Origin of the sequence: Paraburkholderia bryophila, assembly GCF_003269035.1 — a bacterium.
Classification (GTDB): Bacteria; Pseudomonadota; Gammaproteobacteria; order Burkholderiales; family Burkholderiaceae; genus Paraburkholderia; species Paraburkholderia bryophila.
The window spans coordinates 1-55,451 of the sequence record NZ_QLTK01000040.1 but is presented as its reverse complement, the minus strand read 5'-3'; the positions used below and the strand labels follow the sequence as shown (position 1 = coordinate 55,451).

Sequence of the window (55,451 nt, the reverse complement as noted above, 5' to 3'; positions counted from 1 at the left end):
TGCCTCCATAGCTGCTCCGGTTGCTTCCGGCTGGAGCATTTGCCGGGCGGGGCTTGCACCCGCTGGAAAGCGCCACCTTTTCACGGCGCACACCCTTCGCAGTCATTCGTCGTGATCGGCCAGGACTGAGTGCTGCTGAGAAACAACGGTCATCGATGTTTTCTGAGTTACCGGGGGCAACTACAATTATCGTCGCGCCTCATACGGGATTTCTTTTCAAAAATCTGTTCCACTTTTTTCTCAAACGTCCAATTAGCCAGCTCGTTTTGCTTTTCTTCGAATTCGGTTAGATGAATCCAATAATCTCTATGGTGAGCCTTATTCGGTGACTCAATAATGTCTTCGAGAATCGCCGCCAGCTTCTCGAGTGCGTGTTTTCGTCGGTAAAGTTCGACGACGGTGTGCGATTCGATTTCGTTAGTGATATCTTGGTTTATCGCGGTATTTTCTCGATTTAATGCCACGCACCACTGGCCATGCGCCAGCTTATTTCTCAAAATACTAGGATCAAAGATATATTGCTCGATCATCATGCGAAGTTTTTGAGCAACATTTGCACCGTGATTGCTTTTTGCGCCTTCAACGCGCTTGAGCGCAAGTTCAGCACACTTCACCCAACCCGACCTAACTCCATCAGCGTTGGAGGCACGTTTTACTTGCTCAACCTCATCGATCGATAGGCCATGCGGCGTATGTATAAGCTTTGAAAAAAGCGATTCAGCGAGCGCACAGTAAATTAGTGCAAGCGCCTTGGTCATCACCTCAACTGATTTATCATTTTTCTGGAGAATGAGCGAATTGATTTGGCGATTGATATGTTTCCAAGCCCGCTCAAGTTCTCGTACATTGGTCGTTTGGGCTTCGAACACGGAAACCCGTTGATGTTCATCCATTAGACGCTCTCAAGGTGGGCAAAGGACACTCAATAGAAGTGCCCTTTGCCCACCCGGAATCGAACCGGGATCTCCCTTGCGGGAAGTCTTGCCAAATTAGACTGACAGGCCCGCGTAAATTAGATCATATTTGGTCCGACATTGGAAGTATCTGACATGCAAACCGTATCGGCGTAGAGGCGATGGTGGTCTTGAGCCGGTATCGATCTCAAATTGCAGGAAGTCCAAAACGAGTGCGACAAAACTAGCGGGTTGCTCAAGCGCCGCAAGGTGTCCAGTCTCCATCTCAGCGTATCTGGCATCGGGAATGAGCGCCGAGAGTTGGCGGGCGTGCGCGACCGGCACCATGTGATCGTGTGTGCAGCCGATGACCAATACTGGCTTTGTGATCCTCCAAAATCTGGAGCTTAATTACTAAAGCTAATTGCGGGATGTTGTACTAGGCCGCTTCGTCGTTTGGATTGCCTGTCAGCAATTCAAAAACTCGATCAATAGCCGCTCTCATGTTGGGGCCGTGCTTTCCTGTGAACGCCTCATATTCATCGACGATGGCTCGCAGAACCGGCAACATCCCACTATCGCCTTCGGAAAAAATGAACGTTGAGGCTCTTGAAAAGAGCTCGTCCTCTTCCGGCCTTTTCAGGAAATCCACGTGGACGATTCTCTTGTCCACCCATCCTTTGATTATTGTCTTCAAGCTTACGTCAAGAATTTTTCTTTCAAAAACGTCATCAATTTTCTTGGCTTTTTCCTCCTCTCCGCGAGCTCTGTAGACATTCTGCAAGGTTGAATTTGTGTCTTCCGCTGGATCCTTCTTCTTGCGCTCCAAAAACAGAGCTCTGCAATCGACGAGAATCGACTCGACGAGCACGTTGCTTAGAAATGGATCGACGTTGCGCAGGCTCTCAAGTCGAACGATCTTTTCTTTCATGCAGCCCAGCCGTTCAGCGAACGAATCCTCGATGCGGCTCTCTACCCAAGCAACCCCTCCGTCCTCTATATGCTTCCGGGCCTCCTCCGCGGTTTCAAACTTTGGTAGATAAGGGCTTCGATTGCCGCCACCCAGATCATCCGTTGACATCCGACCCTCCTCTCTTCGTTTTTGAAAAGCCGTCAAGCATGGCGTGATGCGCTGGCGAATTTCGTGAACAAACACGCGCAGCGTGAACGCATTATCGCGCGTTCTTGCTCGCAGCCACGACGCGATCGCGACAGCGTTTTTCCGGCCGACGCACCCGATGGTTTTTCACCTGGCAAAGGTGCGTCAGGTGTATAACTCAACGACGACGCTGATAGTGCGAAAATATACGAAACGATCATCAGAACGTCGCCAATCAGATCCGGCGGGGGGCCGCGTCCCTCACGCATCGAGGGCGAACCGATTTTCGTCCGTGCCGCATCGGCCGCCTTGCTGATTTAAATGACTTCCCATCGCGCGTCGATCAGGTCATGGGGTGTGAATGGCCGTTCAGATACACCCGGCACGCCAAACCCAAAGCCCTGCTTCTGAACCTCTTCGGCCAATTCTCTCGCACTTTTCCCACCCGCCTTTCTCGCGTTGATCTCCTTTTCTGATGCGTCGCGAAGAAGCAGAGCCAAAGCCTCTTCGTTGCGGTTCTGGACGGCGTGCATCAACGTGTTGAAGCCGTCTCTGTCCCGCTGTTCGCGTTTTGCGTGCGGCAAAAGCGCCCGAAGTGCCTTGCTTCCATGGGCAGTCGGCGCCCTCAGCACAACGAGTCGCCGCCAGACCCAATAACCGCCGCTCAAAGCGCGTATTTGTCGCTGCGATTCTTAAACGCCGGCTTCGTCCCTTCGAGAATATGGATAACCTTTTCGAGCATCTTCGGGTTCTCAATGCCGCCGGCTTCGTAGGTGAAACTGTGCTCAGTCTTGTTGCACTCCGCGTAAATGATCTGCTCCGCGTCACACACGACAGCCAGATTGGGGTTGTGGGTGACGATGATGACCTGGCGGCGCTCCTTAGCGGCTTTGATACACTTAACCAAGATCTTGTAGATCGTCTGGTTGTCGAGATTCTCCTCGGGTTGGTCGATGACGATGGGGATGTCGTCCTTGTCCACGAGCAGGTAGAAGACGAGGAGTAAGAGACCACGCTCGCCCGGCGACAATTGGCCGATTTCCTGCTGCGCGTATGTCAGCGAATATCGCGGCGACAGATAACCGAGTCCGTAGACATAGTCGAGCACCTCTCTCGGCTCAACACTGCGCCGAACCTGGTCCGCCAATCGTGTCGACCGCCCCGCGTCGTCTCTGCGATCGTGACGTAGCAAATCGTCAACCTTTTCCGCAAAGGCGATCGTCTCGTCCGCCGTCGAGAAGCCCGCTTCGTTCAGAAGATCCCGCATTCGTTGTTCGCTGTCCTCGACCCCATAAAACGAGCCTCGCGCCTGACGATTGATGCGAGCGAAGAAGTGCTCCTGAAACCCCGATTCGTCGATCCGAACCTGGAAGTCGAGAGGGAGAGGCATGTCCATCTGCTGCGCGGATTGGACGAAGGACTGAACCGGCTCGTAGAGCCGACGGTATTCGTTGACGGCCTCCACGATCAGCGCATGAACCTGCCTGGTCCTCTCGACCCGGCCGGCGCGCAAATCTGCAAGCCGCCTCGGCAGCCCAGCGAGCCCCTCGATCTCCGCTTCCAGCCAGCCAATGCTGTTTGCTTTGTCCTTCCCGCCGATCAGTTCGTTCTTCGCCTTTTCCCACGCTGCGAGCGCTTCCTTGTATTGGATGAACAGGCGCTGCCTCTCGCCGAGTTTCGCCTTCGTCGCCTCGATGGACGCCAGGACGGTCTCTCGTCGCTTAACGAGGCCGTCCGGCTCTTCGCTCAGAAGCACACTGTCAACACTGATAATCTCATTGGCAGCAGCCGCGCCAACCTCATTGACCGGAGCCAGGTCGATTCGCAATGAGACAAGCTGATCGGGGCGGATTTCCGCGCCCAATTCGCCCAGCAAAGGCGCCAGCTCTTGCAGAAACTGGTCGTGGGCTTTCTTGTGGTTGTCAATCGCCTGCGAGATTCGCTTCGCCAACGCCTGCCGCTTGACAGCCGCCCCCTTGCGATCGCGAAGCACCGCCTCCTCCTTGTCGACGGCAGCCGCTTGCGCTTCGAGCTGCTGGATCAAATCCGCCGCTTGCTGCGATTCGCGCTGCGCTTCCGGGGAGGCGCCCGGGTCCGCTACCTCGACGGGTTTGCCGGCGTCAAGCGCCACCAGTTCGGAGCGCTTCGTCTCAAGTTGCTTTTCCAACCCCGTGCGGAACTCAGCCGACATCCGCTCCTCGGTGGCGAAAATGTCGGCGTTGATCCTCGAGATCTCTTTGATGATGGCTTGCCTCGCGGCATTGATTTCTGCGACTTTGAAATCAATCAAGGCGTCCATCGAGGGCTGGTCAAGTCGGTCCTCTTCGGGAACATGCGAGAAAATGATCTTCCGCAGCTCGCTGTCGAACGTAGAGGAGCCGCCCTCGCCGAGCTCATTGCACAGCGTTTCGAGATACAGCTGCGGCAGATACTTGATTCGCTCGACACTGGTTGGCGAAGGGTTCTCGTCAAGCTGTCTCGTCGACTCCGTGCCGTCTCGCCAGAAAATCGACGCCGTGAAATGTTGCGCCGGCTTGCCCTTCGGGTTTCGAAAGCGCTGGTCGTTCAAGAACGAAAAACCAGCCCTATTCTTCGTGTCGCCCGCCAACGCAATGATGTCGGACAATGCGCTTTTGCCGCTCCCCTTGTTGCCGATGATCGCCACCAGGTCGCTGTTGAGGGGCATGTCCACATCGAACCATGGATCTCGCAACGACGAGCCGGGCTTCTTTTTCACGCGAATGGACGAAACGTATTTCGTCCTATGGCGCTCGACCAATTGCCGCTTCGGCGGATTGTCGCCGATGTAGACGCGGTTCGAAAACTCCCGTATTGCCTGGACCAGGCCCGCGAACGTCGCGTCGGCTTTGATCCACGTGAAGCAGTTACCGATGCGGTCCTTGTCCTTCTCCCCGCTCAACCAATGAGCGTCCGAGCAGTCCAGAAGCAAGTCCGTCACGTTCGCGACAGTCAAGCTTTTGCGCGCCCTTTCATAGGCCGCCGGACTCTCCGCCGCGGTGAAGACGAGATTCGCCTCGTTGATGACGCTTCTCTTGTCGGCGATCGTGTGGTCGCTCCACCGCAAGCTGTCCCATTCGGTTTTTCCGATGGCGAGCAAATGGCGACGCTCGAAGAACGGCGTGTCGAGCGCCTCCTTGACGCTCTCCATGCTGACGTTCAACGAATTGAATCCCTCCGTCAGCGGGTCGCCATAGCTAGACTTCTGATCGTCGGGCGCCGCGGCAATGATGGCTTCGCCGAGCGCGCGGAGATTCTCGCGCGTGATCACACCGCCCCATCGTGCCTCATGGTCGCGCGCCTCCGGCATCAGCTTGTAGTGCCGCGTGATCGCGCTTAGGAACTGATCACGGATCAGAGCGGGCTCGACTTCGTCGAAAATGACGTGCAGGTTTATCCGGCTCCAATTTGATTCTGAAAATCCGTCTTTCGTCTTTTGAACAATGCCGCCGAATTTGTCGAGCCGCAGCTCCACAACGGGAAGAATCAAATCCAGATTCTGAAGCCGACCCTGCTCCCGCTTCGCCCGCAAGACGCGTTCGTAGCCGTCGACAAACACATAGTCGTTGATGCCGATCACCTTGAATTCGGGTGGCAAAGCCTCGAGGTCAGAGATGAACGCCTCCCACGCGGCGTCTTGGCCGCCTGGGTAGTGGTGAACGATGGATGCGGGCGTGTGGACGTGTAAATCCCACTTCCTCCACGTCGACCCGATTTTTTCATTTTGCATACGGCCTCCGCGCTATTGACTTGTTGTCGCGCTCTCTCATGACCGCGGCATGTGCGCCGCGACTCGGAACGCTGAAACTATATCTTCTGATTCGCGCGGACGGTAGGTCTGAACCGCGGGACTATGCGCAGTGGGAGAAGTCAGCCACTGAAAACGCAGCGTGGTGATATTTTTCGGGAAGCGCCATGGCTGCGTCCTCGACTCTAGGCGAGGATCGCCATCGCATCAAAGTTCGTTTGAGTTCAATACCGTATAGGTCTTGCCGGCGACCTCGAACTCGTCGAGGGCCCCATTGAGCCGCAGGTCTCGCGCATAGGCCTCCATGTCGATATAGATGCGGGCGACTTGGGGCAGCTCGGGGTAGAACTCGTCAAACAGCTCGGCCGCAGCGTCGATCATATCTCCCTCGCGAAGAACGACCTCTTCCAGGTTGCCAAGCAAGTCCTGAACCGTCTGGCCGCACTGAGACACGAGATAAAACGCCGCGGCCTTCGCTTCGGCGGAAAGAACCTCAACGCAATCGAACCACAGCGATAGGCTTGCCTGGCTTACGTCCAGTGCCCCAAAGAGCTCTGCGTCCACCGCGCCACCGTCAATGAATTGGATTTCGAATTCCTCGACGCGACCGCCGAGAGAATCCGTGCAGGCCTCAGTTCGTTGCGAATATTCTTCGAGTGAATGGAAATAGAAACCGACAGCGTCAAGGTTGCAGGGGCATGCAAAGTAGGCGTTCATGTTGGGTTCCTGGTTCGGTTTGGTGTTGAGAGCGATGCTCTCGGCCGGGAAACCTCTTCGCTCCTCCTCCCCGCGGGAGGAGGCGGGGGTGGTGGGCTGTCGCCGCGGGAAGAAACGCAAAAGCTGGCTCTTTGCCGGCTTTGTTCGTTGATGCCCACGTCAGGTCTCTTCGCAATCGCTGAGAGGCCTGACGTGGGCATGAAAAAAAGCCGCGCGTGGCGGCTTCTGAATGGGTTCGCGGCGGCTTGCGGCGACGGGCCTTAAGCGGCCGACGTGAACGGCCTCAGCGCAGCGCGGGGACGGGCGCGGCGGACGCCGCTCGTTGACGTCGGCGGGTCGTTAGCCCGACGCTGGGCGGCTGTGAATTTAGCCGTTGTGCGGCTCGATACGTGTCGCTATACTGGGCAAACCGGCGCCAGCCTGAGTTGTGAGCGGCTCAAAAACGGCAAGCTTATGTTGGTTGTTGACCATTTCACAAATCATTCGGCTATCCGACTGCGTGAATGCGGCCAATCGCTCATCGCCCCCACGCGGATATTGGAATAGCAAAATGTTTGATTTGTCGTCTATTGCGCACCAAGCGCAGTCTCAATTCGCCCCCGTCGTCCACGTCAAACGGACCCACGTCATGGAGATTCTTGCTGCCATGCTGGGATGCCACACCTACGCCGCCTTTCTCGCCGAGCAGAACGCATCTGACGCGGCGAGGCTGTTGGATGTCGAGCACGTGATTCTGCAACCAGAGCTCGCTCGCTCTCGTGCTACGGGCTTGGGGTTGTCTTCAACTCATGCCGAACTTCTCGTCGGGGGGCTTGGCGTCTTAATGACCAATGCAGGGCCAAAGCCCGGCCCAAGCGTCCACCAGTCTTTCGACAATTTCTGCGACGACTATCTTCGCCAGTTCATGGAACAGGCGGCGTTCGAGTCGAACGAGGTCGCATCGGAAGCCGCGAACACCAACGCTGATATGTCGGGGTCAACGATTGAGGATTTCACCTCTCGCCCCGACCTCCTCAAGGCCGAAGGCGGACGCTGGCAAGTCACCGGTGAAGGCGAAGTGGACATGGACCAAGACCCTGAGCGGCCTTTCAGCGGCGACCGCATCTACGTAACCGTGCGCGCATCGTTCGAGGTTTCCAGGCGCATCGGCGTGACTAAAAGGTTTCACGAGGTTGACGCCAGCCTTGACGAGAGTTGGTATGACGCTGACGACTATGACGACGACGGTGAGCTCGCGACGTAGGAGCGCCCCTGGCCCACGCGACAATTCCCGCCGGCTCCTCGCTGGCGGGTTGCGGACAGCCCTTGTCGAAAATGCATCACCTTCGCTGCACGCCATCGCGATCGCTTTCTCGACGCATCGCGCAGCACAACCACAAGCACCCGGGCGATATCGGGTTCACAACATGTCTTCGAACGGCACTAGTCCATGACGGAGTAGCCAATGACGAGTTCGACACCAGAAATTGACGTCGCGATACTTTTCTATGACGGAATGTGGAATTCCGAAAATCAAAAACGACTAAACGCGATTGGGAATGAGCTGAACAAGGTCCGACTCTACGCAAACGAAATGGTCGTTGATGATCTGCTTTCGCAAACGATCATTTACCTCACGGGCAGCGCTTACTTCGCCGGCCTCGTTCCGATTGTTCGAATAGAGAGCGCATTGTTTGTGGAAAAGGAATTTCGGAACGAGTATGCATATGCTCTTTCGGTTAGAGCCTACATTGAGGTCGCCGGCAGGCTTCACAAGGGCATGCGACTATGGCGTCAATACAAGTCGAAGGTGATGTCCCTCGAAGCGCTAAGGACGGGCGTCGAACGTTTGATGGCGAAATACCGACCGAGCAAGAATTCATCGGGCGGTATTTTCAAGGGGAATGGATTCAATGTCATGACTTTCGTTGAGTCGTTAGAAGAAAGAATCCCTGACGTCGCAGACACCTATGGAGATCTTTCTGGCTATGTTCATGGCGGGTTCGAAGAACAGATGCTTATACGAAGGGAATCATGGTTTTCGGATCTCAAGCAAGATCCAAATCCGATCATAGAGTCGTATGAAGCCTTCGTCCGAAAGCTTCGGGACGTCGCTTTTGACGACTTCGACGAGCTCCTGCAAATCACCAATTCGCTGCGAGAGCGCTACGACGAGAGGCACAAGCGCGAGGCATAACAGTCCACGGAAGACCGATCCTTATACAGCCGGCCCCGCAGGGGAACGCGATCCTTACAAGACCAGGATATGATGGAGAATCCCGAAGTGGAGAGACCGCCATGCCGAACCTGAAAGTCCAGCAGTTTTACGAGACCGAAGACGAGTTCCACGAAATGGGCGATAAACTCGAACTCGATCTCACCGACGAGGAGATCGCGCTGATCGAAGAAAACGGTGGCCAGCCGACCTGGCTCGACCGCCACGATGGTTTTTTCGCCATGCTCGACGATGAATAGGAGACAGCGGTTCCTTCGGCGCCAGGGGCGCTGACGCGCCCTTGGCGTCTCAGTTAATCGGGGCTGAAGAAATTTCGCGTGCACGTTCGTGTTCGTCTCGTGAGCGGCATCACGATATTTTTCGCGTATTCGAGACTTTCCGTCGCGTCGTCAGCCTATTTTGCGAACGCAATCAGCGCTTCATCCGACGGCGTGGGTTGCGTGTTCGGCACCGCATGTGCCGCATAGATCTGCGACAACGTGTGCTGGCGATACAGCTCCACACCCTTCTCGTCGCCGACACCTTCCGCGACATCGCCGCACCACCTAGGTGGCCAGAGCATCGCATGGCGACACGATGAAGCCTTTCGACTTGTCAGATCTGAATGACTTTGGCTCGCTTACCTGGATAGCGGGGTTTCGGAGGTTTGCGAGTCCGACGGCCCGAATCAACATCAGTTGGATCAGGTGGAATTTTCGATTCGACGGCCAGCACGATGCCCTTTTTCCCTTTCATCGCGTCTTTGATAAAGGGCACCAAGACTTTTGCTTGCAGCGCGGATGTCCCAATCCAGCCGCGGGCCACCAAGTCCGTGAAGGCGCTCGGTGTGATGTAGCGGCGACCCAAGGTCTCTGGATAAAGTATTTTTCCGTCCCGCTCCCCCTTAATCCGAGGGTCAAGGGCCAGCCGCTTCCAATAATCGAGTGTCACGTAAGCGCCAGGCACATGACCCGTCTTTTCGTGCGTCAGAAGTCGAGTGCAAAATTTGAAGAAAAACGGATCGGGACAAAACCGGTAACCGTCGCACGTCGTATCTTCGGCGACCTTCGCCAAAGCGGCAGCAGCAGCATCCATTCGCGCGATTTCTCTATCGAGTTGGGGGTCAGGGCGGTAGCCCTTTTCGCCATCGTCGCCTTCGAACATCTTGTATTGGACGAAAACCACTGCTCCGAGCGTTTCATTGACGTAGATAAGGTCGACCCCGAGCTGCCTTTCCAGGTCCAGCTTGTTCGCCAACACGATCGTCAGCTTGGTTGCGCCATTCTCAAATGTGCGGGCGGGGTATTGCTGAGATTTGACAAATTTCCAGTCCGGATCGCCCTCGTCGAGATCCCGCAAAATCAGGATGTCCTCGATCGCGCGCATATCGCCCTCGTCATCAAAGATCGACGTGGTGTCGGTCATCTCTGCCCCATTGAGTTGCGGCGCGGCCTTCAATCGCTCCTCGGATATCCCGGCTATCTTCAACGCTGTCACGGCGGCGTCGCGCTGGTATGCCCAGTTCATTCGCGCATTGGTACGGCCCAACTCTGGCGATGGGCGCTTGCGGCTTATGAGCCCGCTCGCGACTCTGTGCGCCGATGCGTCTATACGTTTCAAAGCATCCATCACCAGCTCGAACGCCTTCGGCGACAGAGTACCACCGGCATCAAGCGCCCTGCTGGCGCGCCATGCTTGCGCTCCTTCCAATCCCTTTTTAATTGAAGAAATACGAACGGCAGCCCGGAGCCGTTTAAGCTTCCAAATCTCCAATTTGTCACGCCCCGATTCCGCTGCGTAATAAATAACGCTTCTAGCTACGTGCGTCACCGAACGTCCATCGGTGCAGATAAAACAGAGCATCCATTTCCGGCGGAGTGCCACCGGGATTTGTTGCACGCCCTGGCTGCATATCTCATTAACGTGAATATCCGCTTCAAGCTCATCCAAACGATCCGCTTTGATTTGAAGAAGGAACCCTACCTCCGGTATCCAGAGTGCCCCCTCCCCGGGGTATCGCTCTTCGAATGTCGCCACAGGTTTTTTCTCCGATATTTAAGCCGAGTGATTCGATCGCGATGTCGTGGCGGCTTCCGGTGGCACCAGCCCGTGCGCCGGCCTCCACCATGAACCGTCAGGACCATCGCTGCTCGATGCCCATGGTGACGCGCGCGACCAGCCGATCAGATGCACTCTCTCAGCTCATCACCATCATCTCGCGGCGAAACTTGCCGCAATGCGGCCTTCACCAACGAAACAGCCAAGCAAACAATCTGTGCAGCAGTCCGCGTTGCGGCGGGCGCGGCGCGGAGCCAATGGATCTGCCGCCGGTCGAACTGATCATCTCCTTCGGTCGCGAGCTGGGTTGCGTGGGCTGCTGCGCCGGACGCGTCTGGGGACGGGGAACTGACGACGCGCGGATGGCGTTCAGCACGCTCTGATTGGGCGAAACGCGCGCCGGCGGTGGCGAAGCGGGCCGGGGCGGCGGTGTCGGTCGGGATGGTGGTGGCGGCGAAGGCCGCGCCGCCCGCATGGCGTCATTCGGGCGCGAGCTGTCTTGGACTTTGCCAAGGATCGCGCGATTGGCAGCGATGTCGCGCGAAGCCGGTGCATTGGCTGTCGGCCCAGCGAGGCGCCAACGAGCATCGGCTTCCGTAAGGAGCGTCATTTGACCAACCGCGGTGACGTTGATTGAGAGATGCGTGTAGCGGAGTCTTTTGTTCTCAAACGGCGGCTCCATCAAGCCGACGACGCTAACCCACTTTCCAACCCAAGAATCGTCCGGCTTTGTGCGCAAAGCGTCGAGGCCATCGCTCCATATTGCGATCTTGAAAATGCGCCCACGCCACGGTCCGAAATTCACGAAGATGTAGGGTTTGCGATTAATCGCCACATCGTTCTTCACTTCGACGATCTTCCCGATCACCTCGACCTTGTTGCCCACGCGGAGCAAGCAAGCCTCGTATTCGGTCGCGGAGAGAACTTCATACGCCCCGATGTATCCAGGCCTCGGCTTACCTTCGACGATCTTGCCCGTGAGCACAACGCTCGCCGGGGGCGACGGCATGTTTCTGCCCGCGATGAAGTCGGCCAACGTCGGGGCCTTCTGCATCGGCGAGGCGCAGATCGCAGCGAACGCCTTGGCCTTTTGCGCCAACTCCACCTTTGAGGCGATAAGCGCAAACCCCGGCGACGAACTGGGATCGATGAAATCGCTCGCACGAAATACGATTGCGTCGATTTCAGAGTTCGTCTTTCCCCAAATCGAGGGATCGGTTCGCAAGGCCTCGATCGATAGCCACAGTGAAATCAGCGAGAAGCGATCGAGCGTAGAGTCGAATGGGTTGGCGTCTTTGCGGCCGGGGTGTTGGAAATTGACGTGCCCGAGTTCCGCGCTGCCGAGATCTTTGATCTCGTCAATCCACATGCCGTCGTAGTCGATCAGCTGGACGCCCGCGCCACCGCTGGACACCATCAAGTTGCCCGTCTGGATGTCTCCGTGAGCGATGCGTTCCTTCTCGAGAAACACGGACAACGATTCGAGCGAAGACGCCAGTGCCCCGAGGGCTTGCGGGGAACCGTGATTGTCCTCGAGAAACTCGCCGAGCGTCGCGCCTTTCGCCCAGGCCATTTTGACGATCGGATACTCGCCGCCCTCAACGCGGATTCCCTTTTGCTGGAACTGAAAATCGAGAAAATACGGCGAGCGCAGAGTCGCCAGACGCTTGGAGATGGCCGTATATCGCCGTTCCAACGCCTTCGACTCTCGATGAAAACAGCGCACAGCGTATTTTTTGGTCCCCGCCGTGATGGTGTAGGTCAGCGCGAAACCGCCGCTGATGGCGAGGGGCAGCCCCATGCCGGTCGTCCCAACCCTTCCCGCTTTGAGCTCGGGGTCGGCCAGCCACAACGAGTGGTTGTTGAAGGCGTTGTTGTATTGCTCAAGAGATGGATAGGCCATCGCGCGCTTCACGTTCAAACGAGAGAACGAGCAGCGTCGAGTCGTCGACCCGCATGCGTTTTGCCGCGCGCTCTCTCAAAACCAATTCCGCCAATTGCTCCTCGCTTCGCAACGACGCCAGCTCGCGAAGCCCGTCGCCGTTGTCGCGCGCCGAGCGAAGCGCCCACTCGCCCAATGCGTCCGTCATGCACAAAAGCCGAGGAACGTTCAATTTGTTGAGGTGGAGCGTCGTGCCATGCCGGGTCCAGAAGTCGCCCGCGTCAAGAAAGCCGTTGTGGCGTCGGATGGTCGACAGCAACGACGGGCGCTCCTGGAATCGATCGGGATCGTCGAACGGCCAGGCGCTAACCAATTGCTCGTCGTCAATCAACAGAGCGACGCTGTCGCCGACGGCCAGCAGCTCCACGGCGTGATGGTCAGCAAGATACTCGCCACCCAGCAGCGTGGCGAAGCTGCCGCGCTCGAAGGCTGCCTGCTTCGACCAGCTCATCGACGAAATATCGTGCGCCGCCTCGTAGCCCGCGAGGGCGCAAGCGACCCACGCCGGACTCACGCCGGGGTCATCGACAAAGCGATTCGCCAACAGTTTGGCCCACAACTTCGAATCGAACGAGTCGCTCGCGCCGTCCGACAGCGCGAAGCGGTTCGAGCCATCCGGGATCGCGAGCGCGTCTTCGTTGGCTTCCGGGCTGCCGGGCTCCTTCGGGACGCTGCCGGCGAACTCCTGTCTCATTGTGGGATCAACGCAATTGCGCAGCGCGCGTTCCAATGTCGAAGAACTGGACGATCTCCGCCGCCTCGGCATTGAACGTGAATCCTCGCGCCTCCATGGCGACCGCGGCACCGTCGTTTTGCGCGAAACGAATCAGGTGGTCGGGCAGCGGGCTCGACATCCGAAACAGCAACTTCGCAAAGGTGTCCGGCAAGCCGGACTCGGCCGACGGAAAGCTGATCGGGTTGTGTCCCAGCGTGCTCGCGTGGAGATTGAACAGAAGCACTTCACCGTCGTTCGTGCGGATCTGCCGAACATGGCTGGCAAGCTCTTCGGGGTCGCCGTCCGTGGATTCGCCGTCGGTCACGTGAAGGATCGTCGGCGGGTAGCTGTCGGGATGAGCGTCGCACCACGCGATGAGTTCCTCGGCGGCTCGGGTCAGCGCCGCGCGCATCGGCGTCCCGCCCGTAGCGACCGGATCGAACCAAATGGGAAACTTGATCGTCGTTTCAGCGATGCCGCCCGCTCCGTCATCCTGCTTGCGCTTGCGATCTTCGATTCTCGACGGATTTTGCTCGAACGCCGAGATGGGATGCAGGATTTGCGATCCCAGCGCGCCGGACAATCCGTTTGACACGCCGTTGCCGTTGTATCCAATGACGCCGACGTCAAAGTAGTCTCGAACCCCTTCAGACTTGGTGCAGCGCGTCACCAAATTCATCAGCGTGCGATTGAGCGCGTCGGCTACAAACTCCGCCTTGCTCTTGCCGGATGACATTTTGTCCGACATTGAGCCAGATTGGTCAACAACAAACAAAAACGCGGTGGGGCCATTGCGACTGATTTGTGCTTCGTATGCCATCGTTGGTCTCCGAAATGGTCGCTGAATCATATCAGCGCGATGGGTCGAGCTCAAACCGCCGTTAGTTCAATTTGCGCTTCTCGATTTATGCAAATTGAATAGTCAATGCAGATCCCGCGCCTGCCTTCGGCTTCGATCCCTCGACTCTAGAGTTCAATCGGATCCTCAATGGTCTCGTGACTTCTTGGAAAAAAGACGTTAAGTACGTTTGCGCGAAACTCGTAAAGCGACTGCATTCTCAGCATAAGGGCGCGATTGTCGTTATTGACAACACGGACCAATACCGTAAGGATTTTCAAGAATATCGTCGAATCCGCGCTGCATTGAGCAGGCAGCAGGTCTTCATCTCGGAGAAGGTCGTGCGACGTTTGAGGTTCCCTCGGTTTTTCGCCTTCCAGAGGCCTCGGGTTACGCGGCCGCATCCTTGGTCTGCTGAGCTTTGATCCAGTCTTGCAGGAACTGAACCGGCGATAAAAAGCCGAGCGACGAATGACGACGACTGCGGTTATAAAACACTTCGATGTATTCGAACAGGTCCGTCTGCCAGCAGGTGAGAAGCCAGTGCGACGATACGCTCCGATTCGTCGGTCTTGACAGTCCCGGCCTCAGCGGTGATGCGAATGGTCTTGATGCCGTGGCGGGTCTGGAAGTCCTCCCGGCGTAGCTGTGCTATTTCGCCTATGCGGGCTCCGGTATGCAGAAGCAGCAACAGGGCCGCTCGGCCATCTTCGGGTGTTACGTTATCCCAATGGTGTACCTGCTCCATTTGGCCGGAGAACAGAAGAGCTCCGAACAATATCTCTAGTTCGTTATCGGTCCAGCCTTCTCGTTTCTTCGCGCCCTTGGTCTTGTCGAATGAAACCGTGAACTGGTTGCGATCGAGGATGCCATCCTTTACAGCCGTGTTCACTAAAGCATTTACGGACGCGTAGTGATTGTGAGCGGTCTTGGCCCCGAAGCCCCGCGCCTTGCTGTCCAACAGGAACTTGACGAAGGTCGCTCCGGTCGCTCGCGTCAGATCGCTCAAGGACACTGTGCCGCACGCTTCCTCGAATAACGCTAGTGCCTTCCCGGTGCGCTTTACGGGATTGTCTGTCTCGGCATACCCGTTCCACTGCTGCCAAGATGGCACCATGTCCCGAAGGGTCTTGAGTGCTTCCCGAGTCTTCTTTACAGGTTCGGCGTCCGGAGTGGCTCCCCTGGGGATGACAGGCTCAGGCGGCGTATCTACGGGTTCGCCTTGGCTTCTTTGCGCCACGGCTTCCGTGGCCCTAACCAGCGTTCGTGTGATGCGCTGAAGTGCCAAGCGTCCCTCGGTCGTGTCCCATGCCACACGAATAGACAGAGGGTCACAAACGAAGTCCACGTACTCACGGGTGGACGAAAAGTCGCCCCGCGCTAAAGCTGTTTTCCAAGCCTGTGCCTGTTCCTGGTCAAACCGTTGCACTGCTGCGGCCTGCTCTTGGGTCAGAAAATCTCCCGTTTGTTCCCATGCAGCCTGATCGGTATTGGGGAGGTGTCCCCTGTAGGCGCTAACCAGTCGAGGGGTGACGCGGGTTTGCTCATCCAGTGTCAAGACCAGGTTTTGTACCGCCTGGGCGATGTAAGCCTCTAGCTCTTCTGACAGCGGGACGAATGGTGCGGGGCGCGTACTGTCCTCCAGCGCCTGAAACCGGACTCGGTGTTCGGCTATCAGCCGGTGTGCGATGGTGATCGCTTCAGCGCGGTTGCGGGTCTTGAGGCTGGCTCTGTAAGCATCGGTCGCCAGCTTGCCGCCGCTCGTTCGAGGGAACAGGTGCTGAAGGTGTTTGGGGATGCCGATACGGAGTTGATAGATACCGCTTTGGGGATGCGGTTCCAGTCCGGGGGGCAGTGTCGTCATGTCATCCATCCACGTATTTTGACACGCGAATTGACAAGGTAGATTGACGATGCCGGAAAAGACAAAGCCCGGAAAGTCTTGCCAGTATTGGGATTCCCTTTACTGGCCTGGCTTTCCGGGCCTTAATCCTTGGTCGGGGCGAGAGGATTTGAACCTCCGACCACACGCCCCCCAGGCGTGTGCGCTACCAGGCTGCGCTACGCCCCGAACAGTGCAAAATTATAACAGACACTTCTTTCGATTAGAACCGCCCTGCACGAACAAAGTGAACTAGCGGCCCAGCAGATCGATGACGTGCAGCAACTCCCGGCGCAACTGCTCGACATCCACCGAAGCGGCGGGTGCCGCCGGCGCTTGCGCAGCCGCGACGCTTTCAGCTTCTTCAAGATCCTCGGCCGGCGCACCGTGCGCCCCACCGCCATGCGAATCGAGACGATTGCGCGCGCCGTTGATCGTGAAGCCCTGCTCATAGAGCAACTCACGAATCCGTCTGATCAACAGCACCTCGTGATGCTGATAGTACCGGCGGTTGCCGCGTCGCTTGACCGGCCGCAACTGCGTGAACTCCTGCTCCCAGTAACGCAACACATGCGGCTTCACACCGCATAGTTCGCTGACCTCACCAATCGTGAAGTAGCGCTTCGCCGGAATCGGAGGCAAGACGACTTTTTCGATCGTCGCTGTCATCGTCAGTTAGCCGTCGTAGTGGGTTGCGCAGGAACGCGCCAGTCGATCAGCGCGCGAAGCTCGCTTCAGCGCCGTTCTCAACCAGCGCTTTCAGCTTTTGACTTGCATGGAACGTCACAACCCGGCGCGCGGCGATCGGAATCGCCTCGCCGGTCTTCGGATTTCTGCCGGGACGCTGGGGCTTGTCGCGCAACTGGAAGTTGCCGAACCCCGACAGCTTCACGCTGTCGCCACTCTCCAGCGCATCGCGGATCACCTCGAAGAACGCTTCGACCATGTCTTTCGCTTCCCGCTTGTTGAGCCCGACATTGTCGAACAGCAACTCGGCAAGTTCAGCTTTGGTGAGCGTCGGCGTTTCAGCGGAAACGACGGCGGATGATGTCGGAATATCGCGAATCATGGCGCTGCGTTGCGCCGTAAGAAGGGCTTCGAAATCACTCGAGTTCATTTCATTCATATCTATCAAATGGCGCGCCAAGCAAAAAACAAAGGATGCGGAAACAGCCGTGCAATTGTTAAATGCGGGTTATCCGCGCAACCGTGCGCCATATACTCGAGCCAGACGTTCCACCAGAGTTTGAATGGCCAGATCGACCGTCTCATCCTGAAGGGTTCCGCCAGTATCTTGCAAGGTCACACGGAACGCAAGGCTTTTCTCATGAGCGGCCAGACCGCCGGAAGTGTTTGATTTTGGACGGAATTCGTCGAAAAGCGCAACCTTCTGAACGCTCTTGCAAGCCGGCTCCGATTGCGCCTTCTGCAACTCGTCCAACAGCGCCTGAACCTCGATTTTCTGATCGACGACCACCGCAATATCACGCCGCACCGGCGGGAATTTAGACACTTCCGCGGGAGTGGGCAATACGCGCTGCATTAATGCTTCCGATTCGATTTCAAACAGAATCGGCGCATGCGGCAAATCATATTTCTGCATCCAGCGCGGATGCAATTCGCCAATCCAGCCGACAGCGCGGCCATTCACTTCAATACGCGCGCTGCGTCCCGGATGCAGCGCCGGATGTTCCGCTTTCACGAAAATTGCCACCGCCGGCGCCAGCAATGCTTCGAGATCGCCCTTCACGTCGAAGTAGTCGACCGTGCGCGTGGCCGCGCCCCACTGCTCGTCGAGCGACGGGCCGTAGGCGAGCGCGCCGATCATCTTCGGCTGCGCGAAACCTTCCACCGTCAGTTCGCCGGCTTTGATCGACGGATCATGCAGAAACACGCGGCCCGCTTCGAACACGCGCACACGATCCGCGGCGCGGCGATTCAGATTCGTACGCAGCACGTGGATCAGGCTGCCGAACAGCGTGGTGCGCATCACCGACAACTGGCTCGCGATTGGATTGAGCAAGCGGACCGGTTTGTCGTTGCCCGCGAAATCCTGTTCCCATTCGGCGTCGACGAAACTGAAGTTCACCGTTTCCGCGTAATCGCGCGCGGCGAGGGCGTGGCGGATCACGTGGATCGAACGCTGGGTTTCATTGGTCGCGAGCATTTCGCTGGTCGCAACCGGCGGACGCGCCGGGATCTTCTCGAAGCCGTAGATACGTGCGACTTCTTCGATCAGGTCTTCTTCGATTTCAATGTCGAAGCGGTACGACGGCGGCATCACCGAGAACGTGTCATCGCTGCGCTCGAACGTGAGGCCGAGGCGCGTGAAGATTTGCGCGATTTCATCCGCGTCGATCCTGATACCGATGATGCGGTTCGCACGCGACACACGCATCTTCACCGGCTCGCGCTTCGGCACGTTGACGATCTGGTCGTCGACCGGGCCGGCCGCGCCACCGCAGATGTCGAGGATCAGTTGCGTGATGCGTTCGATATGCTCGACCGTGGTCGCGTAGTCGACACCGCGTTCGAAGCGATGGCCCGCATCGGTCGAAAAGTTGTACTTGCGCGAGCGGCCGCGAATGCTATCCGGCCACCAGAATGCGGCTTCGAGATAGATGTTCGTGGTGTCGAGCGTGACAGCGGTGCTGTCGCCGCCCATGATGCCCGCGAGACTTTCAATATGTTGCTCGTCCGCGATCACGCCGACGGTGTCGTCGAGCTCGACCGTGTTGCCGTTCAGCAACTTGAGCGTTTCGCCGGGGCGGCCCCAACGCACGTCCATGCCGCCGTGGATCTTGTCCAGATCGAACACGTGCGACGGACGGCCCAGTTCGAGCATCACGTAGTTCGAGATATCGACCAGCGCGGAGATGCTGCGCTGCCCCGAACGTTCGAGACGCTGCACCATCCACTGCGGCGACTTCGCGCGCGCATTGACGCCGCGAATCACACGACCCGAGAAGCGGCCGCACAGATCCGGCGCCGAAATCTTGACGGGCAGCGTTTCGTCGAGCGTGACTTGCGCGGGTTTGATCTCGAGCGGGCGCAACGATGCCCCGGTGATCGCCGACGTTTCGCGTGCCACGCCGAACACCGACAGGCAGTCCGCCTTGTTCGGCGTCAGCTTGATTTCAAAAATCGTGTCGTCGAGATTGAGCGTTTCGCGGATATCCTGGCCGATCGGCGTATCTTCCGGCAGGATCATCAGGCCGCTATGATCTTCCGACAGCTTCAGTTCGCGTGCCGAGCAGAGCATGCCCTGGCTTTCCACACCGCGCAGTTTCGAGAGCTTGATCGCGAATGGCGCGGCGCCCTCTTCGGCCGGCGGCAATTGCGCGCCCACCAGCGCGACCGGCACCTTGATGCCCGGCGCCACGTTCGGCGCGCCGCACACGATATTCAGCGTCGCGCCCGTGCCGGCGTCGACCTGACACACGTTGAGCTTGTCCGCGTCCGGATGCTTGACGACTTCCAGCACCTGACCGACAACGATCTTCGAGGTCGGCGGCGCGGCCGGCCGCAGGTCTTCAACTTCGAGACCGGCCATTGTCAACGCGTGCGACAGTTGGTCGGTCGTCAGTTGCGGATCGACAAAGGTTCTCAGCCAGGATTCCGGGAATTGCATGGTTCTGTGTACGTTCTGATCAGGTTAGGTCCACGTCCGGCGATACTGCCCTGGTGCTGCGCTGGACTCCGCCGGGGACGCTGCGAACGGCACGCCTTGCATGCCATCCGCGCTCTATGCTTGTCGCGTTCGACCGCGCGGTTCAGGCGAACTGACGCAGGAAACGCAGGTCGTTTTCGAAGAACAGACGCAGGTCTTGCACGCCGTAGCGCAGCATGGTGAGCCGTTCGAGGCCACTACCGAACGCAAAGCCGATGTAGCGCTCCGGGTCGAGACCCATGTTGCGAATCACCGTGGGATGCACCTGGCCGGAGCCCGAAATTTCGAGCCACTTGCCGGCGTTCTTGCCGGTTTCGAACAGCATGTCGATTTCAGCCGACGGTTCCGTGAACGGAAAATACGACGGACGGAAGCGCACGAGAATGTCGTCGCGCTCGAAGAATTTCTTCAGGAAGTCGGTATAGACGCCCTTCAGGTCGGCGAAGCTGATGTTCTCGTCGATCCACAGGCCTTCGACCTGGTTGAACATCGGCGAATGGGTCGCGTCGCTGTCCACGCGATACGTGCGGCCCGGCACGATCACCTTGATCGGCGGCGTGTTGGTGCGCGCGTAGCGCACCTGCATCGGGCTGGTATGAGTGCGCAGCAGCAGTTGACGGCCGTCGGCATCTTTGCCGTCGACGTAGAAAGTGTCCTGCATGGAACGCGCCGGATGGTTTTCCGGGCTGTTCAGCGAGGTGAAGTTGTACCAGTCGGTTTCGATTTCGGGGCCGTCGGCCACGTCGAATCCAATCGACCGGAATATCTGTTCGACGCGCTCCCACGTGCGCATCACCGGGTGCAGACTGCCTGCGCCAGTGCCACGGCCGGGCAACGTGACGTCGATGGCTTCAGCGGCCAGGCGCTGATTCAGCAACGCGTCGGCCAATGCCTGACGGCGGGCCGTCAACGCAGCTTCCACTTGTTGCTTGACGAGGTTGATCCGTGCGCCTTCGGTCTTGCGCGTTTCGGGATCGAGTTTGCCAAGGCCCTTCAATAGATCGGTCAACGCACCCGCTTTGCCAAGAAAGCGCGCTTTCTCGTTCTCGAGGGTGGTGACGTCGGAGGCTTCCGAGAAGGCTTTTTGCGCGTCGGCGACAATCTGGTCCAGATCCATTGATCCCATCATTTCAACGTCAGTGTTCTATCGAAGCAAACTGGTTCTACCAACAAAAACGGGGCTCGGTGAGGAGCCCCGTTTTTGCTGCAGCGTCACCGAGACTACCGGATGTTCGCTACAACGAACCACGCAGTGTTAATTGCCAGAAGCGCAATCAGGCTGCAACGGCGGCTTTCACCTGCTGAACGATCGCAGCAAAAGCAGCCTTGTCGAACACAGCCATGTCGGCCAGCACCTTGCGGTCGAGTTCGATCGAAGCCTTCTTCAGGCCGTTGATGAACACGCTGTACGTCATGTCGTGCTGACGCACCGCCGCGTTGATACGCGTGATCCACAATGCACGGAACACACGCTTCTTGTTGCGGCGATCGCGGTAGGCGTATTGGCCCGCGCGCATGACCGCCTGCTTGGCGATGCGATAGACGTTATTGCGACGGCCGCGGTAACCCTTGGCCAGCTTGATGATCTTCTTGTGACGGGCCCGTGCGGTAACCCCACGTTTTACTCGAGGCATATCTTGCTCCTATGAGTTTCGGTTAAGGGTTAAGCGAACGGCAGCATTGCGCGCACGGAGTTCATATCTGAATCATGAACTGCCGTCGAACCGCGCAAATGGCGTTTGTTCTTGGTGGTCTTCTTGGTAAGAATGTGGCGCTTGAAGGCCTGACCGCGCTTGACGGTACCGCCCGGACGCACCACGAAGCGCTTTGCAGCACTCTTCTTGGTCTTCATCTTCGGCATGACAACTCCATTATTAGATGGATATGGGTGTGCGGTCGGCCAGAGGCCATCACCCGCCCTTCGAAACCCATTCCACTTGGTATGCAGACCGCCAATACCACCGACGGCCGCTTTTCAGGAATCGGCGCGAGTAACGCTTACGCGACACGCGCGCCGTTCCGAAACCTTCTGATTGCGCACCGGACACCCGGCACAGCATCGGTTCAATCTTTCACGATCAGAGCGCGTGCCACATGGCACGCCGTTGCTCAAGTCGCTTACTTCTTTTTCTTCGGAGCGATCACCATGATCATCTGGCGACCTTCCATTTTAGGCATCTGCTCGACCTGACCAACTTCGTCGAGGTCCGTACGCAGGCGCTCAAGCACGCGCATACCAATTTCCTGGTGAGCCATTTCGCGGCCACGGAAACGCAACGTGATTTTCGTCTTGTCGCCGTCGTCGAGGAAGCGAATGAGGTTACGCAGCTTGACGTTGTAATCGCCGTCGTCAGTGCCGGGACGGAATTTGACTTCCTTGACCTGGACAATCTTCTGCTTGAGCTTGGCCTCGTGCTGCTTCTTCGCTTCCGAGTACTTGAACTTGCCGTAGTCCATCAAGCGGCAAACTGGCGGGACCGCTTGCGGGGCGATTTCAACCAGATCGACATCCTGCTGTTCCGACATGCGGAACGCATCAGCGAGCTTCACGATGCCGAGCGGTTCGTTCTCGACTCCGACCAGACGCACCTCGGGTGCCGTAATTTCACCGTTGATGCGGTGCGCAGACTTATCAGTAGCGATGTTACGTTTCCTCTAAAATTTAAAAAAACGAGCCGGGCTGCCAAGTGGATCAGTTGAACGACTGCACGTCATGGCGCAGACGCTCAATGAAGGTATCGAGAGGCATAACGCCCAGATCGACACCACCACGGGCACGCACGGCTACCGTTTGGGCTTCACGCTCTTTGTCGCCGACCACAAGCAGGTACGGCACCTTTTCCAACGTGTGCTCACGTATTTTATAGCTAATCTTCTCGTTGCGCAAATCGGCCTCTACTCTAACCCCTTGTTTTTGCAACGATTGGGCTAGCGACCCTGCATATTCGGCCTGATTTTCGGCGATATTCATCACCACAACCTGCATCGGCGCGAGCCAGGACGGCATGGCACCAGCGTGGTGCTCGATCAGAATGCCGAGGAAGCGCTCCATTGATCCGACGATTGCCCGGTGCAACATGATCGGCCGGCGGCGGCCATTGTCTTCCGCGACGTATTCGGCACCGAGGCGCTCCGGCAACACCATATCGAGTTGCAGCGTACCGCATTGCCACGAGCGGCCGAGCGCATCCTTGATGTGATACTCGACCTTTGGACCGTAGAACGCGCCCTCGCCGGGCAATTCCTCCCACGTGACGCCGCAGGCGGTCAGCGCTTCACGCAGACCCTGCTCCGCGCGATCCCACGTCTCGTCCGTACCGGCACGCGCGTCCGGGCGCAGCGACAACTTGATCTCGACCTTGTCGAAGCCGAAATCCTTGTACACACTCATCGCCAGCGTGTTGAACGCGATCGATTCGCTGATGAACTGGTCTTCGGTACAGAAAATATGCGCGTCGTCCTGCACGAAACCACGCACTCGCATCAGACCATGCAACGCACCCGACGATTCATTGCGGTGGCACGAACCAAATTCCGCGTAACGCAACGGCAGGTCGCGATACGAACGCAAGCCGTGGTTGAACACCTGCACGTGACCCGGGCAGTTCATCGGCTTGATCGCGTAATCGCGCTTTTCCGATTCCGTCGTGAACATGTTTTCACGATAGTTCTGCCAGTGGCCCGACGCTTCCCACAGCGAACGGTCCATGATCATCGGTGTTTTGATTTCGAGGTAGCCGGCGTCGTTCACGCGACGGCGCATGTACTGCTCGACCTGCTGCCACAGCGTCCAGCCGCGCGGATGCCAGAACACCATGCCCGGCGACTCGTCCTGCATATGAAACAGATCGAGTTGCTTGCCGAGCTTGCGGTGGTCGCGCTTCTCCGCCTCTTCGAGCATGTGCAGATACGCTTCCTGGTCTTCTTTCTTGGTCCAGGCCGTACCGTAGATGCGCTGCAATTGCTCGTTCTTCGAATCGCCACGCCAGTAGGCGCCAGCCACCTTCATCAGTTTGAAGACTTTGAGCTTGCCGGTGGACGGCACATGCGGGCCGCGGCACAGATCGGTGAAGCCGCCATGCGAATACAGCTTGATATCGTCGCTGGACGGAATCGATTCGATGATTTCGGCCTTGTATTTTTCGCCGATGCTCTTGAAGTACTCGACCGCTTCCTCGCGCGACACCACGCGGCGCGAAACTGGTTCGTCTTTCTTCGCGAGTTCCTGCATGCGCTTTTCGATCTTTTCCAGATCTTCCGGCGTGAAGGGACGGCTGTACGCGAAGTCATAGTAGAAGCCGTTGTCGATCACCGGGCCGATCGTGACCTGCGCTTGCGGGAACAGATCCTTCACCGCATACGCGAGCAAGTGCGCCGTGGAGTGACGAATGATGTCGAGACCGTCGGCGTCTTTTTCGGTGACGATGGCAAGCGCCACGTCGTGATCGATCAGCGTGGACGTATCGACCAACTCGCCGTCGATCTTGCCGCCGAGTGCGGCTTTTGCAAGGCCGGGGCCGATCGAGGCGGCCACTTCGGCGACGGTCACCGGATGCTCGTACTGTCGAACAGAACCGTCAGGCAGACGTATCGAAACCATTGCGTTCTCCGTGGTGCCGACCGACGGTGGCACATACAACCAGGTCTAAAAGCCAAAAAAAATGCGGCCCCGCTTTCGAGGGGCCGCATTCACATTTCCTGCAAACTACATTGGCGAAAGTGGTCCTCGACTAGCGTCGCTCCGAAGTAACTTCGGTCAACGTTCGCGGTGTCATAACCGTATTCGCCTTTTGCGCCAAAGGCGCTTACTGCAGTTTGCGAAACCCCGGCAAAACCGGAATTTCTCTTTCGTTGGTAGGCTCGATTGGACTCGAACCAACGACCCCCACCATGTCAAGGTGGTGCTCTAACCAGCTGAGCTACGAGCCTGAAGAAACGAGATTATATGGAGCGCCACACTGCTTGGCAAGTACTTTTATGCACCGACTTTAAATTTCTACCAACCCATCCTGGCGCGCGAAGCCGAGTTTGCAGCAGGAAACGCCACGCACACACAGACCACCGCTTACGCATCAACTCTTGCGCGATGCGCGCACCACACCCGTCACTTCGCCGAGCACCGTACACGCGCGCTGAATCTGCGCGGAGCTCGACACCTCGACGGTAAATTGCATGAACGCGGTATTGCGGCGCGATTGCGTCTTCACCCCGATCACGTTCATTTTCTCGCGCGCGAAAACTTCGGAGATGTCGCGCAGCAAACCCTGCCGGTCCGTTGCCTCGATACTGAGGTCGACCGGATAGACCGACTGACCGCGACCACTCATCACGTCCGCCGACCACGCGGTTTGCAGCACGCGCTCCGGCGCGCGCTCCGCCATACGCAGGAACGTCGGGCAATCGCTGCGGTGGATCGACATGCCTTTACCACGCGTGACGAAGCCGCTGATATCGTCCGGCGGTGCGGGCCGGCAGCAACGCGCGAGCTGCGTGAGCAACGCGTCGACGCCGACTACCAGCACACCGGTCGACGCACCGCGCGCGACGCTCGCGCCGCTGCTGCGCTTTTCGAATTGCTCCGGCGCCTCGACCGCGGGCTCGGGCGGCGGTGCGTCGTGCAACGCCTGCTCGACGAGCCGCAGACTGAATTCTTCCTTGCCCACGACCGAGAACAGATCGTCGGTCGTCTTGAAACCTAGTTTGGCGGCAAGCTGATCGAGGTTGACCGACGTCTTGCCTTCGCGCTGCAAGGTCTTTTCGACCATCGCACGTCCGCTGGCGATGTGCTCTTGCACTTCGACCGCGTTGAACCACGCGCGCACTTTTTGCCGCGCGCGCGGACTTTGCAGATAGCCGAGCTGCGGGTTGAGCCAGTCGCGCGACGGACCGCCCTCTTTCACCGCGACGATCTCGATCGTCTGGCCATTCTGCAGCGGCGTGTTGAGCGGCACCATCGCGCCGTCGACGCGCGCGCCACGGCACCGATGCCCCAGCTCGCTATGCAGGTGATATGCGAAGTCGACGGGCGTCGCACCGTGCGGCAGCGGAATCACGCGCGCCTGCGGCGTCAGCACGTAGATGTGGTCGTCGTCGAGTGTGGCCTGGCGCAGTTGATCCCACGGCTGCGCCGCGCGCTTTTCGCCGTGCTCGCCTTCCGAGACCTCGTCTTTCCACGCGAGCAATTGCCGCAGCCACGCGATCTTCTCGTCGTACTTCTCATTGGCGCTGAACTGGCCGCCGTAACCGCGCGTGCCCGCTTCCTTGTAGCGCCAGTGCGCCGCCACGCCGTATTCGGCGAACTGGTGCATTTCGTGTGTGCGAATCTGCACTTCGAACGCGCGGCCGTCGTCGCCGATCACGACCGTGTGCAGCGATTTATAGCCGTTCGGCTTGGGCCGCGAGATGTAGTCGTCGAACTCGCGCGGCACCGGCTGCCACAGGTTATGCACGATGCCGAGCACGGTGTAGCAATCTTTGATGTCCGGCACGATCACGCGAAACGCGCGCACGTCGTACAGCTCGGCAAAGTCCAACTCCTTGCCGCGCATCTTGCGCCAGATGCTGTAGATGTGTTTCGGCCGACCGCTGACTTCGGCGCGGATATCCGCCGCGGCCAGCTCCTGCTGCAGGCGCTCGATGGCCTGCGCGACATAGCCCTCGCGTTCGACGCGCTTCTCGTCGAGCAGCTTGGCAATGCGCTTGTACGTGACCGGCTCCTCGAAGCGGAACGCGAGATCCTCGAGCTCCCACTTCAGTTGCCAGATGCCCAGCCGGTTGGCGAGCGGCGCGTAAATGTCGAGCGTTTCGCGCGCCACGTCGGGCGACGGCGTGATCTTCGCCGCCGCGTAATAGCGCATGGATTGCAGCCGCGATGCGAGCCGGATCAACACCACGCGAATGTCTTGCGCGAACGCGAGCAGCATCTTGCGCAATGCCTCGACCTGCGTGCGGCGCGCGGCCTGCGCGTCGCGCCCGGCTTCGGGCATGGCGTTTTGCGCGGCACGCAGGCTGACCGTGCCGAGACGCAGCAGCTTGCGCACGTCGCCGACCAGTTGTGCGACTTCTTCGCCGAAGTTGTCGGCGATCACGCGCTCCGGATCCTGCAGATGCGGCGTCAACGCAAACAGCGCCGCCGCCAGCACCGCCGGCGGATCGACATTGAGCGTGCGCATGATCGACGCCGTGCCCGCCGCGTGATCCGCCAGCAACTCGCCCGACGACAGCCGCACCTCGCCCGCATGTTCGCGCACGAACGCCATCGCTTCGTCGAAGGACGGGAGGGGGTTCGGCGTGCTCGTAACGGTTTCGGTATTCATGGTGCGGCAGTGCGACGGCCCAACGGGCCAGACGAATCAACGGAAGGTGAACGGCAACAACGGCTACGCGCGGCTTAGCCGCGCTGTGCCGCGACCACGACGATCTCGACGAGGCACTTCGGATTCGCGAGCTTGGCTTCGACGGTAGCGCGCGGCGGCGTGTCGCCTTGTGCAACCCACTCGTCCCACACGGCGTTCATGCCGGCGAAGTGCACCATGTCCGAGATATAGATCTGCACCGAAAGCAACTGCGACTTGTCGCTGTTCACTTCAGCCAGCAGACGGTCGATGTGGCCGAGCACTTCGCGCGTCTGGCCCGTGATGTCCTGATCCGCGTCTTCGGCGATCTGGCCTGCGAGGTACACCGTGCCGTTATGCACGGCGATTTCGGAGAGGCGCTTGCCGACGTGATGACGAATGACTGCCATGAAGAATCCTGAGTTGGGTTAAAAATTGATCGGAGATGCTTTCCGCATGAGACCGCTGCGCGACGCCGTTGCATGACGCCCTTCAAGCAGACGCCGTGCGGAACTGCATATTATGACGCGTCGACCGCCGGCCCGATGAAGAACTGCCGCGCCACGTCGATCTGATCGGCCGACAGAAACGCCGGCGCATGTCCGACACCGGCGATTTCCATGCTCGACACGGCGATCCCAGTCTCGACCATCTGCGTGACGGTTTCGCGCGACAGCAAATCGGACTGCTCGCCGCGCACCACCAACACCGGCCCCTGAAAAGCCGCCAGCGAACGCCATAGCACGGTCTCGCCGAGCTTGGCCGCTTCTTCGGTGATCGCGGCAAACGGCTCGGCGACGCGCGGGTCGTAGCGCAGGAGCCATGCGCCGTCTTTTTCGTGCAGCAGCGGCGTGTTGATTTCGCGCCATTCGTCCGGCGTGAGCGGACCGAAGGTTTTCGCGAGCAAGGCCGCGTAGTCGACGCCTTGTTGCAGCGTGTCGAAACGCACGGGCTTGCCGAGGTAGTCGCCGATACGCTGCACGGCTGCCGGCTCGAGATGTGGACCGACGTCGTTCAGCAACAGCTTGCGGATCGGCGTATCGGGCAAACCAGCGAGCGCCATGCCAATCAGGCCGCCCATCGAGGTGCCGAACCAGTCGACCGTTTCGACGTTCAGGCGCGCGATCAGCGTGACCATGTCGGCCACGTACTGCGGCACGCTATAGAAGTTGGGGTTGGCAAGCCACGACGACAAGCCCCGCCCCGCCACGTCCGGACACACCACACGGTAGGTACCGGCGAATTGCGCCGCGAGACGATCGAAATCGCGCCCCGAGCGCGTCAAGCCATGCACGCACACCAGTACGCGCGGATTGGCCGGATCGCCCCATTCGGTGTACGCAACGCGGTGCAGCCCGGCGGGGCTGGCGCACTGCACATAACGTTGGCGCGGAACGGCTTGCCCGGCGCTGAAAGCGGACGTTGGTGCGGTCATCGAGGCTCCTTGCAAAAGCACGGCGGATTTGGCCCGGCAGAGCACGGGCCAATGTGGCGTCCAATCTTCAAAGGATTGTAAACCGCTTTGCCACGCGGCAAGGATCGGCCAAACGGCATAGGACAAACTCAGACCCGGACGCGTCGCGCACAAACAAAAGCGGGCGAGGCACACGCCTCGCCCGCTCTGCAATCACACCGGCCGGACGCCGCAGCGGCGCCGCACCGCGTGAGAGAAGACAACTTCAACTCACACGGCGCCGCACTGCACGGCGCCCTGCAGATCCCGCCACTCAACTCACCGCGCTCACATCCAGCGGTGCGCCGGTCTTCGCCTGAATTTCCTCGACGCTCACGCCCGGCGCCAGTTCGGTCAGCTTCAACCCGGCTTCCGTCACCTCGATCACGCCGAGGTCGGTGATGATCTGATCGACCACGCCCACACCGGTCAGCGGCAGTGTGCATTCGTCGAGAATCTTGTGCTGGTCGCCCTTCGCGACGTGCTCCATCAGCACGACCACGCGCTTGACGCCCGCCACCAGATCCATCGCGCCGCCCATGCCCTTGATCATCTTGCCCGGGATCATCCAGTTCGCCAGATCGCCCTTCCGGCTGATCTGCATCGCACCCAGAATCGCCAGGTTGATATGGCCGCCGCGAATCATCGCGAACGAATCCGCCGACGAGAAAATCGACGAACCCGGCAACGTGGTCACCGTCTGCTTGCCGGCATTGATCAGGTCGGCGTCCACTTCCTCTTCGGTCGGCGACGGGCCGATGCCGAGCAGGCCGTTTTCCGACTGCAGCCAGACTTCGACGCCCGCTGGCACGTGATTGGCCACCAGCGTCGGCAGGCCGATGCCGAGGTTCACGTAGAAGCCGTCCTGCAATTCCTTCGCCGCGCGTGCGGCCATTTCGTCACGAGTCCATGCCATGATCAGGCTCCTTTCGCGCGCACGACGCGTTGTTCGATGCGTTTTTCCGGCGTCGCATTGAGCACAATGCGCTGAACGAAGATGCCGGGCGTGTGGATCGCATCCGGGTCGAGTTCGCCGACCTCGACGATCTCCTCGACTTCCGCGACCGTGATCTTGCCCGCCATAGCGCACATCGGGTTGAAGTTGCGCGCGGTGCGGCGGTAGATCAGATTGCCGGACTTGTCGGCCTTCCATGCCTTGACCAGCGCGACATCCGCGGTCAGCGAGTGCTCGAGCACATAGTGGTTCTCGCCGAACTGGCGGGTTTCCTTGCCTTCGGCGATCAGCGTGCCGTAGCCCGTATTGGTGAAGAACGCCGGAATGCCCGAGCCGCCCGCGCGCAGCTTTTCAGCCAGCGTGCCCTGCGGCGTGAATTCGAGCTCGAGTTCGCCGGCCAGATACTGGCGTTCGAACTCCTTGTTCTCGCCCACGTACGACGAGATCATCTTCTTCACCTGGCGGGTTTCGAGCAGCAGACCGAGGCCGAAACCGTCGACGCCCGCGTTGTTGCTGATACAGGTGATGCCCTGCACCTTCGAATCGCGCAGCGCCGCGATCAGCGCCTCCGGAATGCCGCACAGCCCGAAGCCGCCGACGGCGAACGTCTGTCCGTCCTTGACGATGTCTTTCAGCGCCTCGGCGGCGCCTGGATAGACCTTGTTCATCAGTATGTCCCTTCCTTTATGGAAACCCGAATCAGGTTCGTTGCGGCTGGTATCACGTTCCGCGAGCTCGCGCCCGACACGTCATTCTAGTCATCCGTAGCAGGCCGTGCGCCCGGCTTGGCCGGCGTAGCGCGCAAAGACTCTTTCCAGACGCCTGCACCGCGTTGTCATGTGCCCGAAAGAGTACGCTGGGCGCGCCATGCGGCACAATACGCAAAAATACATAAGTACTTGCCGCCAACTCATGCCCGCACTGGATTATCAAACCGCTTTTCAACTCGCGCCGATCGGCCTCGTGCTGTCGCGCGAACGGGTGATCGAAGACTGTAATGACGAGCTGGCGTCGATTTTCGGCTGCCCGCGCGAGGCGCTGCTCGGCCAGTCGTTTCAGGTGCTTTATCCGTCGGCAGACGAATTCGAGCGAATCGGCGCGCGCATTCCGCCGATCATGACCGCGCAGGGCAGCTACGCGGACGACCGCATCATGAAGCGCGCCAACGGCGAACTGTTCTGGTGTCACGTGACGGGCCGCGCGCAGCAGCGCACCGACCCGCATGCTGCGGGCGTATGGACGTTCGAGGATTTGAGCGCGACGCGCCGCGTGGCGGTCGAATTGACGCCGCGCGAACGGGAGATCGCCGCGCAACTGGTAACCGGCAAAACCAGCAAGCAGATCGGGCGCGTGCTGGATATCAGCCCGCGCACGGTGGATGTCTACCGGGCGCGGCTGATGCGTAAATACGATACGGGGAACGCGACCGAGCTATTGCAGCGCTTGCTCGGGCATTGAAGTCTGGGCCGGCGTCCTGCTTAAGCGACCGTCGTATTGGACACGCTGATCAGGCCGCCTTGACCAGTGCGGCGCGCTCGATCGTCGCCCGCAGCAGATCGGGCACCGGCACCGACTTCGCCGCCGCGTAATCGATCCACACGCAGCGCGCGGCGCCGCGCGCATAGACGGTGTGCGGATCGTCGGCGCGCACCAGCTCGAAGCCGGTGTCGAAGCTGCTGCGGCCAGGCGTGGCCACCGTCATCCGGCCGATCACGTCGCCGGGATAATGCAGTTGCTTGAGAAACTCCATCGACGCGTTGACGATCACCGGGCCCTGGCCGTCGGCATTGCTGCCCGCCAGACCCATCTGTTCGAACCAGGAAATCCGCACCTGCTCCATGTAGCGGAAATAGACCGTGTTGTTGACATGGCCGAATGCGTCCATGTCGCCCCAACGGATCGGCATGGACATCTCAAAGACTGCGTGAAAATCGCTCATCGTACTTCCGTTGCGCTTGCTGCTTAAGGTGAATTGAAATCAGGCCAGGCCGAAGCCGTCGTCGGCGGCGATGACCGAGCCGTTGATGAACTGCGATTCGTCGGCCGCCAGCAACAGCAGGAGCCCGTCCAGATCGTCAGGCTTGCCGACGCGATGACGCGGCAGCATGGACACCAGCTTCTGCCCCTGCTCGGTCGACCAGTGATGGTGGTTGATCTCGGTGTCGATATACCCCGGACAGATCGCGTTCACGTTGATGCCGTGCTTGCCCCACTCCAGCGCCATGGCTTTCGTCATATGGACGACAGCGGCCTTGCTCATGGAGTACAGGCCAATCTGCGGCAGCACACGCAGGCCCGCCATCGACGCGATATTGATGATGCGGTACGACGGGTTCTGCGCGTTATTGCCACGCATGATCATGCGTTTGGCGACTTCCTGCGCGACGAAAAACGCGCCGCGCGTGTTGGTGTCGAACACGTATTCGAAGTCGGCCGGCGTGACTTCCGAGAGCTTCTGCGTAGTCGACACGCCCGAGTTGTTCACCAGAATGTCGATGGTGCCCGCCTCGGTTTCCGCATGCGCGACCGCCGACTTGATGCTCTGGTAATCGGTGACGTCGAGCGACACCACGTGCGCCGCGCCGCCGGACGCCTCGATCTCGGCGCGCAGCTCCTTCAACCGCTCGGTGCGCCGGCTCGCCAGCACGACCTTGGCGCCCGCCTGCGACAATACCTGAGCGAAACGCTTTCCCAACCCGCTCGAGGCGCCGGTGATCAGCGCGACCTTGCCTTCCAGATTGATCGAACGGCCCATTGTCGTTCCCTTGTTCGGTTGTAATTGCAACTACGGTTGACAGGTGCGGTAAGACCTTCGCTACGGGTCGGTACCGTATCACATAAATAGAACGATCGTGCTAATCTCTGCTCATCCGGTTGCAGTGCGGGGATGCATCGCCCACAATACGAACCCGAAAAAAGCATTCTAACGGTAAGAGGAGCATCAATGACCCCCGCAAGTCTCATTGAGCAATACGGTCCACGCGAGTCGATGGAATACGACGTCGTGATCGTCGGCGGCGGCCCGGCTGGCCTGTCCGCAGCGATCCGCCTGAAGCAGCTGGCGGCGGAAAAGAGCGTCGAGCTGGGCGTGTGCGTACTGGAAAAAGGCTCGGAGATCGGGGCGCATATCCTGTCGGGCGCGGTCATGGATCCGCGCGCGATCACCGAACTGATTCCGGACTGGAAAGAAAAAGGCGCGCCGCTCGACGTGGCGGTGAGCGAAGACAAATTCCTGTTCCTGAGCGAAACCGGCTCGAAGAGCGTGCCGGTCTGGGCGCTGCCGGACAACTTCAAGAACCACGGCAACTACGTCATCTCGCTGGCCAATGTGACGCGCTGGCTCGGTCAGCAGGCCGAGGCGCTGGGCGTCGAGATTTTCCCGGGCTTTCCGGCCGCTGAAATCCTTTACAACGACGACGGCTCGGTCAAGGGCGTGGCGACCGGCAATCTGGGCATCGGCAAGGACGGCGCACCGACCGAGAACTTCCAGCTCGGCATGGAATTGCATGCCAGATACACGCTGTTCTGCGAAGGCGCGCGCGGGCATCTGGGCCGTCAACTGAACGACCGGTACAAGCTGCGCGAAGGCGTCGATCCGCAGGTCTACGGTATCGGCATCAAGGAATTGTGGGAAATCGATCCGGCGAAGCACAAGCCGGGTCTGGTCATGCACACCGCCGGCTGGCCGCTGGAAAACGACACGTACGGCGGTTCGTTCCTCTATCACATGGACAACAACCAGGTGATGGTCGGCTTCGTGGTCGGCTTGGGCTACACGAATCCGTATCTGTCGCCGTTCGAGGAATTCCAGCGCTACAAGACGCATCCGGCGATCCGCGCAATCCTGGAAGGCGGCAAGCGCGTGTCGTACGGCGCACGGGCGATCACCGCAGGCGGCCTGATGTCGCTGCCGAAGCTGGTGTTCCCGGGCGGTGCGCTGGTGGGCGACGACGCAGGCTTCCTGAATGCATCGCGAATCAAGGGCTCGCATGCGGCGATCAAGACCGGCATGCTGGCCGCTGACGCGGCTTTTGAGGCGGTGCAGGCCGGACGTACCAGTGACGAGCTCACGGCGTATCCGGAAGCGTTCAAGACCTCGTGGCTGCACACCGAGCTGCATCGCGCCCGCAATTTCAAACAGTGGATGAGCAAGGGCCTATACCTCGGCACGCTGATGGTCGGTCTCGAACAGAAGGTGCTGGGCGGCAATGTGCCCTGGACGTTGCATCACCAGCACTCGGATCACGAGATGCTCAAACCGGCGTCGCAGTGCAAGCCGATCACGTATCCGAAACCAGACGGCAAGCTGACGTTCGACCGGCTTTCTTCCGTGTTCATTTCGAATACCAATCACGAGGAGAACCAGCCGGCTCACCTGACGCTGAAAGACCCGTCCGTGCCGGTGAACGTGAACTGGCAGACCTATGCCGGCCCTGAGTCGCGCTACTGCCCCGCTGCGGTGTACGAGTTCGTCAAGAACGACGACGGCGGCGAGCGCCTGGTGATCAACGCGCAGAACTGCGTGCATTGCAAGACGTGCGACATCAAGGACCCGACGCAGAATATCGTGTGGGTCACGCCTGAAGGTGGCGGCGGGCCGAACTACCCGAATATGTAATTGCCGTGCATTTGCTTTCGCAGCGCGTCGACTGCATGTCGCGCGTTGCGAAGGCAAATCTTAATTCCGCACCAGCGCCACGATCCGTTCGCGAACGTGCGCCACGACCGGCATCCAATCGCCAACCCTGGGCTGTCGAACCAGCTCGATCGAATCGTACCAGGGCGTTGCCGACGATTCATCGCCCCAAAACCACGCGGACACGTGATCGATCATCAGGCAGGTCGGCACGCCGAGTGCACCGGCCAGATGGGCAGGGCCGCTATCGATCGTCACCACCAGATCCAGATTGGCCAGCAACGCGGCCACGTCGTCGAATCCGGACTGAAAATGTCCCGTCATATCGACGACATCCAATCCCTGCTTCCGCCACTGCGCGACCGTCTCGCCGCGCCCCGGCGACAACGCGAAATAGCTCGCGCCCGGCACGTTCAGCAGCGCCTCGAGTTGCTCGACCGGCACCGAACGCCGCGCGTCGCGGATATGGTCGGGGTTGCCGTTCCACACCAGCCCCACTTTGCGACGACCGTACTTGCCCGCGACGTGCGCGACGTGCGCGTCGACGCGCTCGCGCCACGCCTGCACATGGGTTGGATCGGCGTTCAGATACGGCCGCCCCCAACCGGTTGCGTCGACCACGCCGAGCCGCAACGGCAAGCTCATCAACCCGCAGTGAAAATCGGGCCGTGTGTCCAGACTCGTTTCGAGCGGCAAATCGGCAGGCAGAATGCGCTCGAACAGATACCGCAGCGGTCCGTCGTGACCGAAGATCACCCGGCCTCCCTCGCGGCGCGCCCGCTCGGCGAGATGCGGCAGAAAACGCACCGCCCACAGGCAATCGCCGTTGCCTTGCTCGCCGTAGACCACCAGCGTCTTGCCCGCCAGCGACTCGCCCTGCCAATGCGCGCTGATTGACGCGAGCGCCTGTTGCGCATTATTCAGCTCGCCGCCGAACGCGACGCGCGATTCGTAATGCGCCCAGCCATCGGCGAAACGACCGGTACGGATTTCGAGTTCCGACAGATCGAACAACGCGTGCGCGTTATCCGGCGACAACACCAGCACCTGCCTGAGCAACGCCTCCGCTTCGACGAAACGCGCCTGTTCCTTGACGCACAACGCCAGCTTGTGAAGCACCACCGGGTTGCCCGGCACGGCGCGCATCGCCTCGCGCAACAAATGCTCCGCCAGGGCGAAATCGTCGCGCTGCTGGACCGCGGCGGCGCGCCAGATCAGCGCGTTGGCGTCGGCGGCGTGGTGGGACAGGAGCAGTTGCGCGGCGGCCTCGGTCAAAGACCAATCGCGCAGCACGAAAGCGGTCTGCGCAATCGTGTGAAGCAGCGTGGGCTCGCAGGCAGGATCGAGCTGATAGGCACGCACCAGCGCGGCGAGTGCCTCGCGTTGGCGGTCTTTGTCGCGCGCGGCGTGCTGTAGTAACAGTTGACCGAGCGCGAGGCAGTCGCCCGCGGTGGCATCCGGCGCGGCGGCGCGAGCGCGCAGATCGGCCAGAGGGTTATCGGCCGATTCGGCCAGAGGGTTATCGGCCGATTCGGCCGTCGGCACGAAAGTCGGCTCGTTGATCGGTTGGTTGATCGGTTGGCTAATCGGCCCGGTCATGACGACGCTGCACGCACTTCTTTACGACACACAGACAAACACCGAACGCAGCGTGTCAAGGCGCGCTGGCAGCAATCTTCGGCGTGCTGACGGCAACATCGCCGCATTGCGCGCGATGACGCAGCGCGTGGTCGATCAGCACCAGTGCAAGCATCGATTCAGCGATCGGCGTGGCGCGAATACCGACGCACGGGTCATGCCGCCCGAATGTTTCGACGACAGCCGGCTGCCCGGCTTTGTCGATCGAGCGACGCGGCGTGCGAATGCTCGACGTCGGTTTGATCGCGATCGACACGGTAATGTCCTGCCCGGTCGAAATGCCGCCGAGCACACCGCCCGCGTGATTGCCGACGAAGCCTTCCGGCGTCAGTTCGTCGCCATGTACCGAGCCGCGTTGCGCGACGCTCGCGAAGCCCGCGCCGATCTCCACGCCCTTGACCGCGTTGATGCCCATCATGGCATGCGCGATGTCGGCGTCGAGGCGGTCGAACAGCGGCTCGCCGAGGCCGACCGGCACACCCGACGCCACGACGTTGATGCGCGCGCCGATCGAATCGCCGTCTTTGCGCAGCGCGTCCATGTACTCTTCGAGCTGCGGCACGAGGTCGGCGTTCGGCACGAAGAACGGGTTCTCGCGCACGTGCGCCCAGTCGACGAACGGCACGTCGATCTCGCCGAGCGCGGCCATGTAGCCGCGAATCTCGGTGCCGAACTTTTCGCGCAGCCACTTCTTCGCGACCGCGCCCGCCGCCACCGTGGGCGCGGTCAGACGTGCCGACGAACGGCCGCCGCCGCGATAGTCGCGAATGCCGTATTTCTGCCAATAGGTGTAGTCGGCGTGGCCCGGACGGAAGGTATCGACGATATTGCCGTAGTCTTTGCTGCGTTGGTCCGTATTGCGGATCAGCAGCGCGATCGGCGCGCCGGTGGTCTGGCCTTCGAACACGCCCGACAGGATCTCGACCTTGTCTTCTTCCTGGCGCTGCGTGACGTGGCGCGAGGTGCCGGGTTTGCGGCGGTCGAGTTCGAACTGGATGTCGGCTTCGGTGAGCGCCATGCCCGGCGGGCAGCCGTCGATCACGCAGCCAATAGCGGGGCCGTGCGATTCGCCGAAGGTCGTGACAGTGAAAAGCGTACCGAGCGTGTTGCCGGACATGGGCGTCGTCCAAAGAAATGCGGGGAAGGCAGTATTATGCCAGCCCGTTAGGGCCCAGGCGGTGGCGCAGGTTGGCTATATGCCTTCTGGACAAGCGATAGCCGGCCCGCGAGGCACCGACCCGCACGCTATTTGCGCGCCCCGCGCAACTCCGTCACGACTTGCTGCAACAATTCGGGCGTCGCCAATTCCGGCGCGATCGGCTCGCCCACGGCGAGCGTCAGCCGGCTCATCACGCCTTTCTGAACCGGCCGAGGCCAGCGCGCGTCGTTGGCGCGCGAAAACACACTCCCCCACAGGCCGCGCAGCGCCATCGGCACAACCGGCGCGGGCGTGCGCTTGATGATCTCGGTCACGCCATGACGGAACGGGTTCATCTCGCCAGTCTTGGTGAGCTTGCCTTCCGGGAAGATGCAAACCAGATCGCCCTCGGCCAATGCCTGCGCACACCGTTCGTAGGCACGCGTCAACAGTTCCGGATCCTGATGAGCCGGCGCGATCGGGATCGCCTTCGCATGGCGGAACACCCAGCCGGCAAACGGCGACTTGAAAATCTGGTGGTCCATCACGAAACGGATCGGCCGTGGGCTTTCGGCCATGATGACGATCGCATCGACGAAGCTCACGTGGTTGCAAACGAGCACGGCCGCGCCCTCTTCCGGAATCCGTTCGGCATGCACGAGGCGGATCCGGTAGAACGTATGCACCAGCACCCACGCGACGAAGCGCAGCAGAAACTCCGGCACCAGCGAATAGATGTAGGTCGCCACCACGATGTTCAGCAGCGCGGTGATCAGGAACAGCGCCGGAATACTGAAGCCGGCCGAGGTTAACCCGACCGCCATCAGCGACGAGAGAATCATGAATAGCGAGTTCAGAATATTGTTCGCCGCGATGATCCGCGCGCGATGGCTCGGCTGACTGCGGCTCTGGATCAACGCATACAGCGGCACGCTGTAGAAACCGCCGAACATGGCGAGCAGGAACAGATCGGCCAGCACGCGCCAGTGGGCGGGCCGGGCGAGAAACTCGCCGACGCTCAGCAGATGCCCCGCCGCCGGCAGCGCGTGGCTGGCGAAAAACAGATCGATCGCGAACACGCTCATACCGATCGAACCGAGCGGCACCAGACCGATTTCGATGCGTCGCTTCGAGAGCTTTTCGCACATCAACGAACCAAGGCCGATACCAATCGAGAACGTGCCGAGCAGCACGGTCACGACGTCCGGGTCGGCGGACAGCACATTCTTCGCGAAGCTGAAAAACGACGACAGAAACGTCGCGCCGACAAACCACAGCCAGGAGATGCCCAGCAGACTCAGAAACACCGTGCGGTTTTCACGCGCCAGCTTCAGGTTGCGCCACGTCTCGCTGACCGGATTCCAGTTGATGCGCAAATCGGCCTGCGCCGCCGGCGTGACCGGCACGAAGCTCGACACGAAACGCCCTACCAGCGCGATCGCGACGCACGCGCAGGCCAGCACCACCGCGCCATGCTCGACGAAACCCGCGCCCGCGCCGCCGATGATGGTGCCGATCAGGATCGCCACGAAGGTGCCCATCTCGACCATGCCGTTGCCGCCGACCAGCTCCGACTTCGACAGATGCTGCGGCAGGTACGAATATTTGACCGGTCCGAACACCGTGGAATGCACGCCCATCAGAAAGGTGCACAGATACAGCAGCGGCGCACTATGCAGCCAGAACCCCGTGCCGCCGATCAGCATCACGACGATTTCGAACGTCTTGACGAAGCGCGTGAGCATCGCCTTGTCGTATTTGTCGGCGATCTGGCCCGAGGTGGCCGACAGCAGCACGAACGGCAGAATGAAGATCGCCGAGATCAGGAACGCCGCCGTGGCTGGATCGACGCCGGAAAAGCGCGCCGCCTGATACGTGACCAGCGACGTGAAGCCGATCTTGAACACGTTGTCGTTCATCGCGCCGAGGAACTGGGTCCAGAAAAACGGCGCGAAGCGACGCTGGCTGAGCAGCCGGAACTGGGACTCGTGCGCCTCGTGAGTGCGGGCGGTGCGGCGGGCGGCAGGTATCGGACGATCGCTCATGAAGTTCGAAGGGCACGCTAAAAGAGCAACAGGTGGCGGGCTAGGGCACAAACCCAGGCACAAAAAAAGCGCACGCTTTCGCGCGCGCCCTGACTGCATATTCGCGCTCACCGCTACCGCTCACAGCAAATGCCCGAGCGCTGCGGTGAATCACCGCGCATGAACTCAATATTGATTCACATTAACGCGCGGGTTGTTCCGGCTGCTCTTCCGGCCAGTCCCGGATATAAGCTTTGAGCATGCGGTTCTCGAACCCCTGCTCTTCGACCACTGCTTTGGCAACGTCGTAAAACGAAATCACGCCCATCAGCGTGCGGCTTTCCAGTACCGGCAGATAGCGCACATGGTGCTCGAGCATCATGCGGCGGACTTCGTTCACGTCCGTTTCCGGCGTGCAGGTGAGCGGATGGTCGTCCATGACCTTGCGGATCGTGGAGGTGCCGACGCTGCCGCCGTTCTTGCTCAAGGTATTGATGATTTCGCGGAAGGTCAGCATGCCGACCAGGTCGCCGTATTCCATCACGACCAGCGAGCCGATGTCATGCTCGGCCATTGCGTTGACTGCTTCGTGCAGCGTGGTGTCCGGCGTGACCGTGAAAAGGGTGTTGCCTTTGACCTTAAGAATGTCGCTGACTCGCATGATCTGTCTCCCGAGATACCCGCTAAGCTGGTAGTGCATTAAATGATTTTTCGATCCTAGCGGAAAGACCCATAAAAGGAAAGCGGCCCGCCCACCAAGGCGTGACGGGCGTTCGCCCGGCTCGATCAGCGCTCGATTCCTGCTCGATCCGCATTGAATCCGTGCTCAGGCCGCGCCGGATTCGCGCCAATCCCACGCGATCTCCCCCCACGGCCGCGCCGGCGCATCGGGAAAACCGCGCTTGATACGCCCGATGCCGATGATAGGATGGCCGCCACTTTCACCTTTCGCGGGGCCGTTCGTGGTCTCGCCGCCCAGGATGTCCGCCAACCGTTTCGATACGCTTGCGCTGCACGCCGGCGCCGCGCCCGACCCCACCACCGGCGCGCGCGCCACGCCGATCTACCAGACTACCTCGTTTTCGTTCCGCGATTCCGACCACGCCGCGGCGCTCTTCAACATGGAGCGCGCCGGCCACGTGTACTCGCGCATCTCGAACCCGACCGTGGCGGTCTTCGAAGAGCGCGTGGCCGCGCTCGAAAACGGCGCGGGCGCGATCGGCACGGCCAGCGGCCAGGCAGCCCTGCATCTGGCGATCGCCACGCTGATGGGCGCAGGCGCGCATATCGTCGCCTCCAGCGCGTTGTATGGCGGCTCGCACAACCTGCTGCATTACACGTTGCGGCGCTTCGGCATCGAGACGACCTTCGTCAAACCCGGCGACATCGACGCGTGGCGCGCCGCGCTGCGCCCGAACACGCGCCTGCTGTTCGGCGAAACGCTCGGCAACCCGGGCCTCGATGTGCTCGACATTGCCGCCGTCGCGCAGATCGCGCACGAGCACCGCGTGCCGCTGCTGGTCGACTCGACCTTCACCACGCCGTATCTGCTCAAACCGTTCGAGCACGGCGCCGATTTCGTGTACCACTCCGCGACCAAGTTTCTGGGCGGCCACGGCACGACGATCGGCGGCGTACTGGTGGACGGCGGCACGTTCGACTTCGAGGCCTCCGGACTTTTCCCCGAATTCACCGAGCCTTACGACGGTTTTCACGGCATGGTGTTCAGCGAGGAAAGCACGGTCGCGCCTTTCCTGCTGCGCGCACGCCGCGAAGGTCTGCGCGACTTCGGCGCATGCCTGCATCCGCAGGCCGCGTGGCAGTTGCTGCAAGGCATTGAAACGCTGCCTTTGCGGATGGAACGGCACATTGCCAATACGCGCCGGGTGGTCGACTTTCTCGCGTCTCACGCGGCAGTCGCGGCGCTCGCCTACCCGGAGTTGCCGACGCATCCGGATCACGCGCTCGCCCAACGCCTGCTGCCGCGCGGCGCAGGTGCCGTGTTCAGCTTCGACTTGCGCGGTGGCCGCGCGGCCGGGCGCAGCTTTATCGAAGCACTCTCGCTGTTCTCGCATCTGGCGAATGTGGGCGACGCACGCTCGCTGGTGATCCATCCGGCATCGACGACACACTTCCGCATGGATGCCGCCGCGCTCGCCGCGGCCGGTATCGCCGAAGGCACGATCAGGCTGTCGATCGGCCTCGAAGATCCCGACGACCTGATCGACGACCTCAAGCGCGCGCTGAAAGCCGCGCAGAAAGCGGGCGGTTCGAGCGTGGCGCCAGCCGGCCGTGCCGCTGCGCCGAGCGCCGCCGACCAACCCCGCCCGGAGTCCGCATGATCCTCCACGTTCAAGGCCAACCCACCTACGCGTACACCGGCGGCAAACCGTTCGACGCCGCCTTGCCGACCGCCGTGTTCATCCACGGCGCGGAACACGACCACAGCGTGTGGGCGCTGCAAAGCCGCTACTTCGCCCACCACGGTTTCGGCGTGCTGGCGGTGGACCTACCCGGACACTGCCGCAGCAGCGGCCCGGCGCTCACCTCCGTGCCGGCCATGGCCGACTGGCTCGCCGCGCTACTCGACGCCGCCGGCGTGCAACGCGCGTTCGTGGCAGGCCACAGCATGGGCTCGCTAATCGCGCTCGACTTCGCCGGCCGCTACCCGGAGCGCGCGACGCACCTCGCGCTGCTCGCCACCGCGATCCCGATGACCGTCTCCGACACCCTGCTCGACGCCGCGCTGAATCGCGAGCCGGAGGCAATCGGCATGGTCAACGAATGGTCGCATTCGACATTCGCCGCCAAGCCCTCGTGCCCCGGCCCCGGCTTCTGGCTGCACGGCATGAACCAGCGGTTGATGGAACGCGTGTCGGCACGCGGCGAAGCCAATCTGTTCCACACCGACTTCAGCGCCTGCAACGGCTACGCGGACGGCCTCGCCCGCGCCGCCCAGGTGCGTTGCGCGACCCGCGTGGTGGTCGGCCGACGCGACGCGATGACGCCGCCACGCGCAGCCAGAGCGCTCGCCGACGCCCTCGCGCAAGCGGGCGTGGCAGTCGACACCGTCACGCTGGAGGCCGGCCACGCCTTGATGACCGAGCAACCCGACGCCACGCTCGACGCCCTCTTCAGTTTCGCCTCCCGGCCACCTCGCGACGCTCGCTAGCCGTTGCGAACCATCACGATAAGCGCGCCGGAAGCGGCGCGCCATCGGCCGAATGGCCAGGTTGCGCGCAGGAGTCGAATGGCCGCACAATGGGTCACGCCTGCCCTGTTTCGACCCTGCGCCGGGCATGCCGACGGCGCGCAACGAAACATCCTGGAAGCGACAGGCACGGAGTCGAGAAGCATGGAAATCCGGAGGCCGTGATGGCTCAAACCGCCCACACCGATCACTTCGCGAGTTTCGCGGAGTTTTATCCGTACTATCTGAGCGAGCATCGCAACACGGTCTCGCGGCGGCTGCATTTCGTGGGGTCGCTCGGCGTCATCGGCTGTCTGGCAATGGCGCTCGCCACCGGCGGCTGGCTGTGGCTGCCGGCGGCGGTAATCTGCGGGTACGGTTTTGCTTGGGTGGGGCATTTCTTCTTCGAGAAGAACCGGCCGGCTACTTTCCGGCACCCGGTGTATAGCCTGATGGGCGATTGGGTGATGTTCAAGGACATTTGCGTCGGCAAGATTTCGCTGTAGCGATTGAAAAAAGCCGCGTTGCCGCCGTGCTTTGTCATGCCAGCCGGAGACGCGGTGCGCTGAGCAGCATCAGGCCGCAGCAAACCGCCTCGGCTCGCTTCAAGCCGCCTGGTGCGGCATCGAGGCAGCGCTTTCTCCCCCTTCCTCGGCACGCCGCGCGCGGGCTGCAGCGCGTGCCGCGAGCAAAGCGGCGAGCGTCACTTTCTTCAGCTTGTCGTTGTCCAGGGCGGACAGTAGCGTATCGCCATCCACGCGGGTGGCGTCGAGTTCCAGCTGATACTCCAGCTCCACGCGGTCGATCACGAACAGATCGAACAGGCGCTCCACGGTGATCTGCGCCGGGTTGGCGAGCAGCAGGAAATGCGGGCGCATGCCGTCCTCCTGCAAGCGCGCGATCCACTCGATTTCCTCGAGCTTTTGCAGCAGGTTGATCGTGGTGTCCATATCGCGGCGAAGCATCCGCGAGAGTTCGGGCACCGTGTAACCGCGTTTGCCCGCGTCGCGTGCTTCCGAAAGTCGCGCAAGCAGTTCGAGCGAGTCGAACAGATCGCTGCCCTCGAACGTAGGCCGATGAAACTGGCCGATGCGGATCGCCGGCAATGCGGAGGCGATCATCGCGCCCGCGAGCGTGATGAACCAGCACAGGTACATCCATAGCAGGAACAACGGCACGGCGGCGAAGGCGCCGTACACGGCGGTGTAGGTCGGAATCCGGCGCACGTAATAGCCGAAACCGCGCTTGGCGAGTTCGAACGCGATCGCCGCGGTCACGCCGCCGATCACCGCGTCGCGCCACTCCACCCGGCAGTTCGGCAAATACACGTAGAGAATCGTGAAGGCCAGCGCCGTGAGCGGCAGCGCGGCGCCCGCGAGCGCCCATTCGATCAGCGGCGTGATGCGCTGCGCCGCCGAGAACGTCATGGATTGCGTGAACAGATACGAGGAAATCGACAGGCTCACGCCGATCAGCAATGGGCCGAGCGTAATGATCGCCCAGTAGACGAGAATGCGCTGCGCGATGGGCCGGGCCTTGCGCACGCGCCAGATCACGTTGAACGCGGATTCGACCGTCATCATGGTCATCACTGCCGTGAGAAACAGCAGGATCATGCCGATCGTGGTGAGGCCCTTGGCCTTGGACGCGAACTGGTTCAGATATTTGAAAATCTGACTGTTCAGTTGCGCGGGCATCAGGTGGTCGGCGAGGAAAAACTGCAGCGACTCCTGGAACGAACTGAAGATCGGGAACGCGGTGAACAGCGCGAACGCGACCGTGGCGAGCGGCACGAGCGCGAGCATGGTGGTGAACGTGAGGCTGCCGGCCACCTGCGGAATGCGGTCTTCGCTGCTACGCTGCGCGGCAAATTGCGCGAGCCTTTTGAGCGTGTCGAGATCGAAACGCACCCTGGACAACAAACCCACCTCCTTGCTTCGTCAACCCTTGTTTCTGGACCGTGCTTAGTGACCAGGCTTCGGGACCGAAGCAGGACGGGATCAGCACCTGGCCAGACCATTCCCAACACCTGGCCGAACGGCCATGAGTGGCCTCTGCAGCGGACCCAACCCCTATAATACCCGTTCACCGATGAGGCCTATGAAAGACATTCTCGTGCTCTATTACAGCCGTCACGGCGCCACGCGCGAGCTCGCGCTGGCGATCGCGCACGGCGTCGACAGCGTTCCCGGCATGCAGGCGCGCGTGCGCACGGTGCCGGCGGTTTCCGCCGTCTGCGAAGCCACGCAGCCGGACATTCCCGCCGAGGGCCCACCCTACGTCGAGCTGCGCGACCTCGAGGAATGCGCTGGTCTGGCGCTCGGTTCGCCCACCCGGTTCGGCAACATGGCCGCCTCGCTCAAATACTTTCTCGACGGCACCACGCCGCAGTGGCTAGCGGGTGCGTTGTCGGGCAAACCGGCCTGTGTGTTCACGTCGACGGGCAGTCTGCACGGCGGTCAGGAATCCACGTTGCTGTCCATGATGCTGCCGCTCCTGCATCACGGCATGCTGATCGTCGGCATTCCGTACACGGAGAGCGTGCTGTCCACTACCCAGACCGGCGGCACGCCGTACGGCGCGTCGCATTTCGCGCGCGCGGGCACGGCGGAGCAAGGCATCTCCGCCGACGAAAGAACCCTCGCCATGGCACTCGGCGCGCGCGTCGCGCGCACCGCGGCTTCCCTGAGCGACAGGCCGTGATAAACAAGCCCGATGCCCAGCCGGCCGGCACGTCGACCGTCAACCAGGCGAGCGGCGCGTCCGTGCCAGCGGCCTCTGCCTCGGCTGCATCCGTTGCCCCGTCCGCGACCATCGCACCGCCCGTGCCGCAAAAAACCGTTGCCGCGTATGGCGCCACGGCAGCGTTGATCGCGCTGATCGCGCTCACCGTCGCGTGGGAATGGTGGCTCGCGCCGCTGCGTCCAGGCGGCTCGGCGATGGTGTTGAAGGCGGTGCCGCTGCTGCTCGCGTTGCCGGGCGTCTGGCGGCGCCGGCTTTACACGCTGCAATGGGCGTCGATGCTGATCCTGCTGTATTTCGCGGAAGGCATTGTGCGCGGCTGGAGCGAGCGTGGTTTGAGCGCGCGTCTGGGCTGGCTCGAAGCCGCGCTCGCCGTGGTGTTTTTTGTCTGCACGCTGAGCTACGTCGCGCCGTTCAAACGCGCGGCGAAGCGGACAAAAAAGCAGCCAGGCACTCACGCCTGACGCAACGCCCGCCGCCACTCGTCTCCCCGCACCGAACCCGCTGACCGACCACCATGACCCAATCCGCTTTCCTCGCTGCCTGCCGTGACGCGATCGGCGCAACTCATGTCCTGACCGACGCGCACGACACCGCCCCCTACCTCACCGACTGGCGCCGCCGCTACACCGGCGCGGCCTGCGCGGTACTCTGCCCGGCCACCGCGAACGAAGCCGCCGCGCTCGTCAAACTCGCCGTCGAGCATCGCGTCGCGCTGGTGCCGCAGGGCGGCAACACCGGCCTCGCCGGCGGCGCTACACCGGACGCGAGCGGCGCACAGGCGGTGATCAGCTTGCGACGACTGAACCGCATCCGCGACATCGATCCGCACAACAACACGATCACCGTCGAAGCCGGCGTGATCCTCGCCGAAGTGCAGAAGCATGCCGACGAAGCCGGCCGCCTGTTCCCGTTGAGCCTCGCGGCCGAAGGCAGTTGCACGATCGGCGGCAATCTCGCCACCAATGCGGGCGGCACCGGCGTGCTGCGCTACGGCAACACGCGCGAGCTGTGCCTCGGCCTCGAAGTGGTCACGCCGCAAGGCGAACTGTGGGACGGCCTGCGCGGACTGCGCAAGGACAACACCGGCTACGATCTGCGCGATCTGTTCATCGGCGCCGAAGGCACCCTCGGCATCATCACCGCTGCCGTGCTCAAGCTGCATCCACGGCCGGCCGCGCGGGTCACGGCGCTCGCCGCGCTCGCGTCGCCGCACGCGGCGCTCGATTTTCTGTCGCTCACCCAACGCGTCGCCGGGCCGCTGCTGACCGGTTTCGAACTGATGTCGGATTTCTGCCTGCGTCTGGTCGGCCGCCATTTCGAGCAGATGCGCTATCCGTTCGCCGAGACCCACGCGCAAGTCGTGCTGCTGGAACTGTCGGACAGCGAAAGCGAGGAGCACGCGCGCGCGCTGTTCGAGCGTCTGATGGAAACCGCGCTCGAAGAAGGTCTCGTGCAGGACGCCGTGGTCGCGGAAAACCTCGCGCAATCGCGGGCGTTCTGGAATCTGCGCGAACATATTCCGCTCGCCCAGGCGGAGGAAGGTCTGAACATCAAGCACGACATCGCGGTACCGATTTCGCGCATCGGTCATTTCATCGAGGAGACCGATGCGGCGATCGCGCAGGCGGTGCCCGGCGTGCGCATGGTGACCTTCGGCCATCTCGGCGACGGTAACCTGCACTACAACGTGCAGGCGCCCGAGGGCGTCGACGCGAAGGTATTTCTCGAGCAGTACCAGAGCCCGATCAACCAGATCGTCTACGACAGCGTGCACCGGCACCGCGGCAGCATCAGCGCGGAACACGGGCTCGGCCAGTTGAAGATCGATGAAGCAATGCACTACAAGCAGGACGTGGAAGTGCGATTGATGCACGCTGTCAAACGCGCGCTCGATCCGCTGAATCTGATGAACCCAGGCAAGGTGCTACGCTAGGGTCTCGCGCCGCCGCCCTCCCCGGTGGCGGCATTAGCAGGAGTCGTGGCCGTGAAGATTCGAGTGCTGTCCGATCTGCATCTGGAGAACGACGAACCCGAGCTGATTCCGCATGCTCAGGCCGACCTGATCGTGCTGGCGGGTGACATCCACAATCACGCGGCCGGCCCGCGCTGGGCCGCGCAGACTTTCGACGATACCGTGCCGGTGGTCTACGTGCCCGGCAATCACGAGTACTACGACGGCGAATTCGGCGCGCTCGATTCCGCGCTCTACGACGCGGCCGCGCAGGTCGACAACGTGCATGTGTTGAACAACGCCACGCTGGTCGATCCGCAAGGTCGGTGGCGCGTGCTCGGCACGACCTTATGGACCGACTTCGCGCTGTATGGCGCCGACCCCGCCACGCTGGCCGATTCGATCGATGCCGCGCGCCGCACCATGCTGGATTTTCGCGGCCCGATCCAGACGAACTGGCCGCACGACACGCACGACGCCCCGCGCGACTTCACGCCTCGCGACTCGCTGGCCTTGCACGAGCGGGCGCGCAGTTGGCTCGAAGGCGAGTTGGCCAGACCGTTCGACGGCCAGACGATCGTCGTCACGCATCACGCGCCGCATCGGCTGAGTCTGGCCGAGCGGTATGCCGGCGACCGCGTGTCGGCGGGCTTCGTCAGTCATTTGCCGGAACTGGTGCGCGCGCCGGTCGCGCTGTGGATTCATGGCCACACGCATACGCCGTTCGACTACACCGTGAACGGCACGCGCGTGGTCTGCAATCCGCGCGGCTATTTCGACCGCCGCACCGGGCAATGGGAAAATCCGGCGTTCAGATGGGATAAGGTGGTCGAGATCTAATCCGTCACGCCGGTCGTCTCCGGAGGTCGCTCATGTGTGGTCGAATCAGTCAGTACCGCGATCCGCGCCTTTACACGCAGCATCTGGGTCTCGCCGATCCGCTGATGCTGTTCGACGCCGCCGACCGTCGCCCCGGCTATAACCTCGCACCGGGCACCCATCCGCTGGCGATTTTTGCCGATCAAACGCTGCGCCCGGTTCACTGGGGCTATTGCCCGGACTGGGCGCGCGAGCAGCATCTGCCGCAGACCATCAACGCACGCGCCGACGCCGCGCCGACCGCGCGCTATTTCGAGGAACTGTGGAAAACCGGCCGGGTATTGGTGCCGGCGGACGGCTGGTTCGAATGGCGCAGAACAGGCGCGCCGATCGTGGAAAACGCCGGCAACGCGCCCGAAGCGGTGCCGACCGGCGCATCGTCCGACGCGATGTCGCGCCAACCCTACTTTGTGCATCTGAAAAGCGCCGCGCCGATGTATCTGGCGGCGCTATCGAGCGTACGCGGCTCGGAGCCGCAAACGGAGGGGATGGGTCTGGTGATCGTGACGGCAAACGCCGACGCAGGTCTGGTCGATGTCTACGACCGCCGCCCGCTGGCATTCGGGCCGGAAGCGGCGCGCCGCTGGCTGGAACCGGATTTACCGGCCGATGAGCTGGAGCAACTGGCGCGCACGGGCGGCCTCGCGGCCGGGCGATTCCGCTGGCATCGCGTGAGTCACGACGTGGATCGCACGCTCAACGACGAGCCGGGTTTGATCGAGGCGCTGGCGTGAAAAGCTGAAAGGCTAAACACGCGGGCACAGTGCGAACACCGCCCGCGAATTTTACCGATCGTGCCGCTGCGCCCGCGAATCGGCGCGCTTGACCTTGACCGGCACCAGTTGCGGCTGCTGCTCGCGCAGCCGGCGCAGCAAATCGCGCGATGCGGCGAACGCGATCAGTCCAAACATGACGGCCACGCCGATCATCAGATGCGTATCCATGAATCCCTCGTCCTTCGATTAGTGCGATTTACTGACCCGCAGCCGCCCAGCAGCCGCCCAATAGCGAAATTGAACGCGCCCGGCTGAAGCGGCAGCGCATGAACGACACGTTAGCAAATCGACCGCACGCCAGAAGTAAGGAAATGTTGCGGCGCGGCAGCTCTGTAACAGTCGTTCACACCCGCGCGAACTGCCGCAACTCTTCCTGATCCGCGGCCAGCGTGGCGGGCAGTTCGTCGCGCAGGAATTCCACCCAGGTGCGGATTTTCGCGTCCAGATACTGGCGCGACGGATACAGCGCGTACAGATTCATTTCCTGCGACGTGTACTCGGGCAACAGCCAGACGAGATTGCCGCTACGCAAACCGCTGATCGCCGAGTAGATCGGAATCAGCCCGATCCCCATGCCCCGACTGACCGCGACCGCCATGGCTTCGGCCACATTCACCTGAAACCGGGACGAACCCAGCGCGACCGTTTCCTCGCCGTTCGGACCGTCGAAAGTCCATTTGTCGGTAGGAAACACCGGCGTCACCATTTGCATGCAGGTGTGCTGGGCGAGATCGGCAGGCGTCTGCGGCACGCCGTGCCGCTCCAGATAACCCGGCGACGCACACACGATGCTGAACGCGCTGCCCAGCCGCTGCGACACGAGCCCCGAATCCGGCAAGCCGGCGGTGGCCAGTGTCAACGACACGTCGAAACCCTCGTCGAGCAGATCGGGCATGCGCTGCGCGAGCGTCAACTCGATCTGCACCTCCGGATAGCGCTCCTGATAAAGGCCGACGGCGGGCACCACATAGTGCTGCCCGAAGCTCGTCATGGCATGCACCTTCAGTTTGCCGGCCGGGCGCGCGTGCGCGTCGCCCGCCTCGGCTTCCGCCTGATCGACGTAGGCGAGGATCTGCTCGCAGCGTTGCAGGTAGCGCTCGCCGGCTTCCGTCAGCGCAATGCGGCGCGTGGTGCGGTTCAGCAGACGCGTGCGCAGATGCGCTTCGAGATCGGACACGGCGCGCGACGCGTACGCCGTGGTCGTGTTCAGGTGCTGCGCGGCGCCTGTAAAGCTGCCTGCTTCGACCACACGAACGAATACACGCATGTTTTGAAGCGTATCCATAACCTTCCTCTTTTATCGGCAGCGATTGTTACATGTTTCGCAAAGGCGATTGTCTCAGATTACGTAAAAATGCCTTGCATCTTTACAGGTTATTCCCCAATCAATCAAAAAATATAATGACGCACAAGCTTCTATAGTCAATTTTGGAGGAAATCGTGCAGTCTCCGGTACAAAAAGGGATCGCCGCAGCTGCGGTTCTTACGATCCTATTAACAATCGCCGGCTGTGCAAGTACCGGAGGCATTGCTCCGCAAGCGAGCGCGGTGGCGCCCTCCTCGCTCGACGTGGGCAACGCGATCCGCGCCGCCGACGCAGACGCCCAGTGGCCCGCCGCCGACTGGTGGCGCGCCTATAACGATCCGCAGCTCGACGAGTGGATCGCCGCCGCGCAGGCCGGCAATCCGAATCTCGCGGCAGCCCAGGCGCGCGTGCGCGAGGCCATGTCGATGGCGGGCGTGGCGCGCTCGGCGCTGGCGCCGCAGGTCAACGGCAGCCTGTCGGTGCAGCGTCAGAAGTGGGCCGACAACGTGTACTACGGCCCGGGCCCGCTGGCAGGCGAGCAATCCTGGAACAACACCGGCACGCTCGGTCTGTCGTATCACCTCGATCTCTGGGGCAAGGACAGCAACGCCGCCGAACGCGCGCTCGACGCCGCCCACGCCAGCGCCGCGGATGCCCGCGCCGCCCAGCTCGAACTGGAAGGCAACGTGGTGCGCACGTACATCGAAATGTCGATGAACTACGCGCTGCTCGACATCGCCCGCGCGACCCTGAAGCAACAGCAGCAGATCGTCGATCTCGCCAACCGCCGGCTGAAGGGCGGCATCGGCACGCAGCTCGACGTGAGCCAGGCCGAAACGCCGCTGCCGGAATACGACCGCCAGATCGACGCGCTCGACGAGCAGATCGCGCTCGGCCGCAACCAGCTGGCCGCGCTGGCCGGCAAAGGTCCGGGCGCGGGCGATGCGATCCAGCGCCCGACGTTGTCGCTGGATACCGCGCCGGCCAGCCTGCCGGCCAGCTTGCCCGCCGATCTGATCGGCCATCGGCCGGACGTGGTCGCGGCGCGCTGGACCGTGGCGGCGCAGGCGCGCGGCATCGACGTCGCCAAGGCCGACTTCTATCCGGACATCAACCTGCTCGCGTCGATTGGCGGTTATGCGGCGATGGGGCCGCTGTTCCAGTTCCTGAAGAATCCCTCGCATAGCTGGAGCGCGGGGCCGGCGCTGTCGCTGCCGATTCTCGACGGCGGCCGCTTGCGCTCGCAGCTCGGCGCGGCGTCGGCGGGTTACGACGAGGCGGTCGATCGCTATAACCAGTCGATCGTCGGCGCGTTGAAGGACGTCTCCGATCAGGTGATCCGGATCCGCTCGCTCGCCACCCAGGCGGCCGATGCCGACCGTTCGGTCGCCGCTGCCCGCAAGAACTACGATCTGTCGCGCGAAGGTTACCGGCGCGGCCTGACCGACTATCTGAACGTGCTGGTCGCGCAGAACCAGTTGCTGCGCGCGCAGGAAGGCGTGGCGAAGATTCAGGCCGAGCGGCTGGGCGCGCATGCGTCGCTGGTCACGGCCCTGGGCGGCGGGCTCGACGAACCGGCCAACGGTCCGCAGGCGAACGAGACGCTGCCAGCGCATGGCAAGAGTCATGGCAATGGCGGCAAAGGCAACGCGGCAGGCGATCCTGCCGCAAGCGCCGTGAAACCCGCTGACGTGTCCGTTCAAACCGGCGCGGCGAGCCACGCGGGTAACACGACCGCGTCCGCGCCCGCGCTCGAGTGAGGAAACCGGCCATGTCAGCCTCCCCTGCCTCCGCCGCGCGCCCGACGTCGCTCGCCACGCTCTACGCGGCCGCCGCCGACTGGGCGCGCAACGACGGCCTCACGTGGATCTATCTGTTCAAGGCGCTCGCCGCCTGTTTCCTCGCGCTCGGCATTGCGATGAAGCTCGACCTGCCGCAGCCGCGCACCGCGATGACCACCGTGTTCATCGTGATGCAGCCGCAAAGCGGCATGGTGTTCGCGAAGAGTTTCTACCGGATCTGCGGCACCCTCGTCGGCCTCGTCGTGATGCTTGCGTTGATCGGCCTGTTCGCGCAGCAGCCCGAGTTGTTCATCGCCACGACCGCGATCTGGGTCGGCATCTGCACCGCCGGCGCCGCGCGCAACCGCAACTTCAAGTCGTACGGTTTCGTGCTGGCCGGCTATACCGCCGCGCTGATCGGCATCCCCGCTTCGCAGCATCCGGACGGCGCGTTTCTCAGCGCGCTGACGCGGGTTGCCGAGGTCGTGCTCGGGATCGTCTGCGCGGGCGCGGTCAGCGGCCTGGTGTTTCCGCAGTTCGCCGGTTTGCAGATGCGCGGCACGGTGCGGGCGCGTTTTTCGTCGTTCGTCGAGTATGTGTCCGCGTCGCTCGCGGGCCGTAACGACCGCGCGCAGATCGAAGCGACCAATGCGCGCTTCGTCGCCGATATCGTCGGCTTCGAAGCGGCGCGCAGCGTGGCCGTGTTCGAAGGGCCCGATTCGCGGATGCGCGGCGGCCGTCTCGCGCGGCTGAACAGCGAGTTCATGACCGCCTCGACGCGCTTTCACGCGCTGCATCAACTGATGAACCGGCTGCGCGAAACAGACACGCAGGGCGCGTCGATCGCGATCGACGCCCTCGAACCGTACTTCAAGGAAATCGCGCCACTGCTCGCGAAGTCTGGCGAGCCCGTGCTGAGCGCCGCCGATGCCGCCCATGCCGCCGCCCAGCTCGACGCCTACAAGACCGACTTGCCCAGGCGCGTGCGCGCGACGCGCTGCGCGCTCGAAGCGCACCCCGACGCGCCGTTGCTCGACTTCGATACCGGCGCAGAGCTGCTGTACCGCTTTATCGACGAGCTGCATGCGTATGCGGCCACCTACGCCTCGCTCTCCGTCGACACGCACGAGCGCGAACGGTGGATCGAGCGTTACGAGCCGAAGACCAACGCGATCGCGGCGGGCGTCGCGGGCGTACGGGCCGCCCTCGTGATGATGGTGCTCGGCGCGTTCTGGATCGCGACCGCGTGGCCGAGCGGTTCGACCTTGACGCTGGACGCGGCCGCCGTGTGCGCGCTCGCCTCGGCGTCGCCGAATCCGAAGCGCACCGCGTTCCAGATGGCCGGCGGCACGCTGGTCGCCTCGGTGATGGGGATGATCGCGGTGTACGGGGTGTATCCGCACATCGACGGCTTTCCGCTGTTGTGCGCGGCGCTCACGCCGTTCCTGCTGTTCGGCGTGTTCATGACGACGCGCCCCGCCCTGGCCGGCTATGGCGTCGGCTACTGCATCTTCTTCTGCTTTCTGGCCGGCCCCGACAACGTGATCCACTACGACCCGAGCGGCACGATCAACGACGCGATTGCGCTGGTGCTGTCGATGCTGGTGGTGTCGATTGCGTTCGCCGTGCTGCTGCCGCCGTCGACGCCGTGGCTGCGCAACCGTCTGCTGGTGGATTTGCGCCGTCAGGTGGCGCTGGCGAGCCGCGCGGGCATGCGGCGGGTGCGTTCGCGCTTCGAGAGCGGCGCGCGCGATCTGATGTTCCAGATCAACGCGCTCGCGCAGAACGAGCCCGAACTGAAGCGCGACACGTTGCGCTGGCTGTTCGCGGTGCTCGAAGTGGGCAACGCGGTGATCGATCTGCGCCGCGAAGTGGCGACGCTGCCCGCCGACGCGCGCTACGCGAAGTCGATGCCGTGGCGCGTCAAGTTACGGGCGATGCGCGATGCGCTGACCGCGCTGTTCGAGCGTCCGCGCGAAGACCGCTTCGACCGCGCGCTGGCCGCCACCGCCGACGCAATCGCCGCGCTTCAGCAGATGCTCGCCACCTTCACGCCGCCGCGCGAGGAGCGTCATCAACTGCAACGCATGCTGAGTCAATTGCATTTCATCCGTACCGCGCTGCTCGATCCGCAATCGCCGCTCGAGCCGTTGATGAGCGGCCGCGCCGGCGCCGAGGCTGCGTCAGAGAAAGGAGTTCGTCATGCCACGTGATATCGCCGTATTCGACGCCTACGTGCCAGCCATCGTGCTGCTGTTTATCGCGGGCGCCGCGCTTACCTGGGTGCTGGACCGCGTGATCGCCTATACGGGTGTGTATCGCGTGGTATGGCATCCGTCCTTGTTCCGGGCCAGCTTGCTCGTGTGTGTGTGCGGCGTGCTGGGTCTCGCCGTTTATCGTTGATCAGAGTCGAATCATGACCATCCGAAATCTTGTGGGCTTCGTCGCGACAGCCGTTATTTTTATCGTCGCGATTTTAATTGGGCGCGTGTTATGGGTGCACTACATGGATGAACCGTGGACGCGCGATGGACGCGTGCGCGCAGAGATCGTCAATGTGGCGCCGGATGTTTCCGGGGCCGTGGTCGATCTGCCCGTGAAGGATAACCAGTTGGTGAAGAAGGGCGATCTGTTGATGCAGATCGATCCTTCGTACTATGAGATCGCGGTTGAGCAGGCGCAGGCCGCGGTGGCGGCTCGCAAGGCCGAATTGCAGATGAAACGCGACGATGCGCAGCGGCGTGCGGATATGGATGCCTTGGTGGTGTCCAAGGAAAGTCGCGAGAATGCGACTCATACGGCTTCGGCTGCCGAGGCTTCCTATCAACAGGCGTTGGCCGCGCTCGATGCTGCGAAGTTGAATCTGGCACGGACGCGGGTTGTTTCGCCGGTTGATGGGTATGTGACGAATCTGAATGTTTATCGCGGGGATTATGCGACGGCTGGTTCAGCCAAGCTGGCTATTGTCGATAGTCACTCGTTCTGGGTTTATGGGTACTTTGAGGAGACCAAGCTTCCTCATGTGCGAGTTGGCGATAAGGCCGAGGTCAGGTTGATGAGTGGGGGGACCTTGCAGGGGCATGTGGAGAGTATTTCTCGGGGTATTTACGATCGGGATAATCCGGAAAGTCGGGAGCTGCTTGCTGATGTTAATCCTACTTTTAACTGGGTTAGGTTGGCGCAGCGGGTGCCGGTTCGGGTCAGTATTGATTCGGTTCCCGAGGGGGTTGTTTTGGCGGCTGGGATTACTTGTACTGTTGTTGTTAGGCCGGGGTAGGGGTTTTTTTTTGGGTTGTGGTGGGGGTGGGGTGGGATCTTTTTGGTGTTGGCCTTTCCTTGTTTTCTTGGTGGTCTATTAGCGTTGCCCCTGTGCGGGGCGGCACTAACTTCTCTTTGCCGCGGCAAAGAGAAGTCAGCAAGAGAAAGCCGCTCACACCGCTAATTCTTAAGCGGGTTCCGTGGTCCGCGATGGGTAGTGGTGCATCTGGAATCCGTGCCCTCGCGCATTCCGCGTTCGTGACACAGCAGTCATTCCTCCGGCGGCGCTGCGCGCGCCCCCGCGGTCGTTCAGGCACGCTCGCTGCCGGGCGGGTCCGGGCGGTCGGTCATCAACCATTTGTGAGCTCGCCGGATATTTCGGCGCCCTGCCGAGGCGAAGCCGACGGCCCCCGCCGCGCACGGGAAAACCGCTGGTTCGGGCGAGCCGTGCCGGCGAGCGCGCAGCGCAAGGCGGGATGAATGACGGCCTTGTCACGAGCGCGGAATGTGCGAGAGCAGAACCTGTCCGCATTTTTGTGTGCGAGGCGGTTTAAAGATTTCTAGCCACGTGCGAGCGTGAAGCGCTCGCCAAACAGGATAGCAAACTGGTTCA

Annotated in this window: 51 protein-coding genes, 2 tRNA genes and 1 pseudogene; 17 read left to right on the top strand and 37 right to left on the bottom strand. The window is 61.4% G+C overall.

The features are described 5' to 3' along the window. Window positions 1-167: 167 nt before the first annotated feature. The 5 genes from BX591_RS33005 to BX591_RS32985 form a co-directional block, all read right to left on the bottom strand. On the bottom strand, window positions 168-893 hold the full coding sequence (locus tag BX591_RS33005; protein ID WP_111935507.1) for a hypothetical protein: 726 nt from the start codon (window positions 891-893) through the stop codon (window positions 168-170). A gap of 439 nt (window positions 894-1,332) precedes the next feature. Further along, entirely contained in the window at window positions 1,333-1,974 is a 642-nt protein-coding gene (locus tag BX591_RS33000; protein WP_111935506.1) for a hypothetical protein, read from the bottom strand. Between the two features lie 335 nt (window positions 1,975-2,309). Further along, entirely contained in the window at window positions 2,310-2,660 is a 351-nt protein-coding gene (locus BX591_RS32995) for an ankyrin repeat domain-containing protein (protein WP_146749847.1), read from the bottom strand. Continuing rightward, window positions 2,657-5,740: a TrlF family AAA-like ATPase gene (locus BX591_RS32990; RefSeq protein WP_111935504.1), complete on the bottom strand. Its 3,084-nt coding sequence runs from the start codon at window positions 5,738-5,740 to the stop codon at window positions 2,657-2,659. The genes BX591_RS32995 and BX591_RS32990 overlap by 4 nt, the downstream gene beginning before the upstream one ends. Window positions 5,741-5,965: 225 nt before the next feature. Further along, window positions 5,966-6,475: an antirestriction protein ArdA gene (locus BX591_RS32985; protein ID WP_146749846.1), complete on the bottom strand. Its 510-nt coding sequence runs from the start codon at window positions 6,473-6,475 to the stop codon at window positions 5,966-5,968. Between the two features lie 628 nt (window positions 6,476-7,103). Between BX591_RS32985 and BX591_RS32980 the strand changes: the two genes are divergently transcribed. The 3 genes from BX591_RS32980 to BX591_RS36680 all read left to right on the top strand — a co-directional run bounded on the left by BX591_RS32980 (window position 7,104) and on the right by BX591_RS36680 (window position 8,929). Then, window positions 7,104-7,718, top strand: coding sequence for a hypothetical protein (locus BX591_RS32980; RefSeq protein WP_146749845.1), 615 nt, complete (start codon window positions 7,104-7,106; stop codon window positions 7,716-7,718). A gap of 201 nt (window positions 7,719-7,919) precedes the next feature. Next, window positions 7,920-8,651: a hypothetical protein gene (locus tag BX591_RS32975; RefSeq protein ID WP_111935501.1), complete on the top strand. Its 732-nt coding sequence runs from the start codon at window positions 7,920-7,922 to the stop codon at window positions 8,649-8,651. Window positions 8,652-8,752: 101 nt separating this feature from the next. After that, window positions 8,753-8,929, top strand: a complete 177-nt coding sequence (locus BX591_RS36680) for a hypothetical protein (protein WP_167444665.1) — start codon at window positions 8,753-8,755, stop codon at window positions 8,927-8,929. A gap of 155 nt (window positions 8,930-9,084) precedes the next feature. On the opposite strand, the gene BX591_RS36675 is transcribed toward BX591_RS36680, so the two are convergent. The 22 genes and pseudogenes from BX591_RS36675 to BX591_RS32860 all read right to left on the bottom strand — a co-directional run bounded on the left by BX591_RS36675 (window position 9,085) and on the right by BX591_RS32860 (window position 30,184). Further along, the gene (locus BX591_RS36675; protein ID WP_167444664.1) at window positions 9,085-9,252 is read right to left on the bottom strand and encodes a hypothetical protein; all 168 of its coding nucleotides are present in this window, start codon (window positions 9,250-9,252) and stop codon (window positions 9,085-9,087) included. Between the two features lie 32 nt (window positions 9,253-9,284). After that, window positions 9,285-10,706, bottom strand: a complete 1,422-nt coding sequence (locus BX591_RS32970) for a hypothetical protein (protein ID WP_111935500.1) — start codon at window positions 10,704-10,706, stop codon at window positions 9,285-9,287. 208 nt (window positions 10,707-10,914) lie between these two features. Then, a complete protein-coding gene (locus BX591_RS32965) occupies window positions 10,915-12,630 on the bottom strand; it encodes a protein kinase family protein (protein WP_111935499.1) in 1,716 nt (571 codons plus the stop codon). Continuing rightward, on the bottom strand, window positions 12,611-13,363 hold the full coding sequence (locus tag BX591_RS32960) for a hypothetical protein (protein ID WP_111935498.1): 753 nt from the start codon (window positions 13,361-13,363) through the stop codon (window positions 12,611-12,613). Before BX591_RS32960 ends, BX591_RS32965 begins: the two co-directional genes overlap by 20 nt. A gap of 7 nt (window positions 13,364-13,370) precedes the next feature. After that, window positions 13,371-14,204 carry a vWA domain-containing protein gene (locus BX591_RS32955; protein ID WP_111935497.1) on the bottom strand — a complete coding sequence of 278 codons (834 nt, stop codon included), beginning with the start codon at window positions 14,202-14,204 and terminating at the stop codon, window positions 13,371-13,373. Window positions 14,205-14,612: 408 nt separating this feature from the next. Continuing rightward, window positions 14,613-14,738, bottom strand: a pseudogene (locus BX591_RS32945) (IS3 family transposase); the annotation flags it as partial. Beyond that, the gene (locus tag BX591_RS37275; RefSeq protein ID WP_167444663.1) at window positions 14,710-16,086 is read right to left on the bottom strand and encodes a DUF6538 domain-containing protein; all 1,377 of its coding nucleotides are present in this window, start codon (window positions 16,084-16,086) and stop codon (window positions 14,710-14,712) included. The pseudogene BX591_RS32945 and the gene BX591_RS37275, both read right to left, overlap by 29 nt. A 130-nt stretch (window positions 16,087-16,216) precedes the next feature. Continuing rightward, window positions 16,217-16,293 (bottom strand) — tRNA-Pro (locus BX591_RS32935). A 63-nt stretch (window positions 16,294-16,356) separates the two neighbouring features. Continuing rightward, a complete protein-coding gene (locus BX591_RS32930; protein WP_111935494.1) occupies window positions 16,357-16,773 on the bottom strand; it encodes a MerR family transcriptional regulator in 417 nt (138 codons plus the stop codon). Between the two features lie 46 nt (window positions 16,774-16,819). Continuing rightward, complete coding sequence (locus tag BX591_RS32925; RefSeq protein ID WP_111935493.1) at window positions 16,820-17,230, bottom strand: integration host factor subunit alpha; 411 nt, start codon at window positions 17,228-17,230, stop codon at window positions 16,820-16,822. 69 nt (window positions 17,231-17,299) lie between these two features. Then, window positions 17,300-19,735 (bottom strand): phenylalanine--tRNA ligase subunit beta, encoded by a 2,436-nt coding sequence (gene pheT, locus BX591_RS32920; protein WP_111935492.1) that lies wholly within the window; start codon window positions 19,733-19,735, stop codon window positions 17,300-17,302. Window positions 19,736-19,877: 142 nt separating this feature from the next. Next, window positions 19,878-20,891, bottom strand: a complete 1,014-nt coding sequence (gene pheS, locus BX591_RS32915; RefSeq protein WP_167444662.1) for a phenylalanine--tRNA ligase subunit alpha — start codon at window positions 20,889-20,891, stop codon at window positions 19,878-19,880. A gap of 157 nt (window positions 20,892-21,048) precedes the next feature. Beyond that, window positions 21,049-21,408 (bottom strand): 50S ribosomal protein L20, encoded by a 360-nt coding sequence (rplT, locus tag BX591_RS32910; protein ID WP_006052502.1) that lies wholly within the window; start codon window positions 21,406-21,408, stop codon window positions 21,049-21,051. A 29-nt stretch (window positions 21,409-21,437) separates the two neighbouring features. Beyond that, complete coding sequence (gene rpmI / locus BX591_RS32905; protein ID WP_111935491.1) at window positions 21,438-21,635, bottom strand: 50S ribosomal protein L35; 198 nt, start codon at window positions 21,633-21,635, stop codon at window positions 21,438-21,440. A gap of 257 nt (window positions 21,636-21,892) precedes the next feature. After that, window positions 21,893-22,417: a translation initiation factor IF-3 gene (infC, locus tag BX591_RS32900; protein WP_081935657.1), complete on the bottom strand. Its 525-nt coding sequence runs from the start codon at window positions 22,415-22,417 to the stop codon at window positions 21,893-21,895. 49 nt (window positions 22,418-22,466) lie between these two features. Beyond that, entirely contained in the window at window positions 22,467-24,374 is a 1,908-nt protein-coding gene (gene thrS, locus BX591_RS32895; protein ID WP_111935490.1) for a threonine--tRNA ligase, read from the bottom strand. A gap of 252 nt (window positions 24,375-24,626) precedes the next feature. Further along, window positions 24,627-24,703 (bottom strand) — tRNA-Val (locus BX591_RS32885). A gap of 143 nt (window positions 24,704-24,846) precedes the next feature. Continuing rightward, a complete protein-coding gene (locus BX591_RS32880) occupies window positions 24,847-27,090 on the bottom strand; it encodes a RelA/SpoT family protein (protein WP_111935489.1) in 2,244 nt (747 codons plus the stop codon). A gap of 74 nt (window positions 27,091-27,164) precedes the next feature. Next, the gene (locus BX591_RS32875; protein WP_111935488.1) at window positions 27,165-27,518 is read right to left on the bottom strand and encodes a RidA family protein; all 354 of its coding nucleotides are present in this window, start codon (window positions 27,516-27,518) and stop codon (window positions 27,165-27,167) included. 110 nt (window positions 27,519-27,628) lie between these two features. Beyond that, the gene (locus BX591_RS32870; protein ID WP_111935487.1) at window positions 27,629-28,543 is read right to left on the bottom strand and encodes an alpha/beta fold hydrolase; all 915 of its coding nucleotides are present in this window, start codon (window positions 28,541-28,543) and stop codon (window positions 27,629-27,631) included. Between the two features lie 292 nt (window positions 28,544-28,835). Then, window positions 28,836-29,477 (bottom strand): CoA transferase subunit B, encoded by a 642-nt coding sequence (locus BX591_RS32865; RefSeq protein ID WP_111935486.1) that lies wholly within the window; start codon window positions 29,475-29,477, stop codon window positions 28,836-28,838. Between the two features lie 2 nt (window positions 29,478-29,479). Beyond that, window positions 29,480-30,184: a CoA transferase subunit A gene (locus tag BX591_RS32860; protein ID WP_105506696.1), complete on the bottom strand. Its 705-nt coding sequence runs from the start codon at window positions 30,182-30,184 to the stop codon at window positions 29,480-29,482. Between the two features lie 244 nt (window positions 30,185-30,428). Here BX591_RS32860 and BX591_RS32855 point away from each other — a divergent pair, with 244 nt between their 5' ends. Beyond that, window positions 30,429-30,974, top strand: coding sequence for a LuxR C-terminal-related transcriptional regulator (locus BX591_RS32855; protein WP_111935485.1), 546 nt, complete (start codon window positions 30,429-30,431; stop codon window positions 30,972-30,974). A 49-nt stretch (window positions 30,975-31,023) separates the two neighbouring features. Here the strand turns inward: BX591_RS32855 and BX591_RS32850 are convergent, their stop codons facing one another. Both BX591_RS32850 and BX591_RS32845 read right to left on the bottom strand, forming a co-directional pair. Then, on the bottom strand, window positions 31,024-31,455 hold the full coding sequence (locus tag BX591_RS32850; protein WP_111935484.1) for an acyl-CoA thioesterase: 432 nt from the start codon (window positions 31,453-31,455) through the stop codon (window positions 31,024-31,026). Between the two features lie 39 nt (window positions 31,456-31,494). Further along, window positions 31,495-32,271: an SDR family oxidoreductase gene (locus BX591_RS32845; protein WP_035546940.1), complete on the bottom strand. Its 777-nt coding sequence runs from the start codon at window positions 32,269-32,271 to the stop codon at window positions 31,495-31,497. Window positions 32,272-32,460: 189 nt separating this feature from the next. Between BX591_RS32845 and BX591_RS32840 the strand changes: the two genes are divergently transcribed. Next, entirely contained in the window at window positions 32,461-34,134 is a 1,674-nt protein-coding gene (locus tag BX591_RS32840) for an electron transfer flavoprotein-ubiquinone oxidoreductase (RefSeq protein ID WP_111935483.1), read from the top strand. Window positions 34,135-34,194: 60 nt separating this feature from the next. On the opposite strand, the gene BX591_RS32835 is transcribed toward BX591_RS32840, so the two are convergent. The 5 genes from BX591_RS32835 to BX591_RS36670 all read right to left on the bottom strand — a co-directional run bounded on the left by BX591_RS32835 (window position 34,195) and on the right by BX591_RS36670 (window position 39,943). Then, window positions 34,195-35,751 carry a glycosyltransferase family 9 protein gene (locus BX591_RS32835; protein ID WP_111935482.1) on the bottom strand — a complete coding sequence of 519 codons (1,557 nt, stop codon included), beginning with the start codon at window positions 35,749-35,751 and terminating at the stop codon, window positions 34,195-34,197. Window positions 35,752-35,806: 55 nt separating this feature from the next. Further along, window positions 35,807-36,907, bottom strand: coding sequence for a chorismate synthase (gene aroC / locus BX591_RS32830; RefSeq protein WP_111935481.1), 1,101 nt, complete (start codon window positions 36,905-36,907; stop codon window positions 35,807-35,809). 128 nt (window positions 36,908-37,035) lie between these two features. Further along, window positions 37,036-38,973, bottom strand: a complete 1,938-nt coding sequence (locus tag BX591_RS32825) for an MFS transporter (protein WP_111935480.1) — start codon at window positions 38,971-38,973, stop codon at window positions 37,036-37,038. Window positions 38,974-39,154: 181 nt separating this feature from the next. After that, the gene (locus BX591_RS32820) at window positions 39,155-39,613 is read right to left on the bottom strand and encodes a CBS domain-containing protein (protein WP_111935479.1); all 459 of its coding nucleotides are present in this window, start codon (window positions 39,611-39,613) and stop codon (window positions 39,155-39,157) included. A gap of 165 nt (window positions 39,614-39,778) precedes the next feature. After that, on the bottom strand, window positions 39,779-39,943 hold the full coding sequence (locus BX591_RS36670; protein ID WP_167444661.1) for a hypothetical protein: 165 nt from the start codon (window positions 39,941-39,943) through the stop codon (window positions 39,779-39,781). Between BX591_RS36670 and BX591_RS32815 the strand changes: the two genes are divergently transcribed. The 3 genes from BX591_RS32815 to BX591_RS32805 all read left to right on the top strand — a co-directional run bounded on the left by BX591_RS32815 (window position 39,933) and on the right by BX591_RS32805 (window position 42,648). After that, a complete protein-coding gene (locus BX591_RS32815) occupies window positions 39,933-41,294 on the top strand; it encodes an O-acetylhomoserine aminocarboxypropyltransferase (protein ID WP_111935478.1) in 1,362 nt (453 codons plus the stop codon). The genes BX591_RS36670 and BX591_RS32815 overlap by 11 nt on opposite strands. After that, window positions 41,291-42,124 (top strand): alpha/beta fold hydrolase, encoded by an 834-nt coding sequence (locus tag BX591_RS32810; RefSeq protein ID WP_111935477.1) that lies wholly within the window; start codon window positions 41,291-41,293, stop codon window positions 42,122-42,124. The genes BX591_RS32815 and BX591_RS32810 overlap by 4 nt, the downstream gene beginning before the upstream one ends. Window positions 42,125-42,327: 203 nt before the next feature. After that, window positions 42,328-42,648: an Mpo1-like protein gene (locus BX591_RS32805; protein ID WP_111935476.1), complete on the top strand. Its 321-nt coding sequence runs from the start codon at window positions 42,328-42,330 to the stop codon at window positions 42,646-42,648. Window positions 42,649-42,747: 99 nt separating this feature from the next. On the opposite strand, the gene BX591_RS32800 is transcribed toward BX591_RS32805, so the two are convergent. Continuing rightward, on the bottom strand, window positions 42,748-44,064 hold the full coding sequence (locus BX591_RS32800; protein ID WP_111935475.1) for a YihY family inner membrane protein: 1,317 nt from the start codon (window positions 44,062-44,064) through the stop codon (window positions 42,748-42,750). Between the two features lie 178 nt (window positions 44,065-44,242). Between BX591_RS32800 and wrbA the strand changes: the two genes are divergently transcribed. The 5 genes from wrbA (at window position 44,243) to BX591_RS32775 (ending at window position 48,451) form a co-directional block, all read left to right on the top strand. Further along, window positions 44,243-44,845 (top strand): NAD(P)H:quinone oxidoreductase, encoded by a 603-nt coding sequence (wrbA, locus tag BX591_RS32795; protein WP_111935474.1) that lies wholly within the window; start codon window positions 44,243-44,245, stop codon window positions 44,843-44,845. Between the two features lie 110 nt (window positions 44,846-44,955). Continuing rightward, window positions 44,956-45,348, top strand: coding sequence for a DUF2069 domain-containing protein (locus BX591_RS32790; protein ID WP_111935510.1), 393 nt, complete (start codon window positions 44,956-44,958; stop codon window positions 45,346-45,348). A 53-nt stretch (window positions 45,349-45,401) separates the two neighbouring features. Further along, window positions 45,402-46,820, top strand: a complete 1,419-nt coding sequence (locus tag BX591_RS32785; protein ID WP_111935473.1) for an FAD-binding oxidoreductase — start codon at window positions 45,402-45,404, stop codon at window positions 46,818-46,820. Window positions 46,821-46,871: 51 nt separating this feature from the next. Further along, entirely contained in the window at window positions 46,872-47,678 is an 807-nt protein-coding gene (locus BX591_RS32780; RefSeq protein WP_111935509.1) for a metallophosphoesterase, read from the top strand. A 32-nt stretch (window positions 47,679-47,710) separates the two neighbouring features. Next, a complete protein-coding gene (locus BX591_RS32775; RefSeq protein WP_111935472.1) occupies window positions 47,711-48,451 on the top strand; it encodes an SOS response-associated peptidase family protein in 741 nt (246 codons plus the stop codon). Window positions 48,452-48,502: 51 nt separating this feature from the next. Here the strand turns inward: BX591_RS32775 and BX591_RS36665 are convergent, their stop codons facing one another. Both BX591_RS36665 and BX591_RS32770 read right to left on the bottom strand, forming a co-directional pair. Beyond that, window positions 48,503-48,661, bottom strand: a complete 159-nt coding sequence (locus tag BX591_RS36665; RefSeq protein WP_167444660.1) for a hypothetical protein — start codon at window positions 48,659-48,661, stop codon at window positions 48,503-48,505. Between the two features lie 175 nt (window positions 48,662-48,836). Further along, entirely contained in the window at window positions 48,837-49,778 is a 942-nt protein-coding gene (locus tag BX591_RS32770) for a LysR family transcriptional regulator (RefSeq protein ID WP_111935471.1), read from the bottom strand. Between the two features lie 155 nt (window positions 49,779-49,933). Here BX591_RS32770 and BX591_RS32765 point away from each other — a divergent pair, with 155 nt between their 5' ends. The 4 genes from BX591_RS32765 to BX591_RS32750 are packed head-to-tail and all read left to right on the top strand — an operon-like array spanning window position 49,934 to window position 54,857. Continuing rightward, window positions 49,934-51,559 carry an efflux transporter outer membrane subunit gene (locus BX591_RS32765; RefSeq protein WP_111935508.1) on the top strand — a complete coding sequence of 542 codons (1,626 nt, stop codon included), beginning with the start codon at window positions 49,934-49,936 and terminating at the stop codon, window positions 51,557-51,559. A gap of 11 nt (window positions 51,560-51,570) precedes the next feature. After that, on the top strand, window positions 51,571-53,793 hold the full coding sequence (locus BX591_RS32760; RefSeq protein WP_111935470.1) for an FUSC family protein: 2,223 nt from the start codon (window positions 51,571-51,573) through the stop codon (window positions 53,791-53,793). Then, window positions 53,783-53,983: a DUF1656 domain-containing protein gene (locus tag BX591_RS32755; protein ID WP_012433767.1), complete on the top strand. Its 201-nt coding sequence runs from the start codon at window positions 53,783-53,785 to the stop codon at window positions 53,981-53,983. Before BX591_RS32760 ends, BX591_RS32755 begins: the two co-directional genes overlap by 11 nt. Before the next feature lie 13 nt (window positions 53,984-53,996). Then, window positions 53,997-54,857 carry an efflux RND transporter periplasmic adaptor subunit gene (locus tag BX591_RS32750; RefSeq protein WP_111935469.1) on the top strand — a complete coding sequence of 287 codons (861 nt, stop codon included), beginning with the start codon at window positions 53,997-53,999 and terminating at the stop codon, window positions 54,855-54,857. Window positions 54,858-55,451 lie beyond the last annotated feature (594 nt).

Excerpts from the sequence above, each read along its gene's own strand:
- BX591_RS33005 (WP_111935507.1), bottom strand. The coding sequence starts at position 893 with ATGGATGAACATCAACGGGTTTCCGTGTTCGAAGCCCAAACGACCAAT.
- BX591_RS33000 (WP_111935506.1), bottom strand. The coding sequence starts at position 1,974 with ATGTCAACGGATGATCTGGGTGGCGGCAATCGAAGCCCTTATCTACCA.
- BX591_RS32990 (WP_111935504.1), bottom strand. The coding sequence starts at position 5,740 with ATGCAAAATGAAAAAATCGGGTCGACGTGGAGGAAGTGGGATTTACAC.
- BX591_RS32985 (WP_146749846.1), bottom strand. The coding sequence starts at position 6,475 with ATGAACGCCTACTTTGCATGCCCCTGCAACCTTGACGCTGTCGGTTTC.
- BX591_RS32980 (WP_146749845.1), top strand. The coding sequence starts at position 7,104 with ATGGAGATTCTTGCTGCCATGCTGGGATGCCACACCTACGCCGCCTTT.
- BX591_RS32975 (WP_111935501.1), top strand. The coding sequence starts at position 7,920 with ATGACGAGTTCGACACCAGAAATTGACGTCGCGATACTTTTCTATGAC.
- BX591_RS36680 (WP_167444665.1), top strand. The coding sequence starts at position 8,753 with ATGCCGAACCTGAAAGTCCAGCAGTTTTACGAGACCGAAGACGAGTTC.
- BX591_RS36675 (WP_167444664.1), bottom strand. The coding sequence starts at position 9,252 with ATGCTCTGGCCACCTAGGTGGTGCGGCGATGTCGCGGAAGGTGTCGGC.
- BX591_RS32965 (WP_111935499.1), bottom strand. The coding sequence starts at position 12,630 with ATGGCCTATCCATCTCTTGAGCAATACAACAACGCCTTCAACAACCAC.
- BX591_RS32960 (WP_111935498.1), bottom strand. The coding sequence starts at position 13,363 with ATGAGACAGGAGTTCGCCGGCAGCGTCCCGAAGGAGCCCGGCAGCCCG.
- BX591_RS32955 (WP_111935497.1), bottom strand. The coding sequence starts at position 14,204 with ATGGCATACGAAGCACAAATCAGTCGCAATGGCCCCACCGCGTTTTTG.
- BX591_RS37275 (WP_167444663.1), bottom strand. The coding sequence starts at position 16,086 with ATGACGACACTGCCCCCCGGACTGGAACCGCATCCCCAAAGCGGTATC.
- BX591_RS32930 (WP_111935494.1), bottom strand. The coding sequence starts at position 16,773 with ATGACAGCGACGATCGAAAAAGTCGTCTTGCCTCCGATTCCGGCGAAG.
- BX591_RS32925 (WP_111935493.1), bottom strand. The coding sequence starts at position 17,230 with ATGAATGAAATGAACTCGAGTGATTTCGAAGCCCTTCTTACGGCGCAA.
- pheT (WP_111935492.1), bottom strand. The coding sequence starts at position 19,735 with ATGCAATTCCCGGAATCCTGGCTGAGAACCTTTGTCGATCCGCAACTG.
- pheS (WP_167444662.1), bottom strand. The coding sequence starts at position 20,891 with ATGGATCTGGACCAGATTGTCGCCGACGCGCAAAAAGCCTTCTCGGAA.
- rplT (WP_006052502.1), bottom strand. The coding sequence starts at position 21,408 with ATGCCTCGAGTAAAACGTGGGGTTACCGCACGGGCCCGTCACAAGAAG.
- rpmI (WP_111935491.1), bottom strand. The coding sequence starts at position 21,635 with ATGCCGAAGATGAAGACCAAGAAGAGTGCTGCAAAGCGCTTCGTGGTG.
- thrS (WP_111935490.1), bottom strand. The coding sequence starts at position 24,374 with ATGGTTTCGATACGTCTGCCTGACGGTTCTGTTCGACAGTACGAGCAT.
- BX591_RS32880 (WP_111935489.1), bottom strand. The coding sequence starts at position 27,090 with ATGAATACCGAAACCGTTACGAGCACGCCGAACCCCCTCCCGTCCTTC.
- BX591_RS32875 (WP_111935488.1), bottom strand. The coding sequence starts at position 27,518 with ATGGCAGTCATTCGTCATCACGTCGGCAAGCGCCTCTCCGAAATCGCC.
- BX591_RS32870 (WP_111935487.1), bottom strand. The coding sequence starts at position 28,543 with ATGACCGCACCAACGTCCGCTTTCAGCGCCGGGCAAGCCGTTCCGCGC.
- BX591_RS32865 (WP_111935486.1), bottom strand. The coding sequence starts at position 29,477 with ATGGCATGGACTCGTGACGAAATGGCCGCACGCGCGGCGAAGGAATTG.
- BX591_RS32860 (WP_105506696.1), bottom strand. The coding sequence starts at position 30,184 with ATGAACAAGGTCTATCCAGGCGCCGCCGAGGCGCTGAAAGACATCGTC.
- BX591_RS32855 (WP_111935485.1), top strand. The coding sequence starts at position 30,429 with ATGCCCGCACTGGATTATCAAACCGCTTTTCAACTCGCGCCGATCGGC.
- BX591_RS32850 (WP_111935484.1), bottom strand. The coding sequence starts at position 31,455 with ATGAGCGATTTTCACGCAGTCTTTGAGATGTCCATGCCGATCCGTTGG.
- BX591_RS32845 (WP_035546940.1), bottom strand. The coding sequence starts at position 32,271 with ATGGGCCGTTCGATCAATCTGGAAGGCAAGGTCGCGCTGATCACCGGC.
- BX591_RS32840 (WP_111935483.1), top strand. The coding sequence starts at position 32,461 with ATGACCCCCGCAAGTCTCATTGAGCAATACGGTCCACGCGAGTCGATG.
- BX591_RS32835 (WP_111935482.1), bottom strand. The coding sequence starts at position 35,751 with ATGACCGGGCCGATTAGCCAACCGATCAACCAACCGATCAACGAGCCG.
- aroC (WP_111935481.1), bottom strand. The coding sequence starts at position 36,907 with ATGTCCGGCAACACGCTCGGTACGCTTTTCACTGTCACGACCTTCGGC.
- BX591_RS32825 (WP_111935480.1), bottom strand. The coding sequence starts at position 38,973 with ATGAGCGATCGTCCGATACCTGCCGCCCGCCGCACCGCCCGCACTCAC.
- BX591_RS32820 (WP_111935479.1), bottom strand. The coding sequence starts at position 39,613 with ATGCGAGTCAGCGACATTCTTAAGGTCAAAGGCAACACCCTTTTCACG.
- BX591_RS32815 (WP_111935478.1), top strand. The coding sequence starts at position 39,933 with ATGTCCGCCAACCGTTTCGATACGCTTGCGCTGCACGCCGGCGCCGCG.
- BX591_RS32810 (WP_111935477.1), top strand. The coding sequence starts at position 41,291 with ATGATCCTCCACGTTCAAGGCCAACCCACCTACGCGTACACCGGCGGC.
- BX591_RS32805 (WP_111935476.1), top strand. The coding sequence starts at position 42,328 with ATGGCTCAAACCGCCCACACCGATCACTTCGCGAGTTTCGCGGAGTTT.
- wrbA (WP_111935474.1), top strand. The coding sequence starts at position 44,243 with ATGAAAGACATTCTCGTGCTCTATTACAGCCGTCACGGCGCCACGCGC.
- BX591_RS32785 (WP_111935473.1), top strand. The coding sequence starts at position 45,402 with ATGACCCAATCCGCTTTCCTCGCTGCCTGCCGTGACGCGATCGGCGCA.
- BX591_RS32775 (WP_111935472.1), top strand. The coding sequence starts at position 47,711 with ATGTGTGGTCGAATCAGTCAGTACCGCGATCCGCGCCTTTACACGCAG.
- BX591_RS36665 (WP_167444660.1), bottom strand. The coding sequence starts at position 48,661 with ATGGATACGCATCTGATGATCGGCGTGGCCGTCATGTTTGGACTGATC.
- BX591_RS32770 (WP_111935471.1), bottom strand. The coding sequence starts at position 49,778 with ATGGATACGCTTCAAAACATGCGTGTATTCGTTCGTGTGGTCGAAGCA.
- BX591_RS32760 (WP_111935470.1), top strand. The coding sequence starts at position 51,571 with ATGTCAGCCTCCCCTGCCTCCGCCGCGCGCCCGACGTCGCTCGCCACG.
- BX591_RS32755 (WP_012433767.1), top strand. The coding sequence starts at position 53,783 with ATGCCACGTGATATCGCCGTATTCGACGCCTACGTGCCAGCCATCGTG.
- BX591_RS32750 (WP_111935469.1), top strand. The coding sequence starts at position 53,997 with ATGACCATCCGAAATCTTGTGGGCTTCGTCGCGACAGCCGTTATTTTT.